The organism is Methylobacterium goesingense (assembly GCF_022179225.1).
In the GTDB taxonomy this organism is placed as follows: domain Bacteria; phylum Pseudomonadota; class Alphaproteobacteria; order Rhizobiales; family Beijerinckiaceae; genus Methylobacterium; species Methylobacterium goesingense.
This window is the reverse complement of sequence record NZ_BPQL01000043.1, coordinates 1-56,825: the sequence shown is the minus strand read 5'-3', so window position 1 is coordinate 56,825 and position 56,825 is coordinate 1. Positions and strand designations below refer to the sequence as shown.

Sequence of the window (56,825 nt, the reverse complement as noted above, 5' to 3'; positions counted from 1 at the left end):
TCCGCAGGATTCTTGCATCCGCAGGATTCTCGCATCCGCCGGATTCTTGCATCCACCGTATTCTCGCTATTCGGCGGCCGCTTGCTGCGGCGTTTCGCCGACTTCGAGGGCGGCCAGGTACTTCTCCGCGTCGAGGGCCGCCATGCACCCCATGCCGGCGGCGGTGATCGCCTGCCGATAGACGTCGTCGGTGACGTCGCCCGCCGCGTAGACGCCCGGGATCGCCGTGTGGGTCGTGCCCGGCGCGGTCTCGATGTAGCCGCCGTCGCGCATGGCGAGCTGGCCCTCGAAGATCGCGGTGGCGGGCTGGTGCCCGATGGCGATGAAGACGCCGTCGGTCTTGCGCTCGGTGATCTCGCCGGTGCGGGTGTCCTTGAGGCGGACATGGGTCACCGACGGGGGCTTCTCACCGCCGCAGATCTCCTCGACGGCGTGGTGCCAGACCACCTCGACGTTGGGATGCTTGAACAGGCGCTCCTGCAGGATCCGCTCGGCCCGGAACTCGCCCCGGCGGTGGACGACGATCACCTTGGCGGCGAGATTGGCAAGGTAGAGCGCCTCCTCCACGGCGGTGTTGCCGCCGCCCACCACGACGACTTCCTTGCCCCGGAAGAAGAACCCGTCGCAGGTGGCGCAGGCCGAGACGCCGAAGCCCTGGAACCGGGCCTCCGACGGCAGGCCCAGCCACTTCGCCTGGGCGCCGGTGGCGATGATGACCGCGTCGGCCGAGTAGGTCTCGCCAGAATCGGCCTCGAGCCGGAACGGCCGGACCTGGAAATCGACCTTGGTGATGTACTCGGACACGATCTTCGTGCCGACATGCTCGGCCTGGGCGCGCATCTGCTCCATCAGCCAGGGCCCCTGGATTGCCTCTGCGAAGCCCGGATAGTTCTCGACGTCGGTCGTGATCATGAGCTGGCCGCCGGGCTGGAAGCCCGAAATCATCAGCGGCTCCACCATGGCGCGGGCCGCGTAGATCGCCGCGGTGTAGCCGGCGGGACCGGAGCCGATGATGATGAGTTTGGAATGCGTATGGGCCATCGTGTCCGTCCTCCTTCAGGCCCAGTTCGCGCGGTGATCCGCGTAGGCCTTGGCCATCGCGTCGGCGATGGCGGGTGTCGCATCCATGGGCGGGTAGTGCATTTCCTCAAGGCGGCCGATGAAGGGCTTCAGGGCGCCCGCCATCGCGAGCCCCGCGAAGAGCCGTCTGTGCCGGATATAGGTCTTCGGCAGGTTGAACAGGAGGACGGGCGCCCCCGTGCTCACGGCCTCGCCGACCATGTTGGCCGAATCGGAGGTGACCACGATCTGCTCGGCGAAGGCCAGCATCCCCACATAGGGGTTGCCGCCGGTTCCGTCCCAGAAGAAGCCGCCCTTGGCCGCCACGAGGTCGCGCAACGCCTTGCGCAGGTTCTCCGGCGTGCGCCGGGACACCGTCACCATCAGCGAGCAGCCGCCATCCGCGAGCTTCGTCAGTTCGGCCAGCAGGCGGCGCATGTCGGCGGCGCGGTAGCTGAGGTGCCGGCTGTCGCCCCCCACGAGCACGGCGATGCGGGGCCAGGGCAGGTCGACGAGCCGCGGATCGGGCGCATTGCGCGCGGCCTCGATCCGGGCGGCCGAGACCGGATGCGGGGGGGTGAGGGTGGTGAAGACGTTGGGACCGCGCAAATCGTCGTAATCGGGCACCCAGACGAAATTGGCCGTATCGTGCCCGGTGCGCGGATCCTTGAGGAAGGCCGTGAAGGTGCGCCCGCCGGAGGCCTGCCGGACGGCCCGAAGATACGGCACCGCGCGCCGGCCCGAGGCGATCAGCAGGTCGGGCAGCGGACCCGCGAGGGCGCCCTTGCGCCCGCCCGGCTGATCGCGCGGGTCGATCGGCCCCCAGGGCGCCATCCATCCGAAGGGCGGGCGAGGCGTCACGCGCCGCCGCTCGAAGGCGACGCCGAGGGTTTCCGCGATGGCGACGCACTGGTTCTCGTCGCCGGCCTTGCCGTCGGTGATGATCCAGGTTCGGGCCCGGGCGAGGTCGGGGAGGGAGTTCGGCGCTGCCGCGCCGGAAGCGGAGGTCATTGCGGACGCTGCCGACATCGAACGATCCAGGTCAATCCTTTAGGAGCGGTCAATCCACCAGGAGGATCGCTCCAGGAAAATCCGACCACCCGGTGGTCGCTCGGTGAACGCTCAATCGCGCGCGAGCGCCCGGCGCAGCCATCCCGCGTAGTGCCCGGCGATGGCGGCGACGCGCCGCCGCTCCGATTCGGGGTCGTACCAGGCGCCGCCGGAACTGGCGGGGGTCGCGGAGAGCTGGGGATGGCGCGCCAACACCTCGCCACGCCGCCCGACGAGGAGGGCGTCCCCGTCGAGATAGTCCGTCTGTCCGCCCCCGCCGAATCGTCCGCGCCCGCCCTCGCCACCCGCGTACGGGTTGATCGTAAGGCCCTTGATCCGCACCACCAGCACGGGTCCGGCGCCGCCGAGCCGGTCGGCGAATTCCGTGCGCAGGGCCGCCGTCAGGTCGTCGCGCAGGGCCAGGGCCTGCGCACCGCCGCCCTGGGCGAGCAACGGCTGGACGTCGACGCGGATGCCGGAGAGCCCGGCGGCCGCGAAACCGGCGGGCGGTTCGGCCCGCGCCGGTCCCGGGGCGCCGGTCCAGAGCAGGACCGCGAGCCCGAGCGTCGCCCCGGCCGCGCGCCGCGTCACCGGCCGCATCGGCGGATCAGCCGCCGTACTGGACGGCAACCACCTCGTAGGACTTGCCGCCGCCCGGCGTCGTCACCTCGACGGTGTCGCCGACGCCCTTGCCGATCAGCGCGCGGGCGATGGGCGACGTGATCGAGACCAGGCCCGAGCGGACATCCGCCTCCGGCTCGCCCACGAGCTGGTAGGTCTTCTCTTCCTCGGTGTCCTCGTCGAGGAGCTTCACGGTGGCGCCGAACTTGATCTTCGTGCCCGAGAGCTTCGAGACGTCGATCACCTCGGCGCGCGAGATCATGCTCTCCAGTTCGAGGACGCGGCCCTCGTTGTGGGACTGCGCCTCCTTGGCGGCATGGTACTCGGCATTCTCCGACAGGTCGCCAAGGGCGCGGGCCTCGGCGATGGCCTGGATGATCCGCTGGCGCTCCACCTGCTGGCGGTGCTTCAACTCCTCTTCCAGCGCTGCGTAACCGCGCACCGTCATCGGAACCTTGTCTATCGTCATCGTCTCGCGCCACAATGAATAGGCCCGGCCAGGAGCACTGTGCTCCCTCCGGGCCAGAGTAAGAAACTCCTGAACCGCAGACAGCACGGCCTCCGATCAAGTCGGAAGCCGCGCCAAAATTCAGGCCGCGAAGTATTCCTGCAAGGCGCGGACCTTGAGATCGCCCCCGAGATAGGCCTTGATCCCTTCGGCCGCCGCCATCGCCCCGGCAAGAGTGGTGTAGTACGGCACTTTATGCAAGAGGGCAGCACGCCGGAGTGAACGCGAGTCCGAGAGGGCGCCCGCCCCCTCGGTGGTGTTGAACACCAGCTGGATGTCGCCGTTCTTGATCGAGTCGACGACGTGCGGACGGCCCTCCAGCACCTTGTTCACCCGCTCCGTCGCGACCCCCTGATCCGCCAGGTAGCGCTGGGTGCCGCTGGTGGCCACGATGGTGAAGCCGAGCTCCGAGAGCAGCCGGATGGCCGGCAGGATGCGCTCCTTGTCGGCATCGCGCACCGAGACGAAGACCGCGCCGCCCTTCGGCACCAGGGTGCCGGAGCCGAGCTGGCTCTTGGCGAAGGCGACGCCGAAGCTCGAATCGAGGCCGATGACCTCGCCGGTGGAGCGCATCTCCGGTCCGAGCAGGACGTCGACGCCGGGGAAGCGCGCGAAGGGGAACACCGCCTCCTTGACGGCGATGTGATCGAGGTCCTTCGCCTTGAGGCCGAAGCTCGCGAGGGGCTCGCCGGCCATGACGCGGGCGGCGATCTTGGCGATGGGCTCGCCGATGACCTTCGCCACGAACGGCACCGTGCGCGAGGCGCGGGGGTTCACCTCCAGCACATAAATCGTGCCGTCCTTGATCGCGTACTGCACGTTCATCAGGCCGCCGACCTTGAGCGCCAGGGCCATGGCCTTCGTCTGCCGCTCCAATTCCGAGATGATCTCGGGCGAGAGCGAGCGCGAGGGCAGCGAGCAGGCGGAATCGCCCGAGTGGATGCCCGCTTCCTCGATGTGCTCCATGATGCCGGCGATGAACACGTCGGTGCCGTCGCAGATCGCATCGACGTCGATCTCGGTGGCGTCCGAGAGGTAGCGGTCGAACAGCAGCGGGTTCTTGCCCAGCACCGTGTTGATCTGCCCCGTCTTGTCGTTGGGGTAGCGCGCCTTGACGTCGGAGGGGATCAGGCTCGGCAGGGTGTCGAGGAGGTAGTCGGCGAACTGGGCCTCGTCGCGGATGATCGCCATGGCGCGGCCGCCGAGCACGTAGCTCGGGCGCACCACGAAGGGCAGGCCGAGATCGGAGGCGATGAGGCGGCTCTGCTCCACCGAGTAGGCGATGCCGTTCTTCGGCTGCTTCATCCCGAGCTTGTCGAGGAGGCGCTTGAACTGGTCGCGGTCCTCGGCGAGGTCGATGGCATCCGGCGAGGTGCCGAGGATCGGCACGCCGGCGGCCTCCAGGGCGCGGGCGAGCTTCAGCGGGGTCTGGCCGCCGAACTGCACGATGACGCCGTGGAGCGTGCCGGCCTGCCGCTCAGTCTCGATGATCTCGAGGACGTCCTCCTCGGTCAGCGGCTCGAAATAGAGACGGTCGGAGGTGTCGTAGTCGGTCGAGACCGTCTCCGGGTTGCAGTTGACCATGACGGTCTCATAGCCAGCCTCGGTGAGCGCGAAGCAGGCGTGGCAGCAGCAATAGTCGAACTCGATGCCCTGGCCGATCCGGTTCGGGCCGCCGCCGAGGATGATGACCTTCTTGGCGTCGGTGGGCCGGGCCTCGTCCACCACGGTCCCGGCGAAGGGCGCCACGTAGGTCGAGTACATGTAGGCGGTGGGGGCCTGGAACTCGGCCGCGCAGGTGTCGATGCGCTTGAACACGGGGCGAACGCCGAGCGCCCGCCGGGCGGCCCGCACGCTGTCCTCGTCGGTCTTGGCGAGCACGGCGAGGCGCGCGTCGGAGAAGCCGGCGGCCTTCAGCTGGCGCAGAGCCCCGGGGGTGTTCGGGATGCCGTGCGCCTTGACCCGGTTCTCGAGGTCGATGATCGCCTGGAGCTGCTCCAGGAACCACGGATCGATCTTGCAGGAGGCATGGACCTCCTCGTGGCTGACGCCCAGGCGCAGGGCCTGACCGACCTTGAGCAGGCGGTCGGGCGTCGGCGTGCCAAGGGCCGCCTTGATCGCATTGTGGTCGTCGCCCTTGCCGAGACCCTCAATCTCGATCTCGTCGAGGCCGGTGAGACCGGTCTCCAGGGAGCGCAGGGCCTTCTGGAGCGATTCGGCAAAACAGCGGCCGATCGCCATGGCCTCGCCCACCGACTTCATGGCGGTGGTCAGGGTCGGCTCGGCGCCGGGGAACTTCTCGAAGGCGAACCGGGGGATCTTGGTGACGACGTAGTCGATGGACGGCTCGAACGAGGCTGGGGTCGCGCCGCCCGTGATGTCGTTGGCGATCTCATCGAGGGTGTAGCCCACGGCCAGCTTGGCCGCGACCTTGGCGATGGGGAAGCCGGTGGCCTTCGAGGCCAAGGCGGAGGAGCGCGAGACGCGCGGGTTCATCTCGATGACGATCATCCGGCCCGTGGCCGGGTCGATGGCGAACTGCACGTTCGAGCCGCCGGTCTCGACGCCGATCTCGCGGAGCACAGCGAGCGACGCGTCGCGCATCACCTGGTATTCCTTGTCGGTCAGCGTGAGCGCCGGCGCGACCGTGATGGAATCGCCTGTGTGGACGCCCATCGGGTCGATGTTCTCGATGGAGCAGACGATGATGCAGTTGTCGTTCTTATCGCGAACGACCTCCATCTCGTATTCCTTCCAGCCGAGGACAGACTCCTCGATCAGGACCTCGTTGGTCGGCGAGGCGTCGATGCCGCGCTCGACGATGTCCAGGAATTCCTCGCGGTTGTAGGCGATGCCGCCGCCGGTGCCGCCCATCGTGAAGGAGGGGCGGATGATCGCCGGCAGACCGACCTCGGCCAGCGCGATCAGCGCCTGTCCGATGGCGTGCTCGCCGTAGCGCTTGCGCCGCTCGGATTCACCCCGGTGCCAGGTCTTCTCGAAGGCGGCGAGGGCGGCCGTCCGGGCCTCGCCCTCGTTGGCGGCTTCGATGCGGGCGATCTCGGCGAGGTACTTCGCGCGGTCGGCCTTCTTGGCGGCGGAGGCGTTGGCGAGCGCCGATTTCGGCGTCTCCAGGCCGATCTTCGTCATCGCGTCGCGGAAGAGGTGGCGGTCCTCCGCCTTGTCGATCGCCTCGGTGGTGGCGCCGATCATCTGGACGTCGAACTTCTCGAGCACGCCCATCTTCTTGAGGGAGAGGGCGCAGTTCAGCGCGGTCTGGCCGCCCATGGTGGGCAGCAGGGCGAACCCGCCCGGAACGGCGTAGCGCTCCTTCTCGATGATCTTGGCCACGATCTCGGGCGTGATCGGCTCCACATAGGTGGCATCGGCCATGTCCGGGTCGGTCATGATCGTGGCCGGATTCGAATTCACCAGCACGATCCGGTAGCCCTCCTCGCGGAGGGCCTTGCAGGCCTGGGTCCCGGAATAATCGAACTCGCAGGCCTGACCGATGACGATCGGCCCCGCACCGATGATCAGGATCGAGGAGATATCGGTGCGTTTCGGCATCGGGCGCCTTGGCTGCAAGCACGCGCGCCCGACCGGGCACTGTGCCGGAGCGGCACGGGCCTGGGGGCGCTAGCGGCGTGGATTGTCGTTGATCCTGGCACTTACACGCAGCCCGCTTCCATTGGAAGGGCGTGGGCCGACGGTGGAGTGCCGACGGGGCTCAGACGCCGAGATAGAGGGCCGAGACCGCGCGGTCGATGGACAGGTAGAACACCCCGAAGGCGACGAGCGCGGCGGCGGCGAATTCGAGGGCCGCGTTCGAGAGGGTCTGGCTCCGGCGCAGCATCTCGCGTCCGAAATACAGGCCGATCCAGGCGAGCGTCATCACCACCGGCATCGCGAACAGGAAGGACCAGGTGCTCTCGACGCGGTCGAGGCCGGTTGCGGGGTCGATCAGCGCCCGGATGTTGCGGACCCAGGGGGCGTAGCAGGCCGAGAACAGGGCGGTCATCCAGGCAAGGCCGACGGCCACCCCGAGATGGAACGTGAAGAGGCGATGCAGGCGTGAGAAGTCGTCGCGCGCGTCGTCGAACGTCATGTGGAAATCCCCGCCTGAATCCGGATGCGAACCCGCCACGATCCTCGGAGGTCGTGGTGAACGGGTCGTTGACGGGGACGGGGATGCCGGGGAATGCCGGATTTTTTGTGACCGCGCGGGAACCATTTCGCGGTTGGCATTTCCGGAATGCAGGGCAGGCCTGCATCCGAAGTCACGCCGGGCGGCGATACGGTCCCGCCCGGCGTTCGCGGGATCAGTCGGCGCTGGCGACCAGGGTCTCGGGCTTGCCGGCCTTCATCAGGGCGACGAAGCGCTCGAACAGGTAGTGGCTGTCGCGCGGGCCCGGCGAGGCCTCGGGGTGGTGCTGCACCGAGAAGGCCGGCCGGTCGGTGAGGGTGAGCCCGCAATTCGAGCCGTCGAACAGCGAGACGTGGGTCTCCAGAGCGGTCTCGGGCAGGCTCGCCGGGTCCACCGCGAAGCCGTGGTTCATCGAGACGATCTCGACCTTGCCGGTTGTCTTGTCCTTCACGGGGTGATTCGCGCCGTGATGCCCCTGGGCCATCTTCACGGTGCGACCGCCGAGCGCCAGGCCCATGAGCTGGTGCCCGAGGCAGATGCCGAAGGTCGGGACTTTCTCCGCGAGAAGCGCCCGGATCACCGGCACGGCGTATTCTCCGGTGGCGGCCGGATCGCCGGGGCCGTTCGACAGGAACACGCCGTCCGGCTTCATGGCCATGATCTCCTCGGCGCTCGTGGTGGCGGGCACCACGGTGACGTCGCAGCCGGCTTCCGCCAGCAGGCGCAGGATGTTGCGCTTCACGCCGTAGTCGATCGCCACGACCTTGAGGCCGGTGCCGGGCTTGCGGTCGCCGTAGCCGGTCTTCACGCCCCAGGTGGTCTGCGACCATTCCGAGCGCGCGCGGCTCGTCACCGGCGGCACGAGATCGAGGCCCTCCATCGGTGCCAGCGCGGCGGCGCGGGCCTTCAGGGCCTCGCGGTCGAAGCGGCCCTCCGGATCGTTGGCGATGACCGCGTTCGGCATGCCGTGGTCGCGGATCAGCGCCGTCAGCGCCCGGGTGTCCACCCCGGTGATGCCCACGATGCCGCGGGCCTTGAGCCAGGCATCGAGGTGGCTCGACGAGCGCCAGTTCGACGGATTGGTGACGGCCGAGGCGATCACGGTGCCGCGCACGCCCGAGGCCGGGGCCGCGTCGAGGCTCTCGAGATCCTCGTCGTTGGTGCCGGTGTTGCCGATGTGCGGGAAGGTGAAGGTGACGATCTGGCCGGCATAGGATGGGTCGGTCAGGATCTCCTGATAGCCCGTCATCGCGGTGTTGAAGCAGACCTCGCCGTCGGCGACACCGGTCTGGCCGATGCCGAATCCCTCCAGCACGGTTCCGTCCGCCAGGACGAGGAGGGCGGTCACGAGGGGCTCGGCCCAGGGAGCCGGGGGCGCGGGCACGGCAGGCGTGTGGACGCCTTCATCTTGCAGCATCGGCGTGATCTCGCTTATGTCCGGCCGATCCCGGCGCCGTTCAGCGGCGCGTGCGGGCGGCTTGTCGTGCGGCGCTCATAGCGAGCGCGCCGCGTCAGGGTCAATGTGGCCCCGGCGTCGGCGCGTCTCAAGAACCCCGGTTCGCGCAGCAATTCGCAGACCACGCCGTCGATCCGCCCTCCGGGGTCCCGCTTTTTCAGGAGTCACACCATGCTGCGCGCCCGTCTCACCACCGAGATGAAGGAAGCCATGAAGGCCGGCGACAAGGCGAAGCTCGCCACCGTCCGGATGATTCAGGCCGCCTTGAAGGACAAGGACATCGAGGCGCGCGGCCTCGGCAAGGAACCGGCCTCCGAGGAGGACATCCTCGCGCTCCTCCAGAAGATGATCAAGCAGCGCAACGAATCGGCTGCCGTGTACGACCAGGGCGGTCGGCCCGAACTCGCCGAGAACGAGCGCAACGAGGTCGCGATCATCCAGGGCTTCCTGCCCCAGCAGATGGACGAGGCCGAGACCCGGGCGGCGATCGACAAGGCCGTGGAGGAGACGGGCGCGGCCGGCCCCAAGGACATGGGCAAGGTCATCGCCGCGCTGAAAGGGGCCTATGCCGGCCGGATGGACTTCGCCAAGGCGAGCGGCCTCGTGAAGGACGCGCTGAACGCCAAGGCCTGAGGGCGTCCCGGCGCCGCGCGTCGGCGTTGGGGACTCCTTAAGCCCGGGCTGCTAGTCTCGACGGCCGCAGAGGTCCGGTTCCAGCCGTGCGTTACCCGCCCCACATTCTCGAAGAGATCCGCGCGCGCCTGCCCGCCTCCGACATCGTCGGGCGGCGCGTCCGGCTGAAGAAAGCGGGCCGCGAGTGGCGCGGCCTGTCGCCGTTCAATGCCGAGAAGTCGCCGTCCTTCTACGTGAACGACCAGAAGCAGTTCTATCATTGCTTCTCCTCGGGCAAGCACGGCGACGTCTTCACCTTCCTGATGGAGACGGAGGGCCTGAGCTTTCCGGAGGCCGTGGAGCGCCTGGCGGCGGAGGCCGGCGTGTCCCTGCCGGCGCCGAGCGCCGATGCCCGCGAGCAGGAGACCAAGCGCGCCGGGGCCTTCGAGGTCATGGAGATGGCCGCCGCCTTCTTCGAGGAGCAGCTGCGCGGCCGCGCCGGTACGGAAGCCCGCGCCTATCTCGACCGGCGCCAGCTCGGCCCGGAGACCCGGACCCGCTTCCGCCTCGGCTACGCACCGGGCGACCGCTACGCCCTGCGCGACCACCTCGCCGCCAAGGATGTCGACCGCGACCTGATGATCGAGCTCGGCCTGCTCGTGGCCGGCGAGGACATCCGGGTGCCCTACGACAAGTTCCGCGACCGGGTGATGTTTCCAATTTGCGATTCGCGCGGGCGCGTGATCGCCTTCGGCGGCCGGGCGATGCAGAAGGACGCCAAGGCGAAGTACATGAACTCGCCGGAGACGCCGCTCTTCCACAAGGGGCAGCTGCTCTACAACCTCCACCAGGCCCGCAAGCCCGCCCATGACCGGGGCGTCATCATCGCGGTGGAGGGCTATGTCGACGTCATCGCCATGACCCTGGCGGGCCATCCCAACGCGGTGGCGGGCCTCGGCACGGCGCTCACCGAGGAGCAGATCGGCCTGCTCTGGCGCAACGCCGACGAGCCGATCCTGTGCTTCGACGGCGACGGCGCCGGTCAGCGCGCGGCCTTCAAGGCCCTCGACGTGGCGCTGCCCGGCCTGACGCCGGGCAAGTCCCTGCGCTTCGCCATGCTGCCCGAGGGGCAGGATCCCGACGATCTCCTGCGCGCCGAGGGCAAGGCGGCCGTCGACCGCGTGCTCGACGCGGCGCGCCCCCTCGTCGAGGTGCTGTGGTCGCGCGCCACCGACGGGGCCCCCCTCGACACCCCCGAGCGCCGGGCCGGCCTCGCCAAGTCCCTGCGCGAGATGGTCGCCTCCATCCGCGACGAGACGGTGCGCGGCTTTTATCGCGATGAGATCGAGGGGCGGCTAAGGGCGCTGTCGCCCCAGGCGAGCCAGGGCCGCCGCGCCTGGGAGCCACGTGGTGGGGGAGGTGGCGGTGGTGGTCAGCGGCCGGCCTTCCAGCGCCAGCCCCGTCCGGGCGATCCGCCGCCCTCGCCGCGAATCACCACCAAGTTCAACCCGCTCTATGCCGGCGAGACCAGCGCATCGGGCCCGGTGGCCTACCGCGACCGGGAGGCGATGATCGTCTGCAGCCTTCTCGTCCACCCCGAACTCCTCGGGATCGAGGCGGAGGACCTCGCCGAACTCGAACTCGGCGACCCGGACGCGCAGGCCCTGCGCTCCCTGTTGCTCGACAGCCACGCCGATGCGGATCTGCCCGGCGTTGAGGTTCTGGAGAGCCGTCTGAAGCGGGCCGGGCTCACCGAAGCGGCGGCCCGATTGGCCAGCCATGTGCGCCCGGGGGACCGCTGGACCCTTGACGCGCATGCCGATCCTGTGCGTCTCGAAGACGCATTGCGTCAGGCCGTGATCTTGCACCGCAAGGCTGGAGCGCTAAATAGCGAACTCCGTATGGCTGAGCGGGCCCTGGTCGAGGACGAGACGGAGGCGAACTTCGCTTGGCTGTGCGACGTGAAGGCCCGTATGGCGGTGATCGCAGGCGCGGAGGCGGACGAGGTGGTGCCCGATGCGGATGAGGCATCGACACCCTGAAGCGTGCGCCCGGAATGAATTCGGCCGCCATCGGCGGCTCATGGTTAACAATCGGTCAAGCGTCTCGCTTGCATACCGGGATCTGACATCGACGCGGCTGTCATCTCGACGGTCCGCACATCACATGAATTTCGGCGTCGACGACGCGGAGTGAGCGACACGCTCCCGCGCGACACTGACACGACAACCATAGGCGGACCATGGCGACGAAGGCAACGGAACGGGACGAGACGGATGCTGCGCCGGAGCAACAGACCGACGGGCCGCTCCTCGATCTGACGGATGCCTCCGTCAAGCGGATGGTGAAGCTCGCCAAGAAGCGCGGCTACATCACATACGAAGAGATCAACGAGGTTCTGCCCGACGGCCAGTCCGACCCCGACCAGATCGAGGACGTGCTGTCGCAGCTCTCGGAGATGGGCATCAACGTCGTCGAGGCCGAGGAGACCGAGGAGACGACGGAGGCCAAGGCCAGCGGCGAGGCCGACGACGAGGACGGCGCCGAGGGCACCGAGGTCGCCGAGATCGCGCCGGCCAAGCCCCTGGCCGTCCGCGAGACGACGGCCAAGGAGCCTACCGACCGCACGGACGATCCCGTGCGCATGTACCTGCGCGAGATGGGCTCGGTGGAGCTTCTGTCCCGCGAGGGCGAGATCGCCATCGCCAAGCGCATCGAGGCCGGTCGCGAGGCGATGATCGCGGGGCTCTGCGAGAGCCCCCTGACCTTCCAGGCGATCATCATCTGGCGCGACGAACTCGTCGACGGCCGGGTGCTCCTGCGCGAGATCATCGATCTGGAGGCCACCTACGCGGGCCCCGACGCCAAGAACGCGATGCAGATCGCGGAAGGCGCCGAGGAGGGCGAGGAAGCCGAGTCCGAGGCACCGGCGCCGCCCGAGGGCGACGACGAGGACGACATGGAGAACAACGTCTCCCTGGCGGCCATGGAGACGGAGATCAAGCCGCGCGTCCTCGAGACGTTCGACAACATCGCCAACAATTACCGCAAGCTGCGCAAGCTGCAGATCGACCATGCCGAGCTGAAGGCTTCGGGCGGCACCCGCACGGATGCCCAGGAGCGCAAGCAAGACGAGCTGAAAGACGCCGTCGTCACCGACGTGAAGTCGCTCTCGCTTAATGCCAACCGCATCGAAGCCCTGGTCGAGCAGCTCTACGACATCAACAAGCGCCTCATCTCGCATGAGGGCCGCCTGATGCGCTACGCCGAGAGCCATGGCGTCGCCCGCGACGAGTTCCTGCGCCACTACCAGGGCTGGGAGCTCGATCCGAACTGGATGGAGCGCGTCGGCAGCCTTGGCGGCCGCGGCTGGAAGAACCTCGTCGAGAAGGGCTCGGGCGAGGTCGCCCGTCTGCGCGAGCAGATCCTGACCCTGGCCTCGGAGACCGGCCTGGAGATCGGCGAGTACCGCAAGATCGTCAACATGGTCCAGAAGGGCGAACGCGAAGCCCGTCAGGCCAAGAAGGAGATGATCGAGGCCAACCTGCGCCTCGTGATCTCGATCGCCAAGAAGTACACCAACCGCGGCCTGCAGTTCCTGGACCTGATCCAGGAGGGCAACATCGGCCTGATGAAGGCGGTGGACAAGTTCGAGTACCGGCGCGGCTACAAGTTCTCGACCTACGCCACTTGGTGGATCCGTCAGGCGATCACCCGCTCGATCGCCGATCAGGCCCGCACCATCCGCATTCCGGTGCACATGATCGAGACGATCAACAAGATTGTTCGTACGTCGCGTCAGATGCTCCATGAGATCGGACGGGAACCCACGCCCGAGGAACTGGCCGAGAAATTGGCCATGCCGCTGGAGAAAGTTCGAAAAGTTCTGAAGATCGCCAAGGAGCCGATTTCCCTCGAGACGCCCATCGGCGACGAGGAGGACAGCCATCTCGGCGACTTCATCGAGGACAAGAACGTCGTCCTGCCCATCGACGCGGCGATCCAGTCGAACCTGCGCGAGACCACCACGCGCGTGCTCGCCTCGCTCACGCCCCGCGAGGAGCGCGTGCTGCGCATGCGCTTCGGTATCGGCATGAACACCGACCACACCCTGGAAGAGGTCGGCCAGCAGTTTTCGGTGACGCGCGAGCGTATCCGTCAGATCGAGGCGAAGGCCCTGCGCAAGCTCAAGCACCCGAGCCGGTCGCGCAAGCTGCGCAGCTTCCTCGACAACTGAGCCACCGTGCGGGTGCCTCAGCCCCTCGGTACCCGTGGAAGCCTGAAATGGCTTCAGCGGGTCGCCGCGGGTGCGGCGCCCGCGACGGAACAGGCCATCATTGCGAAGCTACGGGCTGCGTCGCGGCTCGATTGGTTGTCTCCGCGCCGCGATGATGACTTCGCCGAGTATCGCGACGGGACCTTCCTGGACCGGATCGGTCATTCCTCCCTCCGCCCGGCACTGAAAGCCTTCTGGCCGAGCCGGGGGCCGCAATGGGACGGATTGGCCAGGACCGATGCGGGCCAGGTTCTGCTGTTCGAAGCGAAGGCCCATGCGGGCGAATTGCGTTCCGGAGGATGTCAGGCATCCCTCGCGTCCAGGCAACGGATCGAGACCGCCTTGCTGGCGACGGCGCATGCCTGCGCTGCGACTGCTCCTCGGGCTTGGACCGAAGCGTACTATCAATCGGCGAATCGCCTCGCGCATCTCCATTTTCTGCGACGGCACGGCGTCGACGCCTACGTGGTGTTGATGAATTTCCTCTCGGATACCGAGATGAGCGGACCATTGACGGTAGAAGAATGGCAGCGTGCACATGGCGAGGCGGAGGCCACGATGGGTCTCGGCCAAGATCATGCGCTCAGTCGGTATGTTCTGCACGTTTATCCTGACGTGAGACATCTCGGCGGATGAACGGGTTCCGGCATCCTCCGCGAGTGTGTCACCGCAATCGAAGTCGCAATACCGTACGGATTTGACTGGCTGCCATTGCCGCGGTCATGGACGAAAGCCACCTAGGCCATATGCTCGATCGAGGTCCGCCCCAGCCACCGCCCACCGCCGAAGCCGACGGCTCGGAGGCGGCCGATGTCCCCTTCGGCGCTCTTCAGCAATGCGTCGCCCTGCGGGACTGGCTGCTCAGCGAGGGCGCGCGGATGCCCAAGGCAGAGGAACTGCTCTCCGGCCTCGCCGAACGCCTGATCGCCCTCGACGTGCCGGTGGATCGCGCCACCACCGCCATCGATGCGCTCCACTCCGAATATTCGGGCGTCGGCCGGTTCTGGACCCGCGAGGCGGGCTCCACCGTGCGGCTGTTCCCGCACGGCGAAGTCTCCGAGAAGGCCTATCGCGAGAGCCCGTTCTGCCGGGTCCACGAGACTGGCGAATGGCTGTTCCTCGATCTTCCCGAGACCCCCGACGACGCTTTCGCGGTGATCCCCGACCTCAAGGCGGAGGGCTACCGGCACTACATCGTGGCGCCGCTGTTCTTCACCAACGGCACACGCAACGGGATCTCGTTCGCCACCCGCGCCGAGACCGGGTTTCGCGACGAGGACGTGGCGATCCTGCGCTTCGTCATGCCGACGCTCGCGGCCGTCATGGAGATGCGCAGCGTCAACAAGCAGCTCGACCACGTGCTGCGGATCTATGTCGGCGACGAACCCCACAAGGCGATCCTCGGGGGCTCCATCCGACGCGGTCACGTCCAGCGCATCCGCTCGGCCATCCTGTTCGCCGACATGCGGGACTACACCCGCATCTCCGCCGACATGACACCGGAGGAGGCCGTCGACCTCCTGAACATCTTCTTCGACTGCCTCGTGCCGGCGATCGAGCGCGAGGGCGGCGAGGTCCTGAAGTATCTCGGTGACGGCTTGCTGGCCATCTTCCGTGAGCCGGGGGACGATCTCGGAGGTGCCGCCAAGGGGGCCCTGACCGCCGCTCAGAGCGCCATGGCGGCGCTCGCCGAGGCCAATGCCCTGGGGCGATTCGCCAATCCGGTGGCGGCCGGTATCGCCCTGCATCACGGTGAGGCGGCCTACGGCAATGTCGGCTCCGGCGCGCGGCTCGACTTCACGGTGATCGGCCGCGACGTCAATCTCGCGAGCCGCGTCGCCCGCCTGAACCGGACGCTCGGCGAGCCCATCCTGATGTCGAAGCCCTTCGTGGATTTTCTCTGGGACATGCCCGAACCGCTCGGCGACCACGTCCTCGACGGTTTCGCGGAGCCGATGGGCGTCTACCGGCCCGGGCGGCCGCCCGCCACGGCCTGAACTTCGCGACGGGGATTGACCGGAGCGAGCCGGCGGCCCACATCAGGAGCGTTCCAGGGAGATCCCCGGCAAGGGGCTGAGAAACCGATGGTCGTCCGTTCGCGGATGGCGGCGCGGAAATCCTTCGAACCTGACCCGGTTCATACCGGCGTAGGGATTGGACCGCGGGTTTCCGTCACGAGCCCGGCACGCTTCGCACGATGAAGCTGCAGCCCACCAATCTCGGCGCCGCTCGCGGAGATTGTGTTGGACGTGCCCCCGAATTCCCCCCTGAACCTGCGCCGCACGCGCGGCGATGCGCTCACCGCCGCGACTGTGCCGGCGCGCAGCGACGTGGTCGTGGTCGGCGCCGGTCTCATCGGATTGTCGGCCGCGTGGCGCCTCGCGCAGGGTGGCCGGACCGTGACCGTGCTGGAACGCGAGACCGTCGGCGCCGGCGCGAGCCTGGCCGCCACTGGTATGCTGGCACCCGCCGCCGAGCACGAGCCCGGTTCCGATCCGCTCCTGCCGCTGGCGCTGGAGAGCCTCGCGCGCTGGCCGGGCTTTCGCGATGACCTCCAGGCCGCATCCGGCCTCGACATCGACTATCGCGAGGAGGGCACCCTGGTGCTCGCCATCGGCCGCGACGAGGTCGAGCGCCTGCGCTTTCGCCACGATCTCCAGACGCGCTCCGGCCTCGAAGCCCGCTGGCTCTCCGGCCCGGAGGTGCGTGCCCGCGAGCCGGGCCTGCGCCCCGGGATCAGCGCCGGCCTACACTGCGCGCACGATCATCAGGTCGATCCGAGCCTCGTGATGGCCGCCCTCGTGCGGGCCTGTCTCGGCGCCGGGATTACCATCGTGGAGGCCTGCCCCGTCGAGGCCCTGGACTGGAGCGGGGGACGCGTCACCGGCGTCCGGACCGCCCGGGGTGCCGTGCGGGCGGACGTCGTACTTCTCGCCTCCGGGGCCTGGAGCGGGCAGGGCGGCCTTCTGCCCGAATCGCTCGCCCTTCCGGTGCGGCCGCTGCGCGGCCAGTCGCTCGCCCTGCGCACCACGGCGCGGACCGGCACGCTGAGCCACATGGTCTGGACCGAGCAGGTCCACATGGCGCCCAAGGGCGACGGCCACCTCATCGTCGGGGCCACGGTGGAGGATTGCGGCTACGTTCCCGGCGTCACCGCCGGAGGGCTCTACGCCCTGCTCGAAGGCGCGCGCCGCGTCCTGCCGGGCATCGAGGAGATGGCGGTCGAAGCCCTCTGGAGCGGTTTCCGCCCGACATCCGACGACGACGCGCCGATCATCGACACCCTGGCGCCCGGGCTCGTCGTGGCCACGGGGCACCATCGCAACGGTTACCTGCTGGCGCCCGCCACCGCCGACGCCGTGGCCGACCTGGTCGGGGCGGGGGCGTTGCCCGGCTATGCCCGGGCCTTCGGTCTCGCCCGGTTCGGGCAGGCCGCCGAGCGGAGGGCCTCCGCATGAAGCTCACCGTCAACGGAGAGGCCCGCGAGAGCGCGGCCGCCGATCTCGACGCGCTGTTCCGCGCCGAGGCCGAGGAGACCGGCATCGAGAGCCCGCAGGGCATCGCCATCGCGCTCAACGGTTCGGTCGTCCGCCGCCGGGACTGGGCGGCGACGCCCCTCGGGGAGGGCGACCGCGTCGAGATCGTCCGCGCCATGCAGGGAGGCTGAAGGCATGACCGAGACCCAGACCGAGATCCCGGGCGATGCCCTCGTCATCGCCGGCATTCCGTTACGCTCGCGCCTCTTCATCGGCACGGCCGGATATCCGACCCAGAGCATCCTGTTCGACGCGGTCGCGGCCTCCGGCGCCGAGGTCGTCACGGCCTCGATCCGGCGGGTTTCCCTCCAGGGCCACGGCTCCGACACCTTACGGCGGCTGAAGGGGCACCGGTTCCTGCCGAACACCGCCGGCTGCGAGACCGCCCGCGACGCGATCATGACGGCGGAGCTGGCCCGCGAGGCCCTCGACACGACCTGGATCAAGGTCGAAGTCATCGGCGACCGCGAGACGCTCTATCCGGATGTGGCCGAACTGCTGGAAGCCTGCCGGCATCTCGTGGACGACGGCTTCACGGTGCTGCCCTATTGCAACGACGATCCCGTCGTCTGCCAGCGCCTCGCCGATCTCGGATGCGCGGCCGTAATGCCGATGGGCTCGCTGATCGGCTCCGGCATGGGGGTCGCGAACCCGGCCAACCTCGAACTGATCTGCCGGCGCTCTCCGGTGCCCGTGATCGTCGATGCGGGCATCGGCACCGCTTCGGACGCGGTGATCGCCATGGAACTCGGTGCCGCCGGCTGCCTCCTCAACACCGCCGTGGCCAAGGCGGACGATCCCGAGCGCATGGCCCGGGCCATGCGGTCCGCGGTCCAGGCGGGCCGCGACGCGCACTGCGCCGGACGCATTCCGAAGCGGGGGCGCGCCGAACCGTCGAGCCCGCAACTCGGCCTCGTGGGCTCGTGAGGCCGCGTCTTCGCTGTGCGCCGGCGGCGCGCGGATGAGCGGGCTGCCGGCGCCCCTGCTCGCCGTGACGGACCGACCTTCCGATGACGCGACCGGATCGGGGGAAGCCCTCTTGGGGACCCTCGATCGCCTCCTGGGGGCTGGCATCCGCTGGGTCTGGTTCCGCGAGCGGGACCTCGCATCCGAGTCGCGTCGGACCCTCGGTCGGGCGGTGGCCGAGCGCGTGCGCGCGCATCGCGGGACCCTCACCGTCGGCGGGGATCCCGCCCTCGCGGCTGAACTGGGCGCCGACGGCGTGCATCTGCCGGGTGGCACCTCGTCCGCCGCGATCCGGCGCGCGCGCCTCCTGCTGTCGCAGGGACTGCTCGGCGTCTCGGCACACGCGATCGATGAGGTGCGCGCCGCCGCTGCCGCCGGCGCCGACTACGTCACCCTGAGCCCGATCTTCCTGACGGCGAGTAAGCCCGGTTACGGTCCGGCCCTCGGTCCGGCTGCCTTGCGCTGCGCGACCGCGTTCGGCTGTCCCGTGATCGCGTTGGGGGGCATCACGCCGGATCGCGTCGCCGATTGCATGCGTGCCGGGGCGGCGGGTATCGCCGTGATGGGCACGCTGATGCGCAGCGCCGATCCCGCATCGCAGGCGCGACGCTACCTCGCCCGCCTGGACGCGGCATCACATCCGGATTGAGCAGAAGAGGAACGGCCAATGTGGGGTAGGAACCGCTTTCTGGACCTCGTCGCAGTCGCGCATCCGATCGTGCAGGCCCCAATGATCGGGCCGAAATCGTCGCTTACCGTCGCGGTCGCCGAGGCGGGTGGCCTCGGTTCCCTCGCCTGTGCCGCCCTGACGCCGGACGGCGTACGCACCGAGGTGGCGGCCATCCGGGCACGGACCGACCGGCCCCTGAACCTGAACTTCTTCAGCCACGTCCCCGAACCGCCGGATGCCGGACGCGATGCGGCATGGCGCGATCGCCTCGCCCCCTACTACGCCGAGTTCGGCCTCGATCCGGCGGCGCCCGTCGCGATGGCTCAGCGCGCGCCGTTCGATGGCGCGATGCTCGCGGTCGTCGAGGATCTCCGGCCCGCCATCGTCAGCTTCCATTTCGGCCTTCCGGCCGCACGGATGCTCGACCGCCTGCGCAGGGCCGGATGTCGGATCGTCTCCACCGCGACGACCGTGCGCGAGGCGCGCTGGCTGGCCGAGCGGGGCGTCGACGCCATCATCGCGCAGGGTGCCGAGGCCGGAGGGCATCGCGGCCTGTTCCTGAAAGATCATGTCCTGGGCGACGATCCCGCCCGTCAGGTCGGGACGATGGCCCTGGTACCGCAGGTGGTCGATGCCGTGGACGTGCCGGTCATCGCTGCCGGGGGTATCGCGGATGCGCGCGGGATCGCGGCGGCCTTCATGCTCGGCGCCTCCGCCGTCCAGATCGGGACCGCCTACCTCAAAAGCCCCGAGGCCGGACTCTCGACGATCCATCGCGACGCGCTGCGCGCCGCCCGGGACGAGGACACCGCGATCACGAACGTGCTCACCGGCAAGCCGGCACGCGGCATCGTCAACCGGGTCATCCGGGAGATCGGACCGCTGCATGTCGGGGTGCCGGCCTTCCCCGGCGCCGCGATCGGCCTGCAGCCCCTGCGGGTCGCGGCCGAACGGCAGGGATCGGGCGACTTCTCGCCGCTCTGGTCGGGTCAGGCCGTCGCCCTGGCCCGCGAGGAGGAAGCCGGTGCGCTGACGCGCCGCCTCGCCGAGGACGCGCTCGCGCTCCTCGGACGCGGGCAGCCCTGACTACTTCGCGGCCGGCGGCGGTCCGTAGGGCGGCCGTGGTATCGCCCGGTGGGCGGCCCGCAGGGCGGCAGACCAGCGCTCGCGCAGATCGTGGAAGTAGCTCTCGCCGGCCTCGATCCGATGGTTCACTTCGAGGTCGAGGGCGTTGCGGCGGGCAAGCGCGATGTCGATGGGCAGACCGACGCCGAGGTTCGAGCGCATAGTCGAATCCATCGAGACGAGGCCGACCTTGAGGGCATCGTAGAGGTCGGTCTCGTACTTCACCGCCCGGTCGAGGATCGGCTTGCCGTACTTGTGCTCGCCGATCTGCAGGAAGGGCGCGTCGCCGCTGCACTCGATGAAGTTGCCGGCCGAATAGATCAGGTAGAGCTTCATCGGCTCGGCGCCGATCTGCCCGCCGAACAGCAGCGAGACCGAGAAGCGCAGATTGGCGGCCTCGAAGCCCGCCTTCTCGATCTCGCGCACCCGGCGGATGGCGCGGCCCACGAGCTGCGCCGCCTGGAACATCGTCGGCGCCTCGACGAGCTTCATCTTGGGCTCGCCGGCATCGCCCTCGACACCCTCGGCCAGGAGGCTGAGGACCGATTGGGTGATGGAGAGATTGCCGGCCGAGGCCAGCATCATCACCCGCTCGCCCGGAACGTTGAAATGGTGGAGCTTGCGATAGGTCGAGATATCGTCGAGCCCGGCATTCGTCCGGGTGTCGGCGATCATCACCAGGCCCTCTTCCACGAGGACGCCGACGCAATAAGTCATGACTTCGTCTTTCCCGCGTCCGTCCGCGATCAGGACTGGACGGTAGCCTGTGCCTGCTCGACGCGCAGCGTCACGTCGAGCGTCTCTGTTCCGCCGCCCATGCGGCTGCCGCGAATCGGCGCCGCGCCGAGGTAGTCGAGGGCGACCGCCACGCGGATATGCGCCTCCGTGGTGGCGATCCCGTTGGCGGCGTCGAAGCCAACCCAGCCGAGGCCCGGCACGAGGGATTCCGCCCAGGCGTGGCCGGCTCCCTGGTCCGTTTCGCCATCGGAGTGATGGAAGTAGCCCGAGACGTAGCGGGTCGGGATCTCGAGGTGCCGTGCGGCCGCGATGAACAGGTGGGTCAGGTCCTGGCAGACCCCCTTCTCCTGCGCGAAGGCCTGGGCCGCGTTGGTGCTGGCGCTGGCCGGCCCCGGCACGAAGGCGACCCGCGCGTGCACCGCCGCCAGGAGCCGGTGCAGGCAGGGCAGGGGAGCCGGATCCCCTGCCGCCGCGACCTCCCGGGCGAAGACCTGGATCGCGTCGTTGGCCAGGGCGAGGTCGGAATCGCGCAGGTAGAAGACCTCGGGCAGGCGCTCGATGGTCCCGCGCACGATGCCGTGCATCTCGATCGTGTCGACCTCGCCGGTGACGCGGATGGAGAGCGCCTCGGCCGGCTCGTCGGCGGTGAACCAGTGCACCACGTTGCCGAAGCCGTCCTCGCGCTCGCTCACGCGCCCGTCCACCGAGGGCTCGATGCGCCAGCGCCGGACATATTGGCCGTCATGGTCGCGCGGGCGCAGGCGCAGGACCTGGATCAGGCCGCGGGCGGGCTGCTCGTAGGTGTAGTTGGTCTCGTGGAAGACGCGGATTCGCATGCGGCGGCCTTTGCGCGGCGTCGGGCTGGGGTCGGCCCTATACCAGATATTGCTCGATCACCGCTGCGCCGAGGCGATTGTTCTCGACGATGAACTCCGTCACGAACTCATGCAGGCCGGAGGCGAAGATGCGGTTGATGTTCTCGCCCTCCAGCCGGGCCAGGGTGTTGCTGGCCAGGCGCTGGCTCGCACCGCGCCGACCGTAGGCGTCGGCGATGAGGTCGAGGTGTTCCACCAGCATGCCGTAGCAGTTGGTGAAGGAGCGCGGCATCTGCCGGTTCAGGATGAGGAGGTCGGCCACCAGCAGGGGCTTCACGCTCTCCCGGTAGACCCAGTGATAGGCGTTGAAGGCCGAGACCTCGCGCAGGATCGTCGTCCACTGGAAGTAGTCGAGGCTGCCCCCGACCTTCTCGGTCGCGGGGAGCAGGATGCGGTACTTCACGTCGAGGATGCGGGCGGTGTTGTCCGCCCGCTCGATGGCGGTGCCGAGGCGCGTGAACCAGTACGCGTCGTTGCGCAGCATGGTCCGGTAGGCCGACCCGTCGAAGGCCAGCGAGACACCCTTCACCCAGTCGAGGAAGCGGGTGAACTCGTCGCGGTTGAGTTCGCGCCCCTCGTAGTTCCGCAGTTCGAGCCAGGCGCCGTTGATCGCGTCCCACATCTCGGTGGTCAGCGCCGTGCGCACGCTACGGGCGTTCTCGCGGGCGGTCTCGATGCACGAGCGGATCGAGGAGGGGTTGTGCGGGCTGAAGGCCAGGAAGTCGCAGACGGTGGCCTCCGTCACGCTGTCGTAGAGCGGCTTGAACACCTCCGGGTCGCCCGCCGAGGCCAGGGCGGAGGCCCACTCGTTGGTCTCGCCGCCGCCGTAGCTGGATGGCAGGGCGGCCAGGCGCAGCGCCGCATCGAGAATGCGGGCGACGAACTCCGCCCGCTCGGCGTAGCGCGAGAGCCAGTACAGGTTGTCGGCGGTCCGGGACAGCATGGGGTTCCGTTGAGACGCCGGCCGGGCTTGGAAGCGCCGGCCGCTGGGCTGAAGGGACTATGCCGTGGGCGGCAATCGATTGGGAAGGTCCCCGGCGCGGATCCGTGCGGCGGAGACCCGGCATTGTCTCAGGCGTCGAGGACCCAGGTGTCCTTGGTGCCGCCGCCCTGGCTCGAATTGACGACCAGGGACCCTTCCTTGAGGGCGACCCGGGTGAGGCCGCCGGGTACGATGCGGATCTCGTCCGAGCCGCAGAGCACGAAGGGCCGCAGGTCCACGTGCCGGGGCGCGACCCCGGAGGCGACGAAGGTCGGACAGGTGGAGAGCGCCAGGGTCGGTTGGGCGATGAAGCCGTCCGGAGCGTGCCTGAGCTTGCGCCCGAACTCCTCGATCTCGCGCTTGGTGGCGTGGGGGCCCACCAGCATGCCGTAGCCGCCGGAGCCGTTGACTTCCTTCACCACGAGGTCGCCGAGGTTATCCATGACGTAGGCGAAGGCGTCCTTCTCGCGGCAGCGGTAGGTCGGCACGTTGTGCAGGATCGGCTCCTCGCCGGTGAAGAACCGCACGATCTCGGGCATGTAGCTGTAGACCGCCTTGTCGTCGGCGATGCCGGTCCCAACGGCGTTGGCGAGGGTCACCGTCCCGCGCTCGTAGGCGTTCATGATGCCGGGCACGCCGAGCACCGAATCGGGCCGGAAAACCAGGGGGTCGAGGAAGTCGTCGTCGAGGCGGCGGTAGAGCACGTCGACCCGGCGCGGCCCCTCCGTGGTCCGCATGTAGACCACGTCGTCCTTGGTGAAGAGATCGGAGGCCTCGACGAGGTCGACCCCGAGTTTGTCCGCCAGGAACGAGTGCTCGTAGAAGGCCGAGTTGTAGCGGCCTGGGGTGAGCAGCGCCACGGTGGGGTCGCGGGTGGCGGTCGAGGGCGCGAGCGACCGCAAGGTCGCCAGCAGGGCGTCCGGGTAGTTCTCCACGGGGGCCACGCGATGGCGCGAGAACAGCTCGGGGAAGAGACGCAGCATCACCTCCCGGTTCTCAAGCATGTAGGAAACGCCCGACGGCGTGCGGGCATTGTCCTCCAGCACGAAGAAGTCGTTCTCGCCGGTGCGCACGATGTCGATGCCGGCGATGTGCACGTAGAGGTCGTGCGGCACCCGGAACGCGCGCATCTCCATGCGGTAATGCGGGTTGCGATAGACGAGGTCGGCGGGGATCACCCCGGCCTTGATGCATTCCTGGGCGCCGTAGATGTCCTTCAGGAAGGCGTTGATCGCGGTGACGCGCTGCTTCAGGCCCCGCTCCAGGAAGCCCCATTCCGGCTTGGTGATGACCCGGGGGATGATGTCGAACGGGATCAGACGCTCGGTCGATTCGTTCGCCCCGTAGACCGCGAAGGTGATGCCGATGCGCCGGAACAGCATCTCGGCCTGACTTCGACGGGTGTTGAAGTGCTCGGGCGGCGTCGTGTCGAGCCAGGTCTTGAGGCTGTTATAGGCTTCGCGCACGGCGGGGTCGCTCAGCGCCCCATCGGGCAGGCCGGTCATCTCGTCGAATGCAGCGAGCGCCATTCGCGCCTCCCCCTTGAAACGCCACGATCCAGGCAAGAGGCGCGCCAGCGGTCGAGCCCCGCGGTCACAACCCTACCGCCCTGACGCGCACCGTAGCACGATCAGATCAACTTCAAGCCCTTGAAGCTGGCATGTCCTTCACGCCCCAGGATGATGTGATCGTGGACGATGATCCCGAGGGGATCGAGCACCCCGATGATCTCGCGGGTCATCCGGATATCGGCCGCCGAGGGGGTCGGATCGCCCGACGGGTGGTTGTGGGCGAGCAGGATCGCGGTCGCGGAGAGTTCGAGGGCCCGGCGCGCCACCTCGCGCGGATAGACGGGCGTGTGGTCCACGGTCCCGCGTCCCTGGATCTCGTCGGCGATGAGATGGTTGCGCCGGTCGAGGAACAGCACGCGGAACTGCTCGCGGGGCGCGAAGGCCATGGTGGCCCGGCAGTATTCCAGCACCGCGCTCCAGGAGGAGAGCAGGGGCCGCTCGGCGATGGCACCCCGCGCCAGGCGGTGACCTGCCGCTTCGATGAGCTTCAAGTCGGCGATGACCCCGGCGCCGATGCCTTCAATTTCAGCAAGTCGGGCGGGTTCGGCGCTCAGCACCTCGGCAAAGCTGCCGAAGCGCCGGATCAGGGCCTTGGCGAGCGGCTTCACGTCCCGGCGCGGAATCGCACGGAACAGCGCGAGTTCGAGGAGTTCGTAGTCCGGCAGGGCGTCGGCACCGGCCTGCGCGAAGCGGGCCCGCAGGCGGTCGCGATGGCCGAGATAATGCGGCTCGGCCTCCTTCGCGCCGTCGAGGGGGTCGGGACGGGGCGGGGGCGGGACGCTCACAGGGCGCGCGACGTCAGCCGGCCGTGGGAATTGGCTGATGCAGCCCCTTGGGCGAGAGGGTGAAGATCTCGGCCCCCGTCTCCGTCACCGCTACGGTGTGCTCGAACTGGGCGGAAAGCGAGCGGTCCCGCGTCACCGCCGTCCAGCCGTCGGAGAGCACCTTCACCGCCGGTCGGCCGAGGTTGATCATCGGCTCCACGGTGAAGAACTGGCCGGGCTGGAACCGCACGTCGTAGCTCGGCTCGACGTAGTGCAGGATGGTCGGCGCGTCGTGATAGCTGCGCCCGAGGCCGTGGCCGCAGAAGTCGCGCACTACCGAGCAGCGCTCCGCCTCCGCATAGGCCTGGATCGCCCGGCCGATATCCGTGGTGGAGCCTCCGGGCTTGATCGCCGCGATGCCGCGCATCAGGCACTCGTGGGTGATCTCGCAGAGGCGCTGGGCCTTGCGCGGCACGTCGCCCACATAGGCCATGCGACTCGAATCCCCGTGCCAGCCGTCGACGATGAGGCAGATGTCGAGGTTGACGATGTCGCCCTCGCGCAGGGGCTTGTCGTTGGGAATGCCGTGGCAGACCACGTGGTTGATCGAGGTGCAGATCGACTTCGGGTAGCCGCGGTAGAGCAGCGAGGCCGGGTAGGCGCCGTGATCCATGGCGAAGGTGTAGGCGAGCTTGTCGAGGTGCTCGGTGGTGACGCCGGGGGCGGTGGCCTCCATCAGGACGTCGAGGGCTTCGGCGGTGAGCCGGCCCGCCTTGCGCATGCCCTCGAAAGCCTCCGGGCCGTGGATCGGCGGCTGGGGCGTGCGGCGGCCGCTCTCGGAGACGGCCTGATCGGTCTGGGTCATGGCGGATTTCGTGCGGGTGCCGGAGCGGGTCGATCCCTATGTACGGTGGCGCGGGCATGAGGCCAACCCTGCTGCCGGCCTTCCCGCGATGCACTAGGCGTGCGCCGTGCGAGCCGCTAGAGACGGGATCGGCAGACCCTTCACACGGAGCCCGCGCGGACGGCATGTCCCCCGGGCCGGCAGGCAGGACGAGGCGATGGCTGACAAGGCGGTGCCGCATTTCCACAACGACCCCGGCGTGGCCGTGATCCATGTCGGCTCGAAGGAGTTCATGTGCATCGGCGCGAAGCCGCCCTTCGATCACCCGCACATCTTCCTCGACATGGGCACCGACGACGAGACCATCTGCCAGTATTGCTCGACGCTGTTCCGCTACCGGCCGAACCTCGCGGCCGGGACGGCGGACCCGGCGATCTGCGTCTGGGACAACCAGGCCTCGGCCGCCGCCTGACGTCTTGGAACGGACCGTCCCCGTGCCGGGGCTGAACATCGCCATCGTGGGCGCCGGGATCGGCGGTCTCACGGCCGCGCTCGCCCTCGACGGGGCCGGCCACGCGGTCACGCTGATCGAGCGGCGCACCGGCTTCAGCGAGGTCGGGGCCGGCATCCAGGTTTCGCCGAACGCCAGTCGGGTCCTCATCGGGCTCGGCCTCGGAGCGGCCCTGCGGCGGGCGGCGAGCGAACCGCCGCGCGTGGTGGTCCGGTCGTTGCGCGGCGGCCAGGCGATCGGCGGCGTGGCGCTGGGACAGAGCCACCGCGACACCTTCGGCGCGCCCTACTACGTGATCCACCGGGCGGACCTTCAGACCCTGCTCCTCGACGCCGTGCGTGGGCGCCCCAACATCCGCCTCCTCGTCGGTCGCGACGTGACCGGCTACGCCGAACGGGCGGACGGCGCCGACCTGACTCTGGAGAGCACCAGCGGTGGGAAGCCCGAGACCTTCGCGGCCGACCTCGTGGTCGGGGCGGACGGCGTCCGTTCGCGCCTGCGCGCCCATCTCGACGGACAGGCGCTGCGCTCCTGTCGCGCGGCGGCGTGGCGGGCCATCGTCCCCCGCGAGGCCATGCCGCCGGACCTCGATGCGGAGGCCACCGGACTTTGGCTCGGCCCGGGGCGCCATGTGGTGCACTACCCCTTGCGCGGCGGCCAGCACGTCAACGTCGTGGCGGTCGTTCCGGAGCGCACGGGGAGCGAGGGCTGGGGTCAGCTCGGCGAGCCCGCCGTGCTGCGCGCCCGTTTCCGGGATGCCGCCGCCCCCCTCGCGGGCCTGCTCGCGGTGCCGGATTCCTGGCTCGTCTGGTCGCTCGAGGACCGCCCGGCCGCGCGCGTGATGGCGCGCGGGCGCCTCGCCCTCCTGGGCGATGCCGCCCACCCGATCCTGCCCTTCCTGGCCCAGGGCGCGGCCCTCGCCATCGAGGACAGCGCCGTCCTGGCGATGGCCCTCGGGCCGGCGGGCTCCACCCGCGATCTGCCCGCGTCGCTGGACGCCTATCGCCGTGCCCGGACCGCCCGCGTCGCCCGTGTTCGCGCGGCCGCCCGCGCCAACGGGCGCACCTATCACGCGGGCGCCCTCGTCGGCCGTGTGCGCAACGCCGTGATGCGCCGCCTCGGGCCGGACGGCATGAATCGCCGCTACGCCTGGCTGTACGGCTGGACGCCTTGATCTCCTTGGCCCGTCCCGCTACCGCTGGTCGGGGTAAGCGGACGTGGCGAAACTGGTAGACGCACGAGACTTAAAATCTTGCGGCCTTTGGCTGTGCGGGTTCGAGTCCCGCCGTCCGCACCAACGCGCTCCCCAACCTTCGCTCCTGCGCCTCGATCGGTCCCGGAATCGGCTTCAGCGCGAACCGAAGGCCGGGATCTTGGTGGCCGGGATCTTGGTCGCCGGAATCTTGGTCGCCGGAATCCTGGCCACCGCCACCGAGCCATCGTTGAGCACGAGGAAGCGGATTCCGGCGCGATGAAGGGCGACGATGGCCTTCCGGCGGGAGCGGCTGAGATGGGGATCCTCGCGGTCTTCCAAGCGCTTGACCGTCGATAGGGAGAGATCGCTGGATCCGGCCAGGGTTTGCATGGGCCAATCGAGCAGCGCGCGGGCGGCCCGGAGATGGCAGCCGAGGACCACCTGCGCGAAATCGATCGGAACCGAAAACTCCATCGGCAAATTCTCTGCGCGCACGCCGACATTCTGCGGCAAGTTCGATTCTGCCGTTCGATCCGTCTGTCCGGGGCGGGGCAACGGTATGTTCGGGGAGGAAGTCATCATTGCCAGCGACGTTCGATAATTGAAACGTCAGATTTATTTGACGGGATTTCGCAATTACGAAATATCAACAGCAGTTCTCTTGCTAAGATTGATCGTGCCGGATGCACCTTTTGGGGACAAGCAAATGATACACGTTGCACTTCCGGACTCCATGCTCATGTCTTGCCTATGGGCGCGCGAACAGTTGACTGAGCGCGCGAGGTGAGACTTAAGCTTGAACAGCTTCCGACATTCCCGCTCCGGTGGTGTCCGTGTTGCAACTGATGGTCATCGGCGTCTTGGACAGAGCGTGTGCCACGAGGAGGCAGCCCAGAAGTGCAGACGATCTTTTCGACCGCGGCCGTCAAAGGGAAGGATCGCTTCCGCCTCTGGCAGGACTTCGTCCAGGATCGGGTCGGTCCGATCGAGCAGGCACATCTCAGCGCAGATCCCTTCGACGGACTGGTCGAGGCCCTCGACATCGGTCCGCTCCGGTTGACGCGGGTCGTGGAGAGCGCGGTTCAGAGCCGCGTCACCCCCGCCACCCTTCGCCGGCGTGACGAGCCCGGTTCGCTCTTCATTCTGATTCAGGAGGCCGGCGTTTCGATGTCGGCGCAGGAGGATCGCGCGGCGATCCAGCGGACCGGCGATATCATGGTGCTGGGGAGCAGACCGAACGTCCACGTCGCGGGCCGGAGGGACGCGATGCTGGTGCTGGAGCTCCCGCGGGAACGGCTGGAGGTGATGCTCGGATCGAGCCGGCTGTTCACGGCCTTGACGATCGAGGGGAATCGGCCAGCGACCGCGTTGGCGACGGCGTTCATTCAGGATCTCGTTCGTTTGGGCGAGAAACTCGATCCGGATAGCGCGGCCCGGATGGCCACCATCGCAACCGACCTCATCATCGCGGGCATCGCCGACCGCCTCGCCCGGGAGGTTCCCAGCCCGCTCCATGGGACGGTCGTGGTCCAGCGGGCGAAGGCCTACATCGAGGCTCATCTCGGAGATCCGACCCTCGACCCGCGACGGCTCGCCGAAGGCGTCGGCGTCTCACTCAGGCGTCTTCAGGAACTGTTCCACGATCAGGGGCGTCACATCGCCGACTGGATCTGGCAGCGCCGTCTGGAGGTAGCCGCCGAACGCCTGACCGATCCCGGAACCCGGCACCTGACGATCGCGACCCTCGCGTATGGTTGCGGCTTTTCCAGCGCAGCCCATTTCGCGCGTCGCTTCCGGGCCCGTTACGCGATGACGCCGCGCGAGTACCGAGATGCCGGCGGTCAGCCGGCGTCCTGATGCTGGGGTGTGGGTCCGCCATCGGAATTCGCGGATTCCAGGGTGAGCAGGGCGCCCTCGACGCGGTCGCGTCCGCCGCGCTTGGCCCGGTAGAGGGCGTCGTCGGCGGCCTTGAGAAGGTCTCTCTCGCTGATCCCGAAGGCCGCGATGCTTCCGTGGGCCGCGGCGATGCCGACGCTAACCGTCACGTGCCCGCTCCGGCCCAGGCCCGGATGCGGATAGGCCAGCGCGGCGACGGCCGCGCGCAGGCGCTCACCGATCACGCGGGCCCGACTCAGGTCGGCCGATGGGATCTGAACGCCGAATTCCTCCCCGCCATAGCGCGCGATGCGGACGCCTTCGGCCTCGGCGGTCTCCCGCAGGGCGCCGGCCACCCGCTGCAGGCAGAGGTCGCCTTCGAGGTGTCCTGCGGTGTCGTTCAGGCGCTTGAAGGCGTCGATGTCGATCAGCGCCACCGCGATCCAGTCTCCGGCATCGAGAGCGCCGAGCCAGTCCGTGCGCAGGTTTGCCGTGAAGGAGCGCCGGTTCGACAGGCCCGTGAGGGCGTCGGTCTCGGACAGCACGGTCAGGCGTGCGTTCGCTTCGGCGAGGTCCCTGTCCCGGCGTGCCTTCTCCATGGTCAGGAGGAAAGCCTCCTTCATGGTCCATTCCCGTGAATAGGCGAGTTTGAGCGGCACGAGGACGAGGCTGGCGATCAGCAGCGGCAGGCCCGTCGGCGCATCATGCGGCAGGACGAAGGCGGTCACGTAGCCCACGTAGAGGGCGAAGGCGGAGCCGCAGAAGATCAGGCAGTGCCGGAACGACAGGGGCGCGATCATTCCGACGACGAGGGGGACCACCACCGCGAGGATCCGGTACGAATCCGCGTGGCCGACCGGCGCGATCTGCGCGCTGATCAGGACCACCGTCATGTCGATGAGCGCCGTCCCGATCACCACCGTCGCCTGCCGGTCCGTGCTGGGCGAGCCGTGCAGGGCGAGGATTCCCGCCACGGTGAGCGGCGTGAACACGCAGAGGGTGAGGAAGGCCGGGACCGCGAAGCGTTCGGCCCCGAACACGTCGAAGTCCATCTTCAGGGAGAGGACGTTGAAGGCGATGAAGACGAGCAGCCAGGATTGCAGGTAGCCGCCGGGGGAGACCCGGGTGGTGGCGCGGAACGCGGCCTCGAGGGCACCCGGAAGACGCAGGCGAAACCAGGGTCTGCGCCGGGCCGCTTCGATCAGGCTTTCGTTCGAATCAGACATCGGTCCCTTCGCCGGATGACAGATCTCGTTTAGGCAATCTATCCTTTTCAGATCGTAAAAGCGCGCTGTCCGTGACCTGTTTTGCGTCAAATTGCGGATCTGAAACCCATCATAGCTCCGCTGCGGACCAAGCCGGGGATGACCTGTCCGAGAATTGCCCGACGGAGAACGGCCTGACGTTGCAAGGCCGTTCGATCCTGCTAAGAGGGGGCATGCTGAAGGATCGAGCCAGATTGTACGCACGGCCGACGCCGCCGTAGCCGTCGCTCTCCGAGAAGACATTCCCGTTCCGATTCCGGTGCCGCCGATGCGGCGGTCGCCGCTTCCTATTCCTGTCCCCGTCAGCGCTTCGCGCGCGCCGGGACGACTGGATCGACACATCCCATGACAGTCACGAATCTGCGGAGCGAGTGGGCTCCCGATATCACGCGCGAAATCCTGGCCGGCACCGTGGTCGCCCTGGCGCTCATCCCGGAGGCGATCGCCTTCTCGCTCATCGCGGGGGTCGATCCGAAGGTCGGCCTCTACGCCTCCTTCTGCATCGCGGTGATCACCGCCTTCGCGGGCGGACGGCCTGCGATGATCTCCGCCGCCACGGGGGCGATGGCCCTCGTCATGGTCAGCTTGGTCAAGGAGCACGGGCTCGGCTACCTCTTCGCCGCGACCCTCCTGACGGGCGTGTTCCAGATCGTGGCCGGGGTGCTGCGTCTCGGCAACCTCATGCGCTTCGTTTCGCGCTCGGTGGTGACCGGATTCGTCAACGCCCTCGCGATCCTCATCTTCCTCGCCCAGATGCCCGAACTGATCGGGCAGGGGAGCATCGTCTACGGGATGACGGCGCTCGGACTCGCGCTGATCTACGGGCTGCCCTACCTGACGAAGGCGGTGCCGTCGCCCCTCGTCACTATCGTCCTTCTCACGGGCGCCTCGATGGCGCTCGGCCTGCCGATCCACAAGGTCGGCGACATGGGCGCGCTGCCCACCGAACTGCCGGCCTTCGCCCTGCCGCAGGTGCCCTTCACCCTCGAGACCCTGCGGATCATCCTGCCCTACGCGCTGACGCTCACCATGGTCGGCCTCCTGGAGAGCCTGATGACGGCGGCGATCCTCGACGAGATGACCGATACCGGCTCGAACAAGAACCGCGAATGCGCCGGCCAGGGGCTCGCCAATATCGGCGCGGGTCTCTTCGGCGGCATGGCCGGCTGCGCGATGATCGGCCAGTCGGTGATCAACGTCTCCTCCGGCGGGCGCGGACGCCTCTCGACCCTGTGGGCGGGCGCCTTCCTGCTGTTCCTCATCGTCGTGCTCGGGCCCTACGTGGCGCAGATCCCGATGGCGGCCCTGGTGGCGGTGATGATCATGGTCTCGATCAACACCTTCCAGTGGAATTCGGTGCGCACCCTGCTGACGAACCCGAAGAGTTCGAGCGTGGTCATGCTCGGCACGGTGGCGGTGGTGGTGGCCACGCACGATCTGGCCAAGGGCGTGCTGTTCGGCGTTGTCCTGAGCGGCCTGTTCTTCGCCCACAAGGTGACGCGCTTCTTCGCCGTGGCCTCGCAGCGCGACGGTACGTTACGAACCTACCGCATCACGGGGCAGATCTTCTTCGCCACGGGGCAAGCCTTCCACGACGCCTTCGATTTCCGCGAGGCCGGGCTGACCGGCATCGTGATCGACCTGAACGCGGCCCATTTCTGGGACATCACGGGGGTGAACGCCCTCGATCGGGTGGTGCTCAAGTTCCGCCATCACGGCGTCCCGGTGGAGATCACGGGCATGAACCCCGCCACCGCCACGATGGTCGAACGCCTGGGCACGCACCAGAAGCCCGGCATGGCCCTGGCGCCCGGCGGGCATTAGGGCCACGGCGCGGGATCGGATCCGGCCCGCGACCCGCTGGCCTGGGATCTGCAGGACTGGGATCCGCAGGACTGGGATCCGCAAGACTGCGAGCCAGGGTTGCGGGCGCGGGGCCATTGACGGCCCGCGTGTCCGGCCGAGATCAGGGCTCGGGCGCGCAATCGTCGTGCGCCTGCGCTAGTAAAGACAGACGCGGCCGGCGCTGGCCCCGTATCGGGGCAGGCTGCCGCCGCGCCGACGTGAGGAGAGATTGGCCATGAGCGCGCTTCACCCCGAGATCGCCGCCGTCACGGCTCGCATCGTCGAGCGCTCGGCGCGGACGCGAAAGGCCTATCTCGACCTGATCGCCGGCGAGAAGGAATCCGGCGTCCACCGTCCGATGCTGAATTGCGGAAACCTCGCGCACGGCTTCGCGGCGTCCGGCGAGGACAAGGCCGTGATCAAGTCCGGCCGGGCCATGAACATGGCCATCGTCACCGCCTACAACGACATGCTCTCGGCGCACCAGCCCTACGGCCGCTATCCCGAGCAGATGAAGCTGTTCGCCCGCGAGGTCGGCGCCACCGCGCAGGTGGCCGGCGGCGTGCCGGCGATGTGCGACGGCGTCACGCAAGGCCAGCGCGGCATGGAATTGTCGCTGTTCTCGCGCGACACCATCGCGCTCTCCACGGCGGTGGCGCTCAGCCACGGCATGTTCGACGGCGCGGCGCTCCTCGGCATCTGCGACAAGATCGTGCCGGGCCTGCTCATCGGCGCGCTGCGCTTCGGGCACCTGCCGATGATCCTGATCCCGGCGGGTCCGATGCCCTCGGGGCTGGCCAACAAGGAGAAGCAGCGCATCCGCCAGCTCTACGCAGAGGGCAAGGTCGGGCGCGACGAGCTTCTGGAATCGGAATCCGCCTCCTATCACGGGGCCGGCACCTGCACCTTCTACGGCACCGCCAACTCCAACCAGATGATGATGGACGTGATGGGCCTGCACATGCCCGGCGCCTCCTTCATCAATCCGGGCACGAAGTTGCGCCAGGCCGTGACCCGCGCGGCCGTGCATCGCCTGTCCGAGATCGGCGCCAACGGCAACGACTACCGGCCACTGGGCCACTGCGTCGACGAGAAGGCGATCGTGAACGCCGTCGTCGGTCTCCTGGCCACGGGCGGCTCCACCAACCACGCCATCCACCTGCCGGCCATCGCGCGGGCGGCCGGCATCGTCCTCGACTGGGCGGATTTCGACCGGCTCTCGGCCGTCGTACCCCAGGTGGCGAAGGTCTACCCGAACGGCTCGGGCGACGTGAACCATTTCCACGCGGCCGGCGGCATGTCCTACGTCATCGCCAGCCTGATCGACGCCGGCCTGCTCCACGACGACATCCTCACCGTGGCGGGCACGCGCCTGCGCGACCACGCGCGCGACCCGAAGCTGATCGACGACGCGCTCGTGTTCGAGGACGCCCCCGAGCGCTCGCACGACGAGAGCATCCTGCGCGGCCCCGCCAACGCCTTCCAGCCCGATGGCGGCATGCGGTTGGTCAAGGGCAATCTCGGGCGGGCCACCTTCAAGACCAGCGCGGTCGATCCCGCGCGCTGGACGGTTCAAGCGCCGGCCCGCGTCTTCGACGACCAGGACGACGTCATGGCGGCCTTCAAGGCGGGCGAACTGGAGCGCGACGTCGTGGTTGTGGTGCGCTTCCAGGGGCCGCGGGCCAACGGGATGCCGGAACTCCACAAGCTGACGCCGCAACTCGGCGTGCTGCAGGATCGCGGCTTCCGCGTCGCCCTCGTCACGGACGGGCGCATGTCGGGGGCTTCCGGCAAGGTCCCGGCCGCCATCCACCTCAGCCCCGAGGCCCTCGGCGGCGGCCCCCTGGCGAAGCTGCGCGACGGTGACGTCGTCCGCCTCAGCGCTGAGGACGGGACCCTGGAGGCCCTGGTCGACGCGGCCGAGTGGGCGCGCCGCGACGAGGCCACGGCTCCGCCCCCGGCCTTCGGCACCGGCCGTGAGCTCTTCGCCTTCATGCGGCACGGGGCCGACGGGGCGGAGCAGGGCGCCTCGGCCATGCTGGCCGCCGCCGGTCTCTGACACGTCATCCGCTTGATCGAAGCGGATGACGTGTCGGCAAGCCTGCGCGGCACTTGAGCGAAGCCCAGATCCGCCATCCCGAACGCGATCCCGCAGGGATCGCCGGAAGGGATCAAACGGATTTGGTATGACACCCGTCCCCGATCCGAAGGATACCGCCCATGACCTCCATCGACGCGCTGATGCGCTCCGTCCCCGTCATTCCGGTCCTCGTGGTCGAGGACGTCGCCCAGGCCGAGCCCATCGCCGCCGCCCTGGTGGCGGGCGGGCTGACGGCCCTGGAGGTCACCTTGCGCACGCCGGCAGCCCTCGACGTCATCCGTGCGATGGCGCGGGTGGAGGGCGCGGTGGTGGGGGCTGGGACTGTACTCAACGAGCGAGACCTCGACGCCGCGATGGAGGCAGGAGCGACCTTCATCGTCAGCCCGGGCCTGACCGACCCGCTCACCAAGGCGGCGATCGCGCGCGGCATCCCCTACCTGCCGGGGGTCGCCAACGCCGCCGACATCATGCGCGGCCTCGATCACGGCCTCGACCGCTTCAAGTTCTTCCCGGCCGAGGCGGCCGGCGGCATCAAGGCACTGAAGGCCCTGGCGGGTCCCTTCGGTCAGGTCCGTTTCTGCCCGACCGGCGGCATCTCCGAGGCGACGGCGCCGGACTGGCTCGCCCTGAAGCCGGTGCTCTGCGTCGGCGGAAGCTGGGTCGTCCCGCCCGGCGCGCCGGACGCGGCCCTGATCCGGCGTGCGGCCGAGGCGGCAAGCCGCCTGCGGCCCGCCTGAAGCCGGTCTCGGACCTCGGACTACGCCGGCCACGCCGTGCTTGATTGTGGCCGAAAAAGGGCTAGCCTCCGGCCCAGGAGCGCCCGGACCGGCACGTTCCGGCCGAGGAATTAATCCTCTCGGTCGTGATCGCGACCCCGAGCCTGGCATGCCTCCTGCAAGATCGTTCCGGGTGAACCAGAGCCCTGGTTCTCTCGGAACGGAGCGTCGTCGGGCGCGCCGGGTGGGGGATAGGCGATGCAGTCCAGGCTCACCACATACATCTTCATCGGCATGCTGCTCGGTATCGCGGTCGGATACCTGTGCAACATCACGTGGCCGGACCCGCAGACTTCCAAAGAGATTTCTGGATACATCGCGCTGATCAGCGATGTCTTCCTGCGCCTGATCAAGATGATCATCGCGCCGCTGGTGTTCTCCACCCTCGTCGTCGGCATCGCCCATATGGGCGACACGGCTTCGGTCGGCCGGGTCGGCGGCAAGGCGATGCTCTGGTTCGTGGGCGCCTCCCTGTGCTCGCTGCTCCTCGGGCTCGTGATGGTCAATATTCTGCGGCCGGGCGACAACCTCAACCTGCCGCTGCCCGATGCCGGCGCCACCACCAACCTCAAGGCCGCGTCGCTCTCCCTGAAGGAGTTCGTCACGCACCTCGTGCCGAAATCCCCGGTCGAGGCGATGGCCAACAACGAGATCCTGCAGATCGTGGTGTTCTCGATCTTCTTCGGCGTGGCGCTGGCAGCCCTCGGCGAGAAGGGCAAGCTGCTGGCGCAGGGCATCGAGGGCCTCGCCGACGTGATGCTGAAGATCACCGGCTACGTCATGGGCTTCGCGCCCATCGCGGTCTTCGCGGCCATCGCCGCGACCATCACCACGCAGGGCATCGGCGTGCTCGTGACCTACGGCAAGTTCATGCTGGAATTCTACTTCAGCCTGGCGATCCTCTGGTGCCTGCTCGCCTTCGCGGGCTTCCTCCTGGTGGGCACCGCGATGAAGCGCCTCCTCGACCTGATCAAGGAGCCCTTCCTCCTCGCCTTCTCCACCGCCTCCAGCGAGGCGGCCTATCCCAAGACCCTGACCAACCTCGAGCGCTTCGGCGTGCCGAACAAGATCACCTCGTTCGTGCTGCCGATGGGCTACTCGTTCAACCTCGACGGCTCGATGATGTACTGCACCTTCGCGGTCATGTTCATCGCCCAGGCCTACAACATTCCCCTCACTCTCGGTCAGCAGCTCACCATGCTGCTCCTCCTGATGGTGACTTCGAAGGGCATGGCCGGCGTGCCGCGCGCCTCCCTGGTGGTGATCTCCGCCACCCTGACGACCTTCCATATTCCGGAGGCCGGCCTCCTCCTCATCATCGGCATCGACCAGTTCCTGGACATGGGGCGCTCCGCCACCAACGTGCTGGGCAACAGCGTCGCCACGGTCGCGGTGGCGAAGTGGGAGGGGCAGCTCGCCCTGACCGACCAGCGGCTCGACCGCGACGTCAGTCCCTTGCCGGAACCGGCCGAGTAGCGGCCCGGGAGCCGGTGGTGACCATGCCGCGCCATCCCCTTCTCGCCGCGCCGTTGGCCGGGCTGCTCGCCGGCCTCGCCCTCTGCGCCTCGGCCGCGCCCTCCCGCGCCGTCGACGTTCTGGCCGGAACCCTGAAGGGTATCGCCGACACCGGTACGGTGCGGCTCGGCTACCGCGAGAGTTCCCTGCCGTTCTCCTTCACGGACGGCGCCGGCCGGCCCGCCGGATACGCCCTCGACCTCTGCCTCGAGATCGTCGACGACATCGGCAAGGAACTCGGCCGCAGCGATCTCAAGGTCCGCTACGAGCCCGTGACATCCGACAACCGGATCGAAGCGGTCACCTCCGGCCGGATCGACCTCGAATGCGGATCCACCACCGCCAATGCCGAGCGGCGCCGCGTGGTGGCCTTCTCGCCCGTGACCTTCTTCAGCGCGACCAAGCTCCTCGTGAAGCGCGGCGCACCGATCGGCTCCTACCGGGATCTGGCCGGGCGCACGGTCGCGGTCACGGCCGGGACCACCAACGAGACCGTCCTGCGCGCACTCTTCGCCCGCCTCAAGATCCCCGCGACGATCGTCACGGGCCGGGATCACGCCGAGTCCTTCGCCCTGGTCCGGGACGGGAAAGCCGATGCCCTCGGCCTCGACGACGTGCTGCTCTACGGCCTGATCGCCGGGGCCGGGCCGGACGGCGCGGCCTACACCGTCCTGCAGGACAAGCTTTCCTTCGAGCCCTACGGCCTGATGTTCCGCAAGGACGATGCCCAACTCGCGGGCCTTGTCACCGCCACCTTCCAGCGCCTGGCCGAATCACGCGAACTGCGATGGATCTACGAGCGCTGGTTCCTCAAGCGCCTGCCCGGCGGCCTGCGCCTCAACGTGCCGATGTCCGACGAGCTGCACACCAACTTCCAGGTGATCGGGCTCCAAGACTGAGCGGCTAAGCTCGTCCGCGCGAATTCGAGTCCGTCCCCTGATTCGAATACGCCGGGTGCTTCGGCGGACCCGATCGGTGCGTCGGCGACCCGGTTCTCCACAGTTTGGCATACCAGGCGCCGAAGGCACGGTCGTCGGCGTGGCGGCCGTGAACCGGCGCGCGTCATGCCCTGAGCGTTTATCAGGGATGTGGCGTGAATCATGGATTATTTCGTATTTGCGATAACTTGGCCTCTGCCCGAGGCCGGTTGATTCCGCCATTTGGCGACGAAACGTGCGTTCCCGGACAGACACTTAGCCACCTGCACAACGTTGCACGGCAGCAACAGCATCGGGGAACCGCCGCCCCGATCACGATTCCGAGTTGCCGCCGTTAACCCGCTCGCACAGAGTGTTCTCGCACTGGGGGCAACGCCAGGGCAGAAGTGCAATTTCCAGCGGTCAACGCTCGGTCATTCAAAAACAAAGGGTGACGCGATATCGAGGTCCTCGAAGATCTCGGGCGCAGTATGCCTTCCCTCGGGTCTCGAAGCTTTTGGAGATATCAATGAAGCTCTTGAAGAGCTCGCTTCTCGCCTCCGCAGCAGGGTTTGCTGCGGTCGCCGGAGCACAGGCAGCTGACCTCCCGGTCAAGAAGGCTGCGCCGATCGAATACGTCCGCGTTTGCTCCGCCTACGGCGCCGGCTTCTTCTACATCCCCGGCACGGATACCTGCATTCGTCTCTCGGGCCGCGCCCGCCTCGACGTTGGCTACCAGCCGACCTCCGCCCGCTCCAACAACGGTTCGCAGGGCGACACCACCGGCTACATCGGCCTCGCCCGCATTAACGTCGACGCCCGCACCCAGACCGGCTACGGCACCCTGCGCGCCTTCGTGCGTCTCCAGTTCGCCTCGCGCACCGGTGCCACCGGCGGTCTCCGCTCCGGCACCCAGGAGCGCATCGGCAGCGCCTTCGCCGCCATCGGCCAGGACCAGGGCGGCCGCGTGCAGCAGTTCGTGAACACCGACAAGGCGTTCATCCAGTTCGCCGGCCTCACCGCTGGTCGCGCTTCCTCGTTCTTCGACTTCTACGCTCACGACTTCGAGTTCGCCGGTGCCACCGCCAACTCGGATCTGCAGTCGACCAACCTGCTCGCCTACACGAGCAAGCTCGGCGACGGCGGCCTGTCGGCCACGGTCTCGCTCGAAGATCCGTCCTTCCGCCGCAACACGATCAACTCGCAGGAATCCACCGCTGCCGGTGCTCTCTCCCGCGTCCTGCTGTCGACGAACGCCCTCGGCGTTCCGACCTTCCAGCAGATCGAAGTCTCGCAGCGCAACCGTATGCCCGACTTCGTCGGCGTGCTTCGCTACGACGCCGCCTGGGGTTCGGCCCAGCTCTCCGCCGCCGTCAAGGAGCTGAACACCAGCAACGTCATCGGCACGGGCAGCGCCAACGTCGCCGGCATCGTCGGCCTCCAGAACAACTTCTTCGCTCCCGGTATCGTCGGTCCCGGTGCTCGCGTCTCCAGCGAGTACGGTTGGGCCGTCCAGGGTGGCGTGAAGATCAACATGCCCTTCATCGCCCCCGGCGACACCCTGTACCTGCAGGGCGCCTACGGTGAAGGCGCGACCCTCTACACCGGCTACTCCTCGTACAACGGCAGCTACACGCGTTCGGCCAGCACCATCAACGGCGCTGCGTTCGATCCCTACATGGCGGATGCCTCCCTCAACCCGATCACGGGTAAGATCGACCTTTCCACCAGCTGGACGGTGGTCGGTTCGTTCCTGCACTACTGGGCTCCCGAGTGGCGCTCGGCCGTGTTCGGCAGCTACGGCGAGATGTCCTTCGCTCGTGGCGCGCGTGAAGCCAACGCCGCCGCCTATGCCGGCTCCGGCTTCGCGCCGGGCGTGAACTCCGCCGCGTTCATCGGCGCGCCGGGCTCGCGTGCTTTCGCTCTCAGCCCGGCCCTGCGCGACAACTACCAGTTCGTCGCAGGCGGCAGCATCATCTGGTCGCCCGTGAAGGACCTCGATATCGGTCTCGAGGGCTTCTACACCAAGGTCGGCGTCCAGAACGGTCGTGTCATCGACCAGTTCAACAACGGCACCCTGACGGCGGCCCAGGTGAACGCTCTCACGGCGGCCCAGGCCACCAGCCTCCGCACCGTCACCGCCTCGGACACCTTCCAGCTGCGCGCCCGCGTTCAGCGCGACTTCTAAGCCAATCACCACGAACGATCCGGGCTCGCCTCCGAGCCCGGATCGTTCAAAACCCGATTTCTTCGAGAGACGCGGACTGGCCCGGCTGAAAAGTCGGGCCTTTTTGCGTGTCGGCTCGCCGCCGCGCGGGGGGAGGGATCGGCCGGGGGCAGCGCCGCATCCCGCATGCCCCCGCGACCATCGCCCCGACCGCTTCGGCGGACGCGGGACCCGCGCGGCATACCCCTTGCCTGGGGGGAGGGCACTTCCACCCTGGAAAGTGCGAAAACAACGATTGCGGTGGTATACACCGCTGCTACGTTGCCTTCGGTCATGGTCCAGCGACGGCCAATGGGGCGGTCGGCCTTCAGGAGTCATCCTTGCAGATGCGTTCGAGTCATCAGAGATCCACCCTCTCCGCACTGGCACTCAGCCTTGCCGTGGCCGTGTCCGCGGGCGGGAGCGCCCAGGCGCAAGACCTCACCGGGACCCTGAAGAAGATCAAGGAAACCAACGCGATCACCATCGGCTACCGGGACGCCTCCGTGCCGTTCTCGTATCTCGACGGCGACCAGAAGCCGGTCGGCTACGCCTTCGAGATCTGCCAGAAGATCGCCGAGGCGGTGAAGACCAACCTCAAGCTTCCCAACCTCGAGGTGAAGCTGAACCCGGTCACCTCGGCCACCCGCATCCCGCTGATCGCCAACGGCACGATCGATCTGGAATGCGGCTCCACCACCAACAACCCGGACCGCCAGAAGCAGGCGACCTTCACCAACACCCACTTCCTGACCGCGACGCGCTTCGTCGCCAAGAAGTCGGCCAAGCTCGACAAGATCGAGGACCTGAAGGGCAAGACCGTCGTCTCGACCTCCGGCACCACCAACATCCGCCAGATCAACGAGGCGAACACCGCGCGCAACCTCGGCCTGACGATCCTGCCGGCCAAGGACCACGCCGAGGCCTTCCTGATGGTCGAGACCGGCCGCGCCGCGGCCTTCGTGATGGACGACGTGCTGCTCGCCTCCCTGGCCGCCAGCTCGAAGGAGCCCGGTGCCTACGCGATCTCCAGCGAAGCCCTGTCGAAGCCCGAGCCCTACGGCATCATGCTGCGCAAGGACGACGCCCCGTTCAAGGCCGTCGTCGATGAGGCCACCGCGAAGCTCTACAAGAGCCCGGAGGGCAAGGCCCTCTACGACAAGTGGTTCACGAAGCCGATCCCGCCGCGCGGCATCAACCTGAACCTGCCCATGAGCGAGGCGATGGCCAAGCAGTTCGCCACGCCGAGCGACAGCCCGGACCCGGCGGCCTACTGAGCCTTCCGCCCTTCCACCGCCGAGACGTCGAGCGCCTCGCCCCACCCCGGGGCGGGGCGTTTCGCTGTCGGGGCTTCGTTTCGCGTGGCGTGCGTCGGTCCCGGGGCTCAGCGCGTCGCGGCCGCCGGGCCGGTCTCCCGTACGAGGCGCTCCATGGTCGCGAAAAGCACGGACCAGTCGACGGGCTTGGCGACGTGCGCGTCCATGCCGGCGGCGTGGCAGCGCTCGATCTCCTCGCTCATCGCGTTGGCGGTCAGGGCGATGATCGGGAGGCGGCTGCGCCCCTCCGCCTGCTCGCGGGCGCGGATGGCCCGGGTCGCCGCGAGTCCGTCCTGGCCCGGCATCTGAACGTCCATCAGCACGAGGTCGAGGGGACCCTGGTCGAGGGCGGCCGCCACGGCGCGCTCGCCGTCCTCCACCACCGTGACCGCATGCCCCTTCTGACGCAGAACCGTGCCGATGATCTCCTGGTTGATCGCGTTGTCCTCGGCCAGCAGGACCCGCCAAACCGCCCCGGCGGTGGCCTGGAGCAGCGGCGACGGGCGATCCTCCGCCGCGCTCTCCGCCTCGGCCAGCCGCAGCGGCACCTCGAACCAGAAGGTCGACCCGGCGCCGAACGCGCTCTCGACCCCGATCTCGCCGCCCATGAGCTGCACGAGGCGCCGGCAGATGGTGAGGCCGAGCCCGGTTCCGCCGTATTGGCGGGAGGTCGAGCCGTCCGCCTGGGCGAAGCGCTCGAACAGGTGCGGAAGGGTCTCGGGCAGGATGCCGATGCCGGTATCGATGAGCTCGATCCGGAGCCGCGCGCGGCTGCGGCGGGGCTTGGCGGGATCCTGCAGCCAGGAGGCCCGCAGGGTCACGCTGCCCTCCGGCGTGAATTTGATCGCGTTCGTGGTGAGGTTCAGGATGACCTGGCGCAGGCGCGTCGGATCGCCGAGGACCCATTCGGGAACGTCCGGCGCGATCGCGATCCCGAAGGCGATCGGGCGATCCTGGAGCGTCTCGGCACTGAGTTCGCGGCAGCCCTCGATCAGGGCCGGCAGGCTGAAGGGGAGGGCCTCGATCGTCAGGTGGCCCGCCTCGATCTTCGAGAAGTCGAGGATGTCGTTGACGATGGTGAGGAGCGAGCGCCCCGATTCGCGGGCGAGACCCACGAAGCGGGCCTGGTCCCGGGTCAGCGTCGCGTCCTCCCGCAGGAGGTCGTGCACGCCGAGGATTCCGGCCAGTGGGGTCCGGAGTTCGTGGCTCATGTTGGCCAGGAACTCGGCCTTGGCCCGCGCGGCGGCCTCGGCGGCGGCCCGGGCGCTCTTGAGATCGGCCTCCTGGGTCTTGCGCTCCGAGACGTCGCGGATGGCCTGGATGACCTGGATGCCGGTGGCGTCCTCGATCCGCCGGAACGCCGCCTCGACCCAGATCCAGGTCCCGGCCTTCCGGCGCATCCGGTAGATCACCGATCCGGTCGGGTGCTCTGCCCCGAGGGCCCGGAGGGTGGCATCGAGCTTGGCGACGTCCTCGGCGTGGACCAGCGTGCGCAGGCCGATCGCGTCCGCCTCCTCGGCGGAGTAGCCGAGCATGCTCGTCACGGCGGGCGCGATGTAGCGGTGGCGGCCCGCCGCATCGTCGAGGACGACGAGATCCGAGGTGTAGTCCGCCAGGAGCCGGAAGCGGGCCTCGCTCTCGCGCAGGCGCTCGTCGGAGCGGCGCCGGTGCGTGATGTCCGTCAGGGTCTGCACATAGCCCTCGCCCGTGTGCATCGGCAGCGAGCGGACCTCGATCACGCTGCCGTCCTGGCGGCGCCGCTCCGAGCGCAGGTCGGTGGTGCGGCGGTTCTCGTCGAGGAGCCAGTGGCGGGGGTCCTGGATCGAGGTTCCCCAGGCGCCGCTCTCGCGCAGGCTGCGCCGGATGGCGCGGTAGTCGGGCCGCTGGGCCATCAGGGCAGGGGGCAGGGACAGGATCTCGACGGCGCGCCGGTTGATGACCGGGACCGAGCCGTCGGCGCCGATGAGCAGGAGGCCCTGATCCATGCTTTCGAGGGTCGCCTCCAGCAGCGCCGACTTGTCGGCGAGCGCGCGCTCGGCCTGTTTCACCTCCGTGACATCCGCGAAGACGCCGAAGATCGAGCGCACCGAACCGTGCCCGCCCGCGCTCCCGTGCTCGAACTGGCAGAGACCCCGCACGAGGACGTCGCGGACCTCCCCCGAGGGGCGCACCAGCCGCAGCGCGATGTCGAAGCCCTCCCGGCGCCGGATGGCGCGCGTGACGATCGTCCGCGCGGAGGCGCGATCGTCCGGATGGCAGGCGGCGAGGCTGCGGCGGATCGTCGGCCTGAAGGTCGCGGGGTCGAGGCCGTGGATGCGGTACACCTCGTCGGACCAGGTCAGGCGGCGCGCCTGTAGCTGGAGATCCCAGTGCCCCACATGGGCGACCTGCTCGGCCAGGACCAGGAGCCGGTTCGCCTCGCGCGCCTCGGCCTCGGCGAGCTTCAGGTGACTGATGTCGTGGATGCCCACGTAGATCCGATCGATCGCCTGCGTGACGGGATTGCGCAGCGGAACGTGGACGGCCTCGAAGAACGACCCGTCGGCGTGGTTCTCCAGGCGCACGGTCTTGCCGTCGGCGAGGGTGCGCGCCAGGGCGGTACGCATCTGCGCGGCCTGGATGGCGGAGAGGACGGCCTCGATCGGCCGACCCAGGACCTCGTCGCCCCGGCCCGCTGCGGCGGCGGCCGCCGGATTCCAGTTCGCGAGGCGGAAATCGGCGGGCGGCCTGACGTGGAAGATGAATTGGCGGTCCGCCGAGGCCTCGAACAGGTCGCGCAGGAGCAGCTGGGCTTCGTGAGCGCTGCGCCGCGCGAGCGCGTTCCGCCGCCGCCGTCGCCCGATGCGGATACCGATGAGCACCAGACCGGCTAGGGCCAGCACCACGGTGACGAGCGCGAGATCGACGCCTCGCGCGTCCTCCTTCAGCCCCGTCATCGACTCCATGAGAACGGCGGGGGTCGGGCTCGCGCCGGGCGTGACGCCCTCGGCGCCCGGAGCGCGCCAGGCCGGCCACCAGATGGGCAGGCTAGCCACGCGGCTGCTCCCGCATCGCGGTTCGGCACTGGGTGAGCAGGAATGCGATGCCGACGACGAGGAGGGCGACCGCGCCCCCGGTGATGGCCGGGAGGTGGGGCATCGGGGCAAGCCGGCCGGCGACCAGCGGATCGGTGGCGATCATCTCCCCGGCGATCCAGCCCAGCAGTGCCGCGCCGGCCCAGACGATCACGGGAAACCGGATCAGAAGCGCGGTGATCAGCGAGGCGCCCATGATGATGAGTGGGATCGAGAGGACCAGTCCGAAGACGAAGAGCGCCGTGTGTCCCTTCGCGGCGGCGGCCACCGCCACGACGTTGTCGAGGCTCATCACCGCGTCGGCGATCGCGATGGTGCGGACGGCCCGCCAGAGTGTCCCGCTCGCGGCGACGGTGGGGTCGGGCTCGGGCTCGCCCATCGCGAGCTTCACCGCGATTGTCACGAGGAGCAGGCCGCCGGCAATGCGCAGGAGGGGAATTTCGAGGAGTGTCGAGACGATCAGCGCGAACAGAATGCGCAAGCCGACCGCGGTGGCGGCACCGAGCAGTATGCCGGTGCGCCGACGGTCCTCGGGCAGGCCCCGGCACGCCAGCGCGATGACGATCGCGTTGTCGCCCGAGAGAAGCAGATCGATCCAGACGATCTGAAGGACCGCGACGAGGAATTGCGGGTCGTTGATGTCCATCGAAGCCTTCGAGACCGGTGCCGGTCGGGCGGCCGAGCGGGTTCGACTGAGGTAGCCGATCGCCGCACCTTCGCACACGCGGCAAAGCGCCGATGCAGTGCACCAGCGCTTCAATCCAGAATGGCATCCCGTGGCAAGCGGAAGTTTCTGGCGGGACGGGCCCGTGTCGTGCGCGGTGACAGATAGCATCGGACCGGACGCGGCGCGATCCGGCGGATCGGCCGGGCTCACGTGTAGAGCCGCGCCCCGACCCGACGCGCCGCGCATGGCTCGGCCCTGAAGCGTTCGGGGCCGGCGCGCTGGCGCATGCCTCTCGGAGGGCCGCCGCGGCCTCTCCGCAACGGGTCCGCGGCACGACGGGAAAGGGCGTGATCCGACGGGTTTCGCGCCTTGACTTCCGGTGACGCGGGGTCGCATTGCACAATCCTGTGGGATGGTGCTTCCGTCCCGCCGGGCTGACATTCCTTTGAAAGCCTCTAAGGTCCCTGCCGGCCATCGCCGCAAGGTGGGACGACGGTCACCCGGCGCATTCATGCTTGGAGCTTGACACTTGGCGAACACGGCAGGCCACCCCGAGAGCCCCCACGGCGCGCCGGACGGCACGCGACGCGACTTCATGTTCCTCGCGACCGGTGCCGGGCTCGCCGTCGGTGCGGGCGCCCTGGCTTGGCCCTTCGTCGCCTCGATGGCGCCGGATGCGGAGACCATCGCGGCCGGTGCCCCCCTCGAAGTCGACCTGACGCCAATCCAGGAAGGTCAGATCGTAAACGTCTTCTGGCGCGGCAAGCTCATCTTCGTCCGGAACCGGACGGAGAAGGAGGTCAAGGAGGCCTCCGAGGTGAAGTTGGCCGACCTCATCGACCCGCAGGCCGATTCGGCCCGCGTCAAGCAGGGCCACGCCAAGTGGCTCGTCGTCTACGGCAATTGCACCCATCTCGGTTGCGTGCCGATCGGGCACCAGGGGCAGTACGAGGGCTGGTCCTGCCCCTGCCACGGCTCGCTCTACGATACGTCCGGCCGCGTCCGCCGGGGTCCCGCCCCGACGAACCTGCCTATCCCGCCCTACGTGTTCGAGTCGGATTCGAAGATCCGGATCGGCGAAGAGGGTGGCAAGGCGGTCGCCTGACACAGTGAAACAGGAATTGGAGCGGGTCGCCCCATGAGCGCACACGGCAATACCTACGTTCCCAAGAGTGCCCTTGCGAAGTGGTTCGAATCGCGCCTGCCCCTAATCGGGCTGGTGCATTCGTCCTTCGTCTCCTTCCCGGTGCCGCGGAACCTGAACTACTTCTGGACCTTCGGCGCGATCCTGATCGCCATGCTGGTCTCGCAGATCGTCACCGGCATCTGGCTGGCGATGCATTACGATCCGTCCGCCGCCAACGCCTTCAACTCCGTCGAGCACATCATGCGCGACGTGAACTATGGCTGGCTGCTGCGCTACATGCACGCCAACGGCGCCTCGATGTTCTTCGTGGCGGTCTACGTGCACATCTTCCGGGCGCTGTACTACGGGTCGTACAAGGCCCCGCGCGAGGTGCTCTACATCCTCGGCGTGATCATCTACCTCCTGATGATGGCCACCGCCTTCCTGGGCTACACCCTGCCGTGGGGCCAGATGAGCTTCTGGGGTGCGACCGTCATCACCAGCATCCTGGGCGCGATCCCGGTGGTGGGTGAGACCATCCAGAGCCTGCTCTGGGGCGGCTACTCGGTCGGCAGCCCGACCCTGAACCGCTTCTTCTCGCTGCATTACCTGCTGCCGTTCATGATCACGGGCGTCGTCGTCCTGCACGTCTGGGCGCTGCACGTGACGGGCCAGAACAACCCGGCGGGCATCCCGATCAAGTCCGGCAAGGACGCGGTGGCCTTCACGCCCTACGCGACCGTCAAGGACGTGTTCGCCTCGGTCGTGTTCTTCGCCTTCTTCGCCTACTGGATCTTCTATCAGCCGAACTACCTCGGCCACGCCGACAACTACGTGCCGGCCAACCCGGCCGTGACGCCCGCGCACATCGTGCCGGAATGGTACTTCCTGCCCTTCTACGCGATCCTGCGCGCGGTGCCGGACAAGCTCGGCGGCGTCATCCTGATGTTCAGCGCCGTGCTGATCCTGGCGCTGGCTCCCTGGCTCGACACCTCCCGCGTGCGCTCCTGCAACTACCGCCCGATCTACCGTCAGTTCTTCTGGCTGTTCCTGGTGGTCTGCGTGCTGCTCGGCTGGCTCGGCGCCAAGCCGCCGGAGGGTGGCTACGTCATCGCGGCCCGCATCTGCACGGCCTACTACTTCCTGCACTTCCTGCTCGTGATGCCGCTCGTCGGCCTGTTCGAGACGCCGAAGGCTCTTCCGGGATCGATCCTCGAGACCGTGACGGGACCGGGCAAGCAGGTGAGCGGGTCCGGGATGCCGATCGGTGCCGCCGCCGCACCATCGTCCAAGGGTTGAGGGCAGGGGACTTTTGAGAACCATGAAAACGACCCGCGTCCTCGCCGCGTCCCTGCTCGCGGCCGTCATGAGCGTCACCGTCGCGTCGGCGGATGAGGGAACCCCTCATCCGCCCCGCGAGAAGTGGAGCTTCGCCGGCATCTTCGGCCGCTTCGACCAGGCCCAGCTCCAGCGCGGCTTCCAGGTCTACAAGGAGGTCTGCTCGAGCTGTCACGGCATGAGCCTCGTGCGCTTCCGCAACCTGGCCGAGGCCGGAGGCCCCGGCTTCAGCGCCGGTCAGGTCAAGGAGCTCGCCGCCCAGTACAAGGTGAAGGAGCAGAACGATGCCGGCGAGGACGTCGACCGTCCCGCCCGCGCCGCCGACGCCTTCCCGTCGCCCTTCCCGAACGAGAAGGCGGCGGCCGCCGCCAACGGCGGCAAGGCGCCGCCCGACTTCTCGGTGTTGGCCAAGGCGCGGACCTACGAGCGCGGCTTCCCGCTGTTCGTGATCGATGCGCTGCCGTTCGTCGGCTATTCCGAGCAGGGCGTGGACTACATCCACGCGCTCTTGAACGGGTACGAAGACCCGCCGGCCGGCAAGGAGATCCCCACCGGCACCTACTACAACAAGTACTATGCCGGTCACCTGATCGCGATGCCGAAGCCCATCAGCGACGGGCAGGTGACCTACGCCAAGAACGACAAGGGCGAGCCGGTCGTCCCCGAGACGACGGAGCAGTACTCCCACGACGTCGCGGCGTTCATGGCCTGGGCCGCCGAGCCCCACATGATGGCGCGCAAGGCCCTCGGCCTGCGGGTGATCCTGTTCCTGCTCGTCCTCTCGGGTCTGCTCTACTACGTGAAGAAGAAGATCTGGGCGAAGGTCGGCGGCGAGGTCCACGGCCTCCAGCCCGAGCTGCACAAGACCTACTGATCCGAGACCTGCGGATCTGTGACCTGCTGATCCGAGAGCGGGCGGTCCCCACGGGGTCGCCCGCTCTCGATTTTCCCTTCGTTGACATGCCCCGCGCCGGCGCCCCAAGGAGGGGCGACCGGCGCGATCTTTATGGAGACCAGGATGACGGCAGCGGTGCTCGGCGTGATGGGCGGTTCGGGGGTCTACGACCTCCCCGGTCTCGAGGATGTCCGCGAGGAGCGGATCGAGTCTCCCTGGGGCGAGCCCTCCGACGCCCTGCGTATCGGCCGCATCGGTGAGACCCGGGTGGTGTTCCTGGCCCGCCACGGGCGCGGCCACCGCTTCTCGCCCACCGGCATCAATTACCGCGCGAACATCGACATCCTGAAGCGGGCGGGCGTCACCGACCTCGTCTCCCTCTCGGCCTGCGGCTCGTTCAAGGCGGAACTGCATCCCGGCCTCTTCGTACTCGTCGACCAGTTCGTCGACCGCACCGTCGGGCGGGCCTCGTCGTTCTTCGGCAACGGCTGCGTCGCCCACGTCTCCCTGGCGCACCCGATCGGCCCCGCCCTGCAGGCCCGGATCGCGGCGGCGGCGCAAGCCGAGGACATCGCGGTCCAGCGCGGCGGCACCTATGTCTGCATGGAGGGGCCGCAATTCTCCACCTACGCCGAGTCCACCACCTACAAGGCGCAGGGCTACGACGTGATCGGCATGACCAACATGCCGGAGGCCAAGCTCGCCCGCGAAGCCGAGATCACCTACGCGACCATCGCGATGGTCACCGACTTCGATTGCTGGCACCCGACCCACGACGCCGTGGACGTGGCCGCCGTGGTGGCGGTGGCCCGGGCCAATGCCGACAAGGCGGCGCGCCTCGTCGCCCGCCTCGCCCGCGATTTCCCCGCCGAACGCGAGGCCTGCCCGGTGGGCAGCGAGCGCGCCCTCGACGGCGCCATCATGACGGCGCCCGCTCAGCGTGACGCCGCCCTCCTCGCCAAGCTCGACGCCGTCGCCGGGCGGGTGATCGGGGCCTGACCGGCCGGCGGTGGATTTGGCCCCCGCCGCCCTTCACGGGACCCCGACTTCGCACTAGAAGGCGGGTTCGTGTCAGAACCGGAACCGAACCGTGATCTCAGAGGCCCAGCGCGCCGCCAGTATCAGCCGCAAGACCGCGGAGACCGACGTGCGCGTGTCCTTCGCCCTCGACGGGACCGGGAAGGCCAGGATCGCGACCGGCGTCGGCTTCTTCGATCACATGCTGGAATTGTTCGCCCGGCACGGTCTGTTCGATCTCGACGTGGAGGTCACCGGCGACCTCCACGTGGATCACCACCACACCGTCGAGGATACGGGCATCGCCCTGGGCCAGGCCTTCGCCCAGGCTCTGGCGGACAAGCGCGGGATCACCCGCTACGCCGACATCCACCTGCCCATGGACGAGACCCTGACCCGGGTCGCCATCGACATCTCGGGCCGTCCCTTCCTGGTCTTCCGCACGCAGTTCCGGGTGGAGAAGATCGGCCAGTTCGATACCGAACTGGTGCGTGAGTGGTTCCAGGCCTTCGCGATGAATGCCGGCCTGACGCTGCATGTCGAGACCCTGTACGGCGACAACGCGCACCACATCGCGGAGAGCTGCTTCAAGGGATTGGCCCGCGCCTTGCGGCAGGCGGTCACCGTCGATCCGCGCGAGGGCGGACGCGTTCCCTCGACGAAGGGTTCACTCTGATCCGCTCGACGGATCGGAGCAGAGGAGGCGAGACGTGATGCGGACCTACACGCTGCACCCGGAGCGGGACGCCCTGGCCGGGCAGGCGCATGGCCTCGAGCGCGCGTACCTCGTGCCGGACGGCTTCTCCTGGACTGCCTTCGCCTATGGCCCCCTGTGGTTCTTCTTCCACCGTCTCTGGCTGGCCGGGCTCGGGGTGCTGGTCCTGCTGGCGGTCCTCGCGATGGCCGGCCGCTTCCTCGGGCTGACACCGGTGGCGGGTTTCGTGGTCGCGCTGCTGGCCATGGTGCTGATCGGCCTCGAGGCCTCGTCCCTGCGGCGCTGGACCTATGCGCGGGCGGGCCGGCCCGTGCGCGACGCCGTGATGGCGGCGAGCCCCGAAGAGGCCGAGATGAAGGCGGCGCTCCGCTGGCTCGGCGGAGGGTCGCTGCCCCGGCCCGCTTCCGCAGGCCATGCGAGTCTCGCGGTGCCGCCGAGCGATCTGGCCATCGGCATGTTCCCCTTCAGCGAGGGCCGCCGGTGAGCGCCGAGACCGTCGCGATCATCGATTACGGATCGGGCAACCTGCATTCGGCCGCGAAGGCGTTCGAGCGCGCGGCACGGGAAGCCGGCCTCGATGCGACCCGGATCGTCCTCACCGACGAGGCCGAGACCGTGGCGAAGGCAGACCGCGTGGTCCTGCCCGGCGTCGGCGCCTACGCGGATTGCCGCCGCGGCCTCGACGCGGTGCCCGGCATGGTCGAGGCGATGACTCACGCCGCCAAAGTGCGGGCGAGGCCCTTCCTCGGCATCTGCGTCGGCATGCAGCTCCTGGCGACGCGCGGCCTCGAATACGACACCACCCCGGGGCTCGGCTGGATTCCCGGCGATGTCGGTCCGATCCGGCCCCACGACCCGGCCCTCAAGGTGCCCCACATGGGCTGGAATACCCTGGAGGTGGACCGCGACCACGCCCTGCTCGCCGAGATCCCGACCGGGGCGGACGGCCTGCATGCCTACTTCGTGCACAGCTTCGCCCTGAGCCCGGAGCGGCCCGACGACCGCGTGGCGCACAGCGATTACGGCGGCGTCGTCACCGCCATGGTGGCGCGTGACAACGTCGCCGGCACCCAGTTCCATCCGGAGAAGAGCCAGCGGCTCGGCCTCGCGCTCCTCGCCAACTTCCTGCGCTGGCGTCCTTAGAACCGCGCCGATCCCGAACCGCACACTCGAAAGCGAACCGACGCGTGATCCTGTTTCCGGCCATCGATCTCAAGGAAGGGCGCTGCGTCCGCCTCGTGCAGGGCGACATGGCGCAGGCCATCGTGTTCAGCGACGACCCGGCCGCCCAGGCCGCGGTCTTCGAGGAGCAGGGCTTCTCCTGGCTGCACGTGGTCGATCTCGACGGCGCCTTCGCGGGCGCGCCGATGAACGCCGACGCCGTCGACGCGATCCTGGCCCGGACCAAGCTGCCGGTGCAGCTCGGCGGCGGCATCCGCGAGATGCGCACCCTCGAGGCCTGGATCGCCAAGGGCGTCAGCCGCGTCATCATCGGCACCGCCGCCGTGCGGGACCCCGCCTTCGTGCGCGAGGCCGCCCGGCTCTATCCCGGCAAGATCGCGGTCGGCATCGACGCCAAGGACGGCCGCGTCGCGGTGGAGGGATGGGCCACCACCTCCAGCATGACGGCGGAGGAACTCGGCCGCCGCTTCGAGGATGCCGGGGTTGCCGCCATCATCTACACCGACATCGCCCGCGACGGCATCCTGAAGGGCCTGAACATCGAGATGACCCTCGGGCTCGCCCGCGCGGTGACGATTCCCGTGATCGCGTCGGGCGGCCTCGCCTCCATCGAGGACGTCCACCGCATCCTGGAGCCCGATTGCGCGCTCCTGGCCGGCGCCATTACGGGCCGCGCCCTCTATGACGGCCGAATCGATCCGCGCGAGGCCCTCGCCGCCATCAAGCGCGCCACCGGCTCGGCCGCCGCCGACCCGGCGGCCTGACGCGTTCGAGGCCCGCCCATGTTGAAGACCCGCATCATCCCCTGCCTCGACGTGAAGGACGGGCGCGTCGTGAAGGGCGTGCAGTTCCTCGAACTGCGCGATGCCGGCGATCCGGTGGAGGCGGCCAAGGCCTACGACGCCGCCGGGGCGGACGAACTCTGCTTCCTCGACATCACCGCGAGCCACGAGGACCGGGGCACGCTCCTCGACGTGGTCAGCCGCACGGCGGAAGCCTGCTTCATGCCGCTGACCGTGGGCGGCGGCATCCGCACGGTGGCGGATATCCGCACCCTGCTGCTCGCCGGGGCCGACAAGGTCTCGATCAACACGGCGGCGGTGAACGACCCCGATTTCGTGGCGCGCGGGGCCGAGAAATTCGGCAGCCAGTGCATCGTCGTCGCCATCGACGCCAAGCGCACCTCCGGCCCCGGCGAGCCTGCCGCCTGGCAGATCTTCACCCATGGCGGACGTAAGGCGACCGGCCTCGACGCCATCGATTTCGCCCGCACCGTCACCGCGCGCGGCGCCGGTGAATTGCTGGTGACCTCCATGGATCGGGACGGCATGCGCTCGGGCTACGACATCGGCCTGACGCGGGCGATCGCGGACGCCGTCACGGTGCCGGTCATCGCCTCGGGGGGCGTCGGCAGCCTCGACGATCTGGTGGCTGGCGTGCGCGACGGCGGCGCCAGCGCCGTGCTGGCGGCCTCGATCTTCCACTTCGGTCAGCACACCGTATCCGAGGCCAAGGCCCACATGGCGGCGGCCGGACTTTCCATGCGCCTCGATCTGTAAGCACGGCGGCGGCCGGCCCTTGCGTCATGATCCATCGTGCCGCACGCTCGCGCCGACGGCACGATAGGCCCGGTTCGCCGGGACCCAGGATTGTATGACCCACTTCACGCTCAACGACCTCGAAGCCCTGGTGGCCGACCGCGCCGCGGCGTCCCCCGAGACCTCCTACACGGCCAAGCTCCTTGCCGGCGGCCAGGGGCGGGCGGCCAAGAAGCTCGGCGAGGAGGCCGTGGAGGCCGCCATCGCCGCCGTGCAGGGTGACCGCGCCGGCCTGGTGAGCGAGGCGGCGGACGTGCTCTACCACCTGCTCGTGGTGCTGCGCGGCGGCGGCATCCCCCTCGACGAGGTCCTGGCCGAGCTGGAGCGCCGCACGGCCCAGAGCGGAATCGCCGAGAAAGCCGCGCGGGGGCCGGCGTGAACGCCGAGATGCCCGTTCCGGTCGCCACGCCGCGCATGCCCGCGGAGGGGCAGGATCCGGTCACCGGGGAGGGCTCCGAGCGGCTCTCCCCTTACCGCCTTTTCACCCGCGAGGAATGGGCTCAGCTGCGCGCAGACACGCCGCTGACCCTGGCGGCCGAAGAGGTGGCGCGCCTGCAATCGCTCAACGATCCGATCTCCGTGGAGGAGGTCGAGGCGATCTACCTGCCGCTGTCGCGCCTGCTGTCGCTCTACGTCGCGGCGACGCAAGGGTTGTTCAAGGCGACCCAGCGCTTCCTGCTCGCCGAGCACGAGACCAAGGTGCCCTACATCATCGGGTTGGCGGGCTCGGTGGCGGTGGGCAAGTCCACCTCCGCCCGCGTCCTGGCGGCCCTGCTGGCGCGCTGGCCGAACACCCCGAAGGTCGATCTCATCACCACGGACGGCTTCCTCCTGCCCAACGCCGAGTTGCGCCGCATGGGCGCCATGGAGCGCAAGGGTTTTCCGGAGAGCTACGACACCGCGGCCCTCCTGCGCTTCCTCACGGACATCAAGGCCGGCAAGAAGCGGGTCGCCGCACCCCTCTACTCGCACCTCGTCTACGACGTCATGCCGGGGGAGGAGCGGGTCATCGAGTCGCCCGACATCCTCATCGTCGAGGGCCTCAACGTGCTCCAGCCCGCGCGCCTGCCGCGCGACGGCACCGCGATTCCGTTCGTGTCCGACTTCTTCGACTTCTCGATCTACCTCGACGGGCACGAGGACGACCTGCACCGCTGGTACGTCAACCGCTTCCTGCGCCTGCGCCAGACCGCCTTCCGCGATCCGCTCTCCTACTTCCGCAAGTACGCGGAGGTGACGGAGGCCGAGGCCATCGAGATCGCCGACACGCTCTGGACCACGATCAACCTCCCGAACCTGCGCGACAACATCCTGCCCACCCGTCAGCGGGCGAGCCTGATCCTCGCCAAGGGCGCCAGCCACCGCATCGAAAGCGTGGCCCTGCGCCGGCTCTGAGGTTCGCTATGGGCGGCAGGCGCTCGGGTCGCCCGTACGGGATGGCCGCTGCGGGTGGATGTCCACGGGGCGGCGTTCGGGCGGCGACTCATGGAAGCGGACGTCGCTGCCGCGCCCGCTCACGACTCTACTTCGTCGGAGCCAGGACCACCGTCAGCATTTCCTGAATACAGCCATCGATTGGTGATCTGACGGCTTTGGCTGCGTGTGGTGAGCGGGCTTTGTCTTTCCGGCCAGAACCGGACACTCCGCCCCCCACCACAAGCAGACAGATTTGCTGGTCAAGGGTTGGCTACGGTGTAGAAGCCTTGGCTTCTGAACGGGGGCGCCTACGCAGATGGTCGCTCAGCCTTCGGCCTTGGTGAAGGCATCGAAGGCCCGTGCGCTGTAGACCAGCGCCGCACCGGCATTCAACGCGACGGCGACACCGAGCGCCTCGACCATTTCCTCCTTCGATGCGCCCGCTTTGCGGGCGGCGTCGGTATGGAAAGCGATGCAGCCGTCACAGCGGGTCGTCACCGCCACGGCGAGCGCGATCAGTTCACGGGTCTTGGCATCGAGTTTCGGCTCCTTTGGCTTGGCGGATGCCAGTTGATCGTGCGCGTGAAGGAGCGCCGGGCTGATCTGGCCCATCTGACCTAGGGTTGACATCAACTCGCCCCGGTATCCGTTCCAGTTTTCCATGACGATCTCCCTTGGATGTGGCCCTCTCGCGGGCCTTCGACAGGCAGCGTCATATGCCCTGTCTACCAAGTAGTAGGTAGCCTATCGGGGTAGGAATCGCAACGCGGCGTTCGCACAGAATCGACGCTCCCAGAGTCGGCCTTGGGTCAGCGAGGGGTCGGAAGCGGTACGGCCGCTGCGGGACGGCAGGTCAGAATCGGCTCCCCGCGCCGAGCCTAAATCGCTGGACGGCCAACGAACGATCGCTTGCGAGCAGCGCCGGTGATCGTTGGAAACCATGGGTCGGGGCCGGCAGTATTCCCGCGCTCGATCACGCGGGATCGGGGCTCAATCCGAACCCAGCGGATAGGCCGCCTCGACCACGTAGGGGCCGCCGCCCTTCGACTCGCGGGCCGAGAACAGCGCCACCCGCTCCACCGGGACGGTGAGGGGCGTGAACAGGCCGCCTTTGCCGAGATAAGCGGCCACATCCTCCGGGCCTGCCTCGCGACGCAGGCGCGCCAGGGTGACGTGGGGCGTGAACTTGCGCCGCTCCGGCTCCGCCCCGGCCTGGCGGGCGAGGCGCTCCTGCTCGGCTTGGAGATCGAGAAGCTCCGGGCTCGGTACCACCGTGGCGAGGATGGCGCGCGGCCGGTCGCCGCCGAAGCTCGCCAGCCCGTCGAGGGTGACGGAGAACGGCGCGCGCGGTCGCGCCGCGACCAGCCCCTCGTGCAGGGCCTCCGCGACCTCGACCTCCACGTCCCCGAGGAAGCGCAGGGTGATGTGGTAGTCGGACGGGTCGATCCAGCGGCTGCCGCGCAGGGCGCCGCGCTTCAGCGACAGCGCCGCGCCGATCTGCTGCGGGATCTCAAGTCCGGTGAACAGGCGCGGCATCGGTTCAGCGGGGGCCGGGTTTCACGCGGTCGAGGAAGCGCTCGACGGTGGGGAGAATGCCGGCCACGATGGTCTCGACGCCCTTCGCGTTCGGGTGCAGCCCGTCGTCCAGATGCGCCGAGCGGTCGCCGAGGATGCTCTCGAGGAAAAACGGGTAGAGGACGAGGTCGTGGCTCCGGGCGAGATCCGGATAGATCGCGTCGAAGCGCGCCATGTAGTCCGGACCCAGGTTGGGCGAGGCCTTCATCCCGGTGAGCAGCACGGGGATGCCGCGTGCCTTGAGCCGCGTGATCATCGCCTCCAGGGCCTTGCGGGTGACAGCCGGGTCGGTGCCCCGCAGCATGTCGTTGGCCCCGAGTTCGAGGATGACGCCGTCGGTGCCGTCGGGAATCGACCAGTCCAGGCGGTCGAGCCCGCCGGTCGTCGTGTCGCCGGAGACGCCCGCATTGGCGATCGTCACGCGCCGCCCACGGGCCGTCAATGCGCGCTCCAATACGGTCGGAAAGGCGGCCGTCGCGGGCAGGCGGTACCCCGCCGTCAGGCTGTCGCCGAAGGCCACGAGCTTGATCGGGGCGGCTTCGGGCGCGGCGCGGGACGGCACCGCCCCGAGGGTGAGTGCGGCAAAGAGCACCATCAGCGCGGCGATCCCGGAACCCGGATGGCGCCTTCCGGCCGCGCGGACCATATCGACGCGGTGTGACACTTCACACAGACCCATTCGCTCACAACTCCGACCCTCGGCGCATCATGTTCGCACCCGCTCACAGATCGGTCACCCGTTGAACTCCGACAAGGCCACGGCACCGACCATCGCGCTCTCCGACATCGACCTCAGCCTGGGACGCGGTGCCGCCCGCGTGCACGTGCTGCGCGGGATCTCCCTCTCGGTGGCGGCCGGGGAGGCCGTGGGACTCGTCGGTCCCTCCGGCTCGGGCAAGTCGA

At 68.7% G+C, this 56,825-nt stretch carries 52 protein-coding genes, 1 tRNA gene and 1 riboswitch; of the genes, 33 read left to right on the top strand and 20 right to left on the bottom strand.

All coding sequences use genetic code 11. The annotated features are described in order from the left end of the window. Positions 1-66: 66 nt before the first annotated feature. The 7 genes from trxB to carA form a co-directional block, all read right to left on the bottom strand. On the bottom strand, positions 67-1,041 hold the full coding sequence (gene trxB / locus MFF30_RS08670) for a thioredoxin-disulfide reductase (protein ID WP_238278754.1): 975 nt from the start codon (positions 1,039-1,041) through the stop codon (positions 67-69). A gap of 15 nt (positions 1,042-1,056) precedes the next feature. Then, positions 1,057-2,088, bottom strand: a complete 1,032-nt coding sequence (locus MFF30_RS08665; protein WP_238278752.1) for a mitochondrial fission ELM1 family protein — start codon at positions 2,086-2,088, stop codon at positions 1,057-1,059. 93 nt (positions 2,089-2,181) lie between these two features. Next, positions 2,182-2,709 (bottom strand): hypothetical protein, encoded by a 528-nt coding sequence (locus MFF30_RS08660; RefSeq protein WP_238278750.1) that lies wholly within the window; start codon positions 2,707-2,709, stop codon positions 2,182-2,184. Between the two features lie 7 nt (positions 2,710-2,716). After that, the gene (greA, locus tag MFF30_RS08655) at positions 2,717-3,193 is read right to left on the bottom strand and encodes a transcription elongation factor GreA (RefSeq protein ID WP_181017364.1); all 477 of its coding nucleotides are present in this window, start codon (positions 3,191-3,193) and stop codon (positions 2,717-2,719) included. 126 nt (positions 3,194-3,319) lie between these two features. Beyond that, complete coding sequence (carB, locus tag MFF30_RS08650) at positions 3,320-6,805, bottom strand: carbamoyl-phosphate synthase large subunit (RefSeq protein ID WP_238278748.1); 3,486 nt, start codon at positions 6,803-6,805, stop codon at positions 3,320-3,322. A 160-nt stretch (positions 6,806-6,965) separates the two neighbouring features. Beyond that, the gene (locus tag MFF30_RS08645) at positions 6,966-7,343 is read right to left on the bottom strand and encodes a hypothetical protein (RefSeq protein WP_238278746.1); all 378 of its coding nucleotides are present in this window, start codon (positions 7,341-7,343) and stop codon (positions 6,966-6,968) included. Positions 7,344-7,557: 214 nt separating this feature from the next. Further along, positions 7,558-8,799 (bottom strand): glutamine-hydrolyzing carbamoyl-phosphate synthase small subunit, encoded by a 1,242-nt coding sequence (gene carA, locus MFF30_RS08640; RefSeq protein WP_238278744.1) that lies wholly within the window; start codon positions 8,797-8,799, stop codon positions 7,558-7,560. A gap of 210 nt (positions 8,800-9,009) precedes the next feature. Between carA and MFF30_RS08635 the strand changes: the two genes are divergently transcribed. The 10 genes from MFF30_RS08635 (at position 9,010) to MFF30_RS08590 (ending at position 19,984) form a co-directional block, all read left to right on the top strand. Then, positions 9,010-9,471: a GatB/YqeY domain-containing protein gene (locus MFF30_RS08635; protein WP_238278742.1), complete on the top strand. Its 462-nt coding sequence runs from the start codon at positions 9,010-9,012 to the stop codon at positions 9,469-9,471. 86 nt (positions 9,472-9,557) lie between these two features. Further along, positions 9,558-11,492, top strand: coding sequence for a DNA primase (gene dnaG / locus MFF30_RS08630; RefSeq protein WP_238278740.1), 1,935 nt, complete (start codon positions 9,558-9,560; stop codon positions 11,490-11,492). A 200-nt stretch (positions 11,493-11,692) separates the two neighbouring features. Then, on the top strand, positions 11,693-13,687 hold the full coding sequence (gene rpoD, locus MFF30_RS08625; RefSeq protein WP_238278738.1) for an RNA polymerase sigma factor RpoD: 1,995 nt from the start codon (positions 11,693-11,695) through the stop codon (positions 13,685-13,687). A gap of 12 nt (positions 13,688-13,699) precedes the next feature. Beyond that, on the top strand, positions 13,700-14,362 hold the full coding sequence (locus MFF30_RS08620) for a hypothetical protein (protein WP_238278737.1): 663 nt from the start codon (positions 13,700-13,702) through the stop codon (positions 14,360-14,362). A gap of 110 nt (positions 14,363-14,472) precedes the next feature. After that, the gene (locus tag MFF30_RS08615; RefSeq protein ID WP_238278735.1) at positions 14,473-15,723 is read left to right on the top strand and encodes an adenylate/guanylate cyclase domain-containing protein; all 1,251 of its coding nucleotides are present in this window, start codon (positions 14,473-14,475) and stop codon (positions 15,721-15,723) included. A 46-nt stretch (positions 15,724-15,769) separates the two neighbouring features. Beyond that, positions 15,770-15,898, top strand: a riboswitch (TPP riboswitch). 77 nt (positions 15,899-15,975) lie between these two features. Beyond that, positions 15,976-17,184 carry a glycine oxidase ThiO gene (gene thiO, locus MFF30_RS08610; RefSeq protein WP_238278733.1) on the top strand — a complete coding sequence of 403 codons (1,209 nt, stop codon included), beginning with the start codon at positions 15,976-15,978 and terminating at the stop codon, positions 17,182-17,184. Next, positions 17,181-17,393, top strand: a complete 213-nt coding sequence (gene thiS / locus MFF30_RS08605) for a sulfur carrier protein ThiS (RefSeq protein ID WP_238278731.1) — start codon at positions 17,181-17,183, stop codon at positions 17,391-17,393. Before thiO ends, thiS begins: the two co-directional genes overlap by 4 nt. Before the next feature lie 4 nt (positions 17,394-17,397). Beyond that, positions 17,398-18,189, top strand: coding sequence for a thiazole synthase (locus MFF30_RS08600; protein WP_238278730.1), 792 nt, complete (start codon positions 17,398-17,400; stop codon positions 18,187-18,189). 34 nt (positions 18,190-18,223) lie between these two features. Then, the gene (locus MFF30_RS08595) at positions 18,224-18,877 is read left to right on the top strand and encodes a thiamine phosphate synthase (RefSeq protein ID WP_238278728.1); all 654 of its coding nucleotides are present in this window, start codon (positions 18,224-18,226) and stop codon (positions 18,875-18,877) included. A gap of 18 nt (positions 18,878-18,895) precedes the next feature. Further along, on the top strand, positions 18,896-19,984 hold the full coding sequence (locus MFF30_RS08590) for an NAD(P)H-dependent flavin oxidoreductase (protein WP_238278726.1): 1,089 nt from the start codon (positions 18,896-18,898) through the stop codon (positions 19,982-19,984). On the opposite strand, the gene MFF30_RS08585 is transcribed toward MFF30_RS08590, so the two are convergent. From MFF30_RS08585 to map, 6 genes are all read right to left on the bottom strand, one after another. Continuing rightward, a complete protein-coding gene (locus tag MFF30_RS08585) occupies positions 19,985-20,740 on the bottom strand; it encodes a proteasome-type protease (protein WP_238278724.1) in 756 nt (251 codons plus the stop codon). Between the two features lie 29 nt (positions 20,741-20,769). Continuing rightward, complete coding sequence (locus tag MFF30_RS08580) at positions 20,770-21,597, bottom strand: transglutaminase family protein (RefSeq protein ID WP_238278722.1); 828 nt, start codon at positions 21,595-21,597, stop codon at positions 20,770-20,772. 37 nt (positions 21,598-21,634) lie between these two features. Beyond that, positions 21,635-22,579 (bottom strand): alpha-E domain-containing protein, encoded by a 945-nt coding sequence (locus MFF30_RS08575; RefSeq protein WP_238278720.1) that lies wholly within the window; start codon positions 22,577-22,579, stop codon positions 21,635-21,637. A gap of 128 nt (positions 22,580-22,707) precedes the next feature. Further along, a complete protein-coding gene (locus tag MFF30_RS08570; RefSeq protein ID WP_238278718.1) occupies positions 22,708-24,147 on the bottom strand; it encodes a circularly permuted type 2 ATP-grasp protein in 1,440 nt (479 codons plus the stop codon). A 101-nt stretch (positions 24,148-24,248) separates the two neighbouring features. Continuing rightward, positions 24,249-24,974 (bottom strand): RadC family protein, encoded by a 726-nt coding sequence (gene radC, locus MFF30_RS08565; RefSeq protein WP_238278716.1) that lies wholly within the window; start codon positions 24,972-24,974, stop codon positions 24,249-24,251. A gap of 13 nt (positions 24,975-24,987) precedes the next feature. Next, entirely contained in the window at positions 24,988-25,818 is an 831-nt protein-coding gene (map, locus tag MFF30_RS08560) for a type I methionyl aminopeptidase (RefSeq protein ID WP_238278714.1), read from the bottom strand. Between the two features lie 196 nt (positions 25,819-26,014). Between map and MFF30_RS08555 the strand changes: the two genes are divergently transcribed. The 3 genes from MFF30_RS08555 to MFF30_RS08545 all read left to right on the top strand — a co-directional run bounded on the left by MFF30_RS08555 (position 26,015) and on the right by MFF30_RS08545 (position 27,605). Continuing rightward, positions 26,015-26,269 carry a zinc-finger domain-containing protein gene (locus MFF30_RS08555; protein WP_238278713.1) on the top strand — a complete coding sequence of 85 codons (255 nt, stop codon included), beginning with the start codon at positions 26,015-26,017 and terminating at the stop codon, positions 26,267-26,269. A 22-nt stretch (positions 26,270-26,291) separates the two neighbouring features. Continuing rightward, complete coding sequence (locus tag MFF30_RS08550; RefSeq protein WP_238278711.1) at positions 26,292-27,482, top strand: FAD-dependent monooxygenase; 1,191 nt, start codon at positions 26,292-26,294, stop codon at positions 27,480-27,482. Between the two features lie 37 nt (positions 27,483-27,519). Then, positions 27,520-27,605: transfer RNA gene (locus MFF30_RS08545), tRNA-Leu, on the top strand. Between the two features lie 51 nt (positions 27,606-27,656). On the opposite strand, the gene MFF30_RS08540 is transcribed toward MFF30_RS08545, so the two are convergent. Continuing rightward, positions 27,657-27,977, bottom strand: a complete 321-nt coding sequence (locus tag MFF30_RS08540; protein ID WP_238278710.1) for a hypothetical protein — start codon at positions 27,975-27,977, stop codon at positions 27,657-27,659. A 423-nt stretch (positions 27,978-28,400) separates the two neighbouring features. Here MFF30_RS08540 and MFF30_RS08535 point away from each other — a divergent pair, with 423 nt between their 5' ends. Further along, positions 28,401-29,360 carry a helix-turn-helix domain-containing protein gene (locus tag MFF30_RS08535; RefSeq protein WP_238278708.1) on the top strand — a complete coding sequence of 320 codons (960 nt, stop codon included), beginning with the start codon at positions 28,401-28,403 and terminating at the stop codon, positions 29,358-29,360. Here the strand turns inward: MFF30_RS08535 and MFF30_RS08530 are convergent. Further along, positions 29,345-30,604: a GGDEF domain-containing protein gene (locus MFF30_RS08530; protein ID WP_238278706.1), complete on the bottom strand. Its 1,260-nt coding sequence runs from the start codon at positions 30,602-30,604 to the stop codon at positions 29,345-29,347. The genes MFF30_RS08535 and MFF30_RS08530 overlap by 16 nt on opposite strands. A gap of 384 nt (positions 30,605-30,988) precedes the next feature. Here MFF30_RS08530 and MFF30_RS08525 point away from each other — a divergent pair, with 384 nt between their 5' ends. The 7 genes from MFF30_RS08525 to MFF30_RS08495 all read left to right on the top strand — a co-directional run bounded on the left by MFF30_RS08525 (position 30,989) and on the right by MFF30_RS08495 (position 41,280). Then, positions 30,989-32,467: a SulP family inorganic anion transporter gene (locus MFF30_RS08525; protein ID WP_238278704.1), complete on the top strand. Its 1,479-nt coding sequence runs from the start codon at positions 30,989-30,991 to the stop codon at positions 32,465-32,467. A 256-nt stretch (positions 32,468-32,723) separates the two neighbouring features. Further along, positions 32,724-34,547: a phosphogluconate dehydratase gene (edd, locus tag MFF30_RS08520; protein ID WP_238278702.1), complete on the top strand. Its 1,824-nt coding sequence runs from the start codon at positions 32,724-32,726 to the stop codon at positions 34,545-34,547. 161 nt (positions 34,548-34,708) lie between these two features. Continuing rightward, positions 34,709-35,326 carry a bifunctional 4-hydroxy-2-oxoglutarate aldolase/2-dehydro-3-deoxy-phosphogluconate aldolase gene (gene eda / locus MFF30_RS08515; protein ID WP_238278700.1) on the top strand — a complete coding sequence of 206 codons (618 nt, stop codon included), beginning with the start codon at positions 34,709-34,711 and terminating at the stop codon, positions 35,324-35,326. 237 nt (positions 35,327-35,563) lie between these two features. Next, on the top strand, positions 35,564-36,841 hold the full coding sequence (locus tag MFF30_RS08510) for a dicarboxylate/amino acid:cation symporter (RefSeq protein WP_238278698.1): 1,278 nt from the start codon (positions 35,564-35,566) through the stop codon (positions 36,839-36,841). A gap of 23 nt (positions 36,842-36,864) precedes the next feature. Further along, positions 36,865-37,779, top strand: a complete 915-nt coding sequence (locus tag MFF30_RS08505; protein ID WP_238278696.1) for an amino acid ABC transporter substrate-binding protein — start codon at positions 36,865-36,867, stop codon at positions 37,777-37,779. 547 nt (positions 37,780-38,326) lie between these two features. Then, on the top strand, positions 38,327-39,985 hold the full coding sequence (locus MFF30_RS08500) for a porin (protein WP_238278695.1): 1,659 nt from the start codon (positions 38,327-38,329) through the stop codon (positions 39,983-39,985). A gap of 365 nt (positions 39,986-40,350) precedes the next feature. After that, positions 40,351-41,280: an amino acid ABC transporter substrate-binding protein gene (locus MFF30_RS08495; RefSeq protein WP_238278693.1), complete on the top strand. Its 930-nt coding sequence runs from the start codon at positions 40,351-40,353 to the stop codon at positions 41,278-41,280. 107 nt (positions 41,281-41,387) lie between these two features. Here MFF30_RS08495 and MFF30_RS08490 read toward each other — a convergent pair whose 3' ends face one another. Both MFF30_RS08490 and MFF30_RS08485 read right to left on the bottom strand, forming a co-directional pair. Next, positions 41,388-44,354 carry a PAS domain-containing hybrid sensor histidine kinase/response regulator gene (locus MFF30_RS08490; protein ID WP_238278691.1) on the bottom strand — a complete coding sequence of 989 codons (2,967 nt, stop codon included), beginning with the start codon at positions 44,352-44,354 and terminating at the stop codon, positions 41,388-41,390. Further along, complete coding sequence (locus MFF30_RS08485; RefSeq protein WP_238278809.1) at positions 44,347-45,039, bottom strand: TerC family protein; 693 nt, start codon at positions 45,037-45,039, stop codon at positions 44,347-44,349. The genes MFF30_RS08490 and MFF30_RS08485 overlap by 8 nt, the downstream gene beginning before the upstream one ends. Before the next feature lie 550 nt (positions 45,040-45,589). Here MFF30_RS08485 and petA point away from each other — a divergent pair. The 11 genes from petA (at position 45,590) to coaA (ending at position 54,326) form a co-directional block, all read left to right on the top strand. After that, on the top strand, positions 45,590-46,165 hold the full coding sequence (gene petA / locus MFF30_RS08480) for a ubiquinol-cytochrome c reductase iron-sulfur subunit (RefSeq protein WP_283205879.1): 576 nt from the start codon (positions 45,590-45,592) through the stop codon (positions 46,163-46,165). Positions 46,166-46,198: 33 nt separating this feature from the next. Further along, positions 46,199-47,485, top strand: coding sequence for a cytochrome b (locus MFF30_RS08475; protein ID WP_238278689.1), 1,287 nt, complete (start codon positions 46,199-46,201; stop codon positions 47,483-47,485). Between the two features lie 22 nt (positions 47,486-47,507). Beyond that, positions 47,508-48,398 carry a cytochrome c1 gene (locus MFF30_RS08470; RefSeq protein ID WP_238278687.1) on the top strand — a complete coding sequence of 297 codons (891 nt, stop codon included), beginning with the start codon at positions 47,508-47,510 and terminating at the stop codon, positions 48,396-48,398. A 144-nt stretch (positions 48,399-48,542) separates the two neighbouring features. Then, complete coding sequence (locus tag MFF30_RS08465; protein WP_238278685.1) at positions 48,543-49,418, top strand: S-methyl-5'-thioadenosine phosphorylase; 876 nt, start codon at positions 48,543-48,545, stop codon at positions 49,416-49,418. 94 nt (positions 49,419-49,512) lie between these two features. Further along, a complete protein-coding gene (gene hisB, locus MFF30_RS08460; protein ID WP_238278805.1) occupies positions 49,513-50,112 on the top strand; it encodes an imidazoleglycerol-phosphate dehydratase HisB in 600 nt (199 codons plus the stop codon). Between the two features lie 37 nt (positions 50,113-50,149). Further along, complete coding sequence (locus MFF30_RS08455) at positions 50,150-50,635, top strand: DUF2628 domain-containing protein (protein WP_238278683.1); 486 nt, start codon at positions 50,150-50,152, stop codon at positions 50,633-50,635. After that, positions 50,632-51,294, top strand: a complete 663-nt coding sequence (hisH, locus tag MFF30_RS08450; protein ID WP_238278681.1) for an imidazole glycerol phosphate synthase subunit HisH — start codon at positions 50,632-50,634, stop codon at positions 51,292-51,294. Before MFF30_RS08455 ends, hisH begins: the two co-directional genes overlap by 4 nt. Positions 51,295-51,338: 44 nt before the next feature. Beyond that, positions 51,339-52,097 carry a 1-(5-phosphoribosyl)-5-[(5-phosphoribosylamino)methylideneamino]imidazole-4-carboxamide isomerase gene (gene hisA / locus MFF30_RS08445; protein ID WP_238278679.1) on the top strand — a complete coding sequence of 253 codons (759 nt, stop codon included), beginning with the start codon at positions 51,339-51,341 and terminating at the stop codon, positions 52,095-52,097. An 18-nt stretch (positions 52,098-52,115) separates the two neighbouring features. Beyond that, positions 52,116-52,892 carry an imidazole glycerol phosphate synthase subunit HisF gene (gene hisF / locus MFF30_RS08440; RefSeq protein WP_238278677.1) on the top strand — a complete coding sequence of 259 codons (777 nt, stop codon included), beginning with the start codon at positions 52,116-52,118 and terminating at the stop codon, positions 52,890-52,892. 94 nt (positions 52,893-52,986) lie between these two features. Next, positions 52,987-53,310: a phosphoribosyl-ATP diphosphatase gene (locus MFF30_RS08435; RefSeq protein ID WP_238278675.1), complete on the top strand. Its 324-nt coding sequence runs from the start codon at positions 52,987-52,989 to the stop codon at positions 53,308-53,310. Positions 53,311-53,345: 35 nt separating this feature from the next. Further along, positions 53,346-54,326, top strand: coding sequence for a type I pantothenate kinase (coaA, locus tag MFF30_RS08430; protein WP_238278804.1), 981 nt, complete (start codon positions 53,346-53,348; stop codon positions 54,324-54,326). A gap of 345 nt (positions 54,327-54,671) precedes the next feature. On the opposite strand, the gene MFF30_RS08425 is transcribed toward coaA, so the two are convergent. The 3 genes from MFF30_RS08425 to MFF30_RS08415 form a co-directional block, all read right to left on the bottom strand. Beyond that, positions 54,672-55,010 (bottom strand): carboxymuconolactone decarboxylase family protein, encoded by a 339-nt coding sequence (locus tag MFF30_RS08425; RefSeq protein WP_238278673.1) that lies wholly within the window; start codon positions 55,008-55,010, stop codon positions 54,672-54,674. Between the two features lie 327 nt (positions 55,011-55,337). Beyond that, the gene (gene thpR, locus MFF30_RS08420; protein WP_238278671.1) at positions 55,338-55,883 is read right to left on the bottom strand and encodes an RNA 2',3'-cyclic phosphodiesterase; all 546 of its coding nucleotides are present in this window, start codon (positions 55,881-55,883) and stop codon (positions 55,338-55,340) included. Between the two features lie 4 nt (positions 55,884-55,887). Next, positions 55,888-56,517: an arylesterase gene (locus tag MFF30_RS08415; RefSeq protein WP_238278669.1), complete on the bottom strand. Its 630-nt coding sequence runs from the start codon at positions 56,515-56,517 to the stop codon at positions 55,888-55,890. Between the two features lie 145 nt (positions 56,518-56,662). Between MFF30_RS08415 and MFF30_RS08410 the strand changes: the two genes are divergently transcribed. Further along, positions 56,663-56,825: ATP-binding cassette domain-containing protein (locus tag MFF30_RS08410; RefSeq protein WP_373320870.1), on the top strand; the 163-nt coding region annotated here is incomplete at its 3' end.

What these genes read in the sequence shown, in the direction of transcription:
- trxB (WP_238278754.1), bottom strand. Translation starts at nt 1,041, where the DNA reads ATGGCCCATACGCATTCCAAACTCATCATCATCGGCTCCGGTCCCGCC.
- MFF30_RS08665 (WP_238278752.1), bottom strand. Translation starts at nt 2,088, where the DNA reads ATGTCGGCAGCGTCCGCAATGACCTCCGCTTCCGGCGCGGCAGCGCCG.
- MFF30_RS08660 (WP_238278750.1), bottom strand. Translation starts at nt 2,709, where the DNA reads ATGCGGCCGGTGACGCGGCGCGCGGCCGGGGCGACGCTCGGGCTCGCG.
- carB (WP_238278748.1), bottom strand. Translation starts at nt 6,805, where the DNA reads ATGCCGAAACGCACCGATATCTCCTCGATCCTGATCATCGGTGCGGGG.
- MFF30_RS08645 (WP_238278746.1), bottom strand. Translation starts at nt 7,343, where the DNA reads ATGACGTTCGACGACGCGCGCGACGACTTCTCACGCCTGCATCGCCTC.
- carA (WP_238278744.1), bottom strand. Translation starts at nt 8,799, where the DNA reads ATGCTGCAAGATGAAGGCGTCCACACGCCTGCCGTGCCCGCGCCCCCG.
- MFF30_RS08635 (WP_238278742.1), top strand. Translation starts at nt 9,010, where the DNA reads ATGCTGCGCGCCCGTCTCACCACCGAGATGAAGGAAGCCATGAAGGCC.
- rpoD (WP_238278738.1), top strand. Translation starts at nt 11,693, where the DNA reads ATGGCGACGAAGGCAACGGAACGGGACGAGACGGATGCTGCGCCGGAG.
- MFF30_RS08615 (WP_238278735.1), top strand. Translation starts at nt 14,473, where the DNA reads ATGCTCGATCGAGGTCCGCCCCAGCCACCGCCCACCGCCGAAGCCGAC.
- thiS (WP_238278731.1), top strand. Translation starts at nt 17,181, where the DNA reads ATGAAGCTCACCGTCAACGGAGAGGCCCGCGAGAGCGCGGCCGCCGAT.
- MFF30_RS08600 (WP_238278730.1), top strand. Translation starts at nt 17,398, where the DNA reads ATGACCGAGACCCAGACCGAGATCCCGGGCGATGCCCTCGTCATCGCC.
- MFF30_RS08595 (WP_238278728.1), top strand. Translation starts at nt 18,224, where the DNA reads ATGAGCGGGCTGCCGGCGCCCCTGCTCGCCGTGACGGACCGACCTTCC.
- MFF30_RS08590 (WP_238278726.1), top strand. Translation starts at nt 18,896, where the DNA reads ATGTGGGGTAGGAACCGCTTTCTGGACCTCGTCGCAGTCGCGCATCCG.
- MFF30_RS08585 (WP_238278724.1), bottom strand. Translation starts at nt 20,740, where the DNA reads ATGACTTATTGCGTCGGCGTCCTCGTGGAAGAGGGCCTGGTGATGATC.
- MFF30_RS08580 (WP_238278722.1), bottom strand. Translation starts at nt 21,597, where the DNA reads ATGCGAATCCGCGTCTTCCACGAGACCAACTACACCTACGAGCAGCCC.
- MFF30_RS08575 (WP_238278720.1), bottom strand. Translation starts at nt 22,579, where the DNA reads ATGCTGTCCCGGACCGCCGACAACCTGTACTGGCTCTCGCGCTACGCC.
- MFF30_RS08570 (WP_238278718.1), bottom strand. Translation starts at nt 24,147, where the DNA reads ATGGCGCTCGCTGCATTCGACGAGATGACCGGCCTGCCCGATGGGGCG.
- map (WP_238278714.1), bottom strand. Translation starts at nt 25,818, where the DNA reads ATGACCCAGACCGATCAGGCCGTCTCCGAGAGCGGCCGCCGCACGCCC.
- MFF30_RS08555 (WP_238278713.1), top strand. Translation starts at nt 26,015, where the DNA reads ATGGCTGACAAGGCGGTGCCGCATTTCCACAACGACCCCGGCGTGGCC.
- MFF30_RS08540 (WP_238278710.1), bottom strand. Translation starts at nt 27,977, where the DNA reads ATGGAGTTTTCGGTTCCGATCGATTTCGCGCAGGTGGTCCTCGGCTGC.
- MFF30_RS08530 (WP_238278706.1), bottom strand. Translation starts at nt 30,604, where the DNA reads ATGTCTGATTCGAACGAAAGCCTGATCGAAGCGGCCCGGCGCAGACCC.
- MFF30_RS08525 (WP_238278704.1), top strand. Translation starts at nt 30,989, where the DNA reads ATGACAGTCACGAATCTGCGGAGCGAGTGGGCTCCCGATATCACGCGC.
- edd (WP_238278702.1), top strand. Translation starts at nt 32,724, where the DNA reads ATGAGCGCGCTTCACCCCGAGATCGCCGCCGTCACGGCTCGCATCGTC.
- eda (WP_238278700.1), top strand. Translation starts at nt 34,709, where the DNA reads ATGACCTCCATCGACGCGCTGATGCGCTCCGTCCCCGTCATTCCGGTC.
- MFF30_RS08510 (WP_238278698.1), top strand. Translation starts at nt 35,564, where the DNA reads ATGCAGTCCAGGCTCACCACATACATCTTCATCGGCATGCTGCTCGGT.
- MFF30_RS08505 (WP_238278696.1), top strand. Translation starts at nt 36,865, where the DNA reads ATGCCGCGCCATCCCCTTCTCGCCGCGCCGTTGGCCGGGCTGCTCGCC.
- MFF30_RS08500 (WP_238278695.1), top strand. Translation starts at nt 38,327, where the DNA reads ATGAAGCTCTTGAAGAGCTCGCTTCTCGCCTCCGCAGCAGGGTTTGCT.
- MFF30_RS08495 (WP_238278693.1), top strand. Translation starts at nt 40,351, where the DNA reads ATGCGTTCGAGTCATCAGAGATCCACCCTCTCCGCACTGGCACTCAGC.
- MFF30_RS08485 (WP_238278809.1), bottom strand. Translation starts at nt 45,039, where the DNA reads ATGGACATCAACGACCCGCAATTCCTCGTCGCGGTCCTTCAGATCGTC.
- MFF30_RS08475 (WP_238278689.1), top strand. Translation starts at nt 46,199, where the DNA reads ATGAGCGCACACGGCAATACCTACGTTCCCAAGAGTGCCCTTGCGAAG.
- MFF30_RS08470 (WP_238278687.1), top strand. Translation starts at nt 47,508, where the DNA reads ATGAAAACGACCCGCGTCCTCGCCGCGTCCCTGCTCGCGGCCGTCATG.
- MFF30_RS08465 (WP_238278685.1), top strand. Translation starts at nt 48,543, where the DNA reads ATGACGGCAGCGGTGCTCGGCGTGATGGGCGGTTCGGGGGTCTACGAC.
- MFF30_RS08455 (WP_238278683.1), top strand. Translation starts at nt 50,150, where the DNA reads ATGCGGACCTACACGCTGCACCCGGAGCGGGACGCCCTGGCCGGGCAG.
- hisF (WP_238278677.1), top strand. Translation starts at nt 52,116, where the DNA reads ATGTTGAAGACCCGCATCATCCCCTGCCTCGACGTGAAGGACGGGCGC.
- MFF30_RS08435 (WP_238278675.1), top strand. Translation starts at nt 52,987, where the DNA reads ATGACCCACTTCACGCTCAACGACCTCGAAGCCCTGGTGGCCGACCGC.
- coaA (WP_238278804.1), top strand. Translation starts at nt 53,346, where the DNA reads ATGCCCGCGGAGGGGCAGGATCCGGTCACCGGGGAGGGCTCCGAGCGG.
- MFF30_RS08425 (WP_238278673.1), bottom strand. Translation starts at nt 55,010, where the DNA reads ATGGAAAACTGGAACGGATACCGGGGCGAGTTGATGTCAACCCTAGGT.
- thpR (WP_238278671.1), bottom strand. Translation starts at nt 55,883, where the DNA reads ATGCCGCGCCTGTTCACCGGACTTGAGATCCCGCAGCAGATCGGCGCG.
- MFF30_RS08415 (WP_238278669.1), bottom strand. Translation starts at nt 56,517, where the DNA reads ATGGTGCTCTTTGCCGCACTCACCCTCGGGGCGGTGCCGTCCCGCGCC.